The sequence below is a fragment of the Flavobacterium sp. genome (assembly GCF_031411595.1).
GTDB lineage: Bacteria > Bacteroidota > Bacteroidia > Flavobacteriales > Flavobacteriaceae > Flavobacterium.
Genome location: NZ_JANOBI010000023.1, coordinates 1 through 57,671, shown reverse-complemented (window position 1 = coordinate 57,671; position 57,671 = coordinate 1). Strand labels below are relative to the sequence as shown.

The following is a 57,671-nucleotide window of genomic DNA, read 5'->3' as shown; positions in this document are numbered from 1 at the left end:
CCGAAATGATTTTTGTATCAGATGACGTTGAAGATGGAAATTATTTACTCAACATTCAAATCGCTTCGTTTGAAAATGACGCCAGCCCGAGCAAACCCGTTTTATATTCCATATGATTACCGTTTCAACAGATAAAACACACCTCAATGTGCCGTTCATTCAACATTTCTTGAAAGATATTTATTGGGCAGCGGGACGAACGTTGGAAGAAGTGCAAACAACCATCGACCATTCGTTTTGCTTTGGCATTTATCTCGATGGTGAACAAATTGGCTTCGCACGCGTGATTACCGATTATGTAGTCTTCGCTTATCTAATGGATGTTTTTATTGACGAAGCCCATCGTGGTAAAGGTTATGCTTCGGTATTAATCGATGCGATGATGCAAGAACCGCAATTACAGCAAGTCAAAATTTGGCGGCTTGCGACTTCAGATGCCCATTTCTTATATGAGAAATATGGATTTAAACCGTTGGCCCATCCGGAGAAAATGATGGAGAAAATAGTATCATGAAAACAATCATTCAACTTGAAGAACTTGCTTTATTCCTTTTGGGAATATTCCTTTTCAACCAACTGGATTACGCTTGGTGGTGGTTTTTAGTTTTAATTCTCACGCCCGATATTGGCATGGTTGGTTATGCTTTTGGCAATAAAACCGGAGCATGGATGTATAATGTTTTTCACCATCGCGGCATTGCGATTGTGCTGTATTTGCTTGGGATTTATATTTCAAATCCAATCGTTCAATTAATTGGAATCATCTTATTCGCGCATTCATCCATGGATCGATTGTTTGGTTATGGATTGAAATATGAAACGGGATTCAAATTCACACATCTAGGTTCACTAGAAAAATCATCCAAATGAATATTGAAAATTACTTCGAATATTGCCTTTCCAAAAAAGGAGTCACTGAACATTTACCTTTTGACCAAGACACATTAGTGTTTAAAGTCGGCGGAAAAATGTTTGCTTTGGCATCATTGAAGGAATGGGAAAAAGGCAATCCGGCGGTGAATCTCAAATGCGATCCGGATCGGGCAGAAGAATTGCGCGCGCAGTATGATGACATCGAACCCGGTTTTCACATGAGTAAAACCCATTGGAATACAGTGAAAGTCAATCGCGATGTGACCGATCGTTTCCTCAAAGAATTGATTGATCATTCGTATGACTTGGTCTTTAAAAGCTTGACGAAGAAAATTCAGGGCGAAGTTTTAGAGGGTTAACCGCAAGGTTTGCAAAGGTTTACGCAAAGCGCGCAATGAAAAATAATATTAAAATAAAAACCCGGCAACTATAAATTGTCGGGTTTCATATTTATAAATCTTAGCGAACCTTGCGGTAAAAAACAATGTGGTTATAAAGTTCTCTTCTGTTTTTCCAAAAACCCATTCGCCTGCAACTCTAACAATTCAGTAGCTTTTTTGCGTTGCAAATCGTACAGTTTTTTGTCTTGTGCAATATCTTCATAAACCCGATCATGCATCGAAGCGCTGGTTCTCACGAGCAATTCGCGCTGGTATTTGTCTTGTGATAAAGTGGCTTTTAATGCCGTTTCGATATCTTCCAATTTAAAATCGTATTCGCCTTTTGGAGACAATAATTTGGCGATGATTGGCGAAGTTTCAATGGCGAGAAACAACAACATGATAAACAGCGATGGGATTAATGGCAATTTATTTAACGCATTGATGCGCGCCATCAATCCATCAAAACCATCAATAATCGGTTGGGTTTCGGTTACTTTTCTATCAAGGTCGGCTTGTAGTGTTTTGGTCTTTTTCTCGCGTTCGGCAATTTTAATAAGGTTGTTTTTTTGCAACGTATCGAGTTCTGTTTTGGCAAGATTGTGTTTGGCGATTTTCTCTTTAAACACTGGTCCTTTTCCGAGTTTCATCGTGCCTTTTGTACCTTCAGCTTCGGTGATATACGTTTCGTAAAGCGCATTGACTTCCGTTTCTTTTTTAGTGATTTCAGATTTCAAACTGTCGATTTCTGTTTTGTTTTTATCTAAATCGGATTGAAAATAATTCGAAACTTCTTTCTTGTTATTCAAGGCCATGGCATTTTTTTCTTTGAGTAAAACGGTATTGATTTCCTTTTCGAAAATTTTAATTTCTAATGGTTTTGAAATTACAATTGCAATGATAACCGCTAAAATGATTCTTGGGGAAGCTTGCAAAAACTCACTCCAAAAACTATCGCGTTTGCGGATCGTGGAAACAATAAACCGGTCGAGATTGAAAATTAAAAAACCCCAAACAACACCAAAAAGTAATGCGGGATAAATGCTGTCGAACACAGTGAACAGTGCGTATGAGCTCGCGATAAATGCCATAACAGCAGTAAAGAAAACAGTTGCGCCAATACCAACAAATTTGGTTTGTTCGCCTTCGGAGCAATCTTGTAGCAGATTTTTATCGGCTCCGGAACAGAGGATGAAAAAGGATTTTAACATGATGATTGATTAGTAGTGCCGGTTTCCCGAAACTGATTGATGATGATGATTAGTACAAAAGTAACGCCAAAAGTTTCAGCTTGTTATATCACAGCAATTTATTTTAAACTCTGTTTTTAAAAGTGTTATTTTGCAACGACAATATGAAAACACCAATATCAATACTTATCATTGGTTCTGTGTGGCCGGAACCCAATTCTTCGGCTGCTGGAACGCGAATGCTACAACTGATTGCTTTGTTTCAAAAACAAGGTTGGACCGTGACTTTTGCGAGCGCTGCTTCGTATAGTGATTTTATGTTTGATGTGATTTCATTAGGTATTGAAAAAGTTTCCATTAATATCAACGACTCAAATTTTGATGTTTTTATTAAAGGTTTGAATCCGACGATAGTATTGTTTGATCGCTTTATGGTGGAAGAACAATTTGGTTGGCGTGTTGCAAAACAATGCCCGAATGCTATGCGAATATTAGAAACTGTTGATTTGCATTGTTTGCGTTTGGCAAGACAAAAAGATTTTCAAGAAAAAAAAGATTTTCAGTTTGACGATTTATATTCTGATGTGGCCAAAAGAGAAATCGCAAGCATTTTACGCTCTGATATTTCGTTAATTATTTCTGAGGTTGAAATGGATTTGTTACAAAATCAATTTAAAATTGATAAGAACTTGTTGTATTATCTGCCTTTTTTGGTTGATGAAATTAATACTAAAACCACTGAAAACTGGTTGAAATTTGAAGACCGAAAAGACTTTGTTTTTATCGGCAACTTTTTGCACGAACCCAATTGGAATGCGGTGCAATATCTCAAAGAATCGATTTGGCCACGAATTCACAAATTACTTCCCGAAGCATCGATGTTGATTTATGGCGCCTATCCGTCCCAGAAAGTATTGCAATTGCACCAACCCAAAGACCGCTTTTTGGTTTTAGGAAGAGCGGAAAATGCGAAAGAAGTAGTTCGAAAAGCACGCGTGGTTTTAGCACCCATTCGCTTTGGAGCCGGAGCCAAAGGGAAATTATTAGAAGCGATGCAATGCGGAACACCAAGTGTCACCACAACCATTGGAGCGGAATCGATGTCGGGAGATTTGCCTTGGAATGGCATGATTGCCGATGACATTGAAAGTATTGTTGATGCTGCGATTGCGCTTTATCAAAAAGAATTGCTTTGGAAAAAGGCGCAACAAAATGGTATTGCGATTGTGAATCAGCGCTATGAAAAAACTTTATTTGAAACTGATTTCATCGAAAGTATTTTGGAAGTGTTAGTGAATATAAAAAAACACCGAAACGATAATTTCATCGGTTCGTTATTGATGCATCACACGATGGCAAGCACCCAATATATGTCGCGGTGGATTGAAGCAAAAAACAAATAAGATGTAGGATTTGTTTTAACATTTGAATTATAAAATTAAATATTCATTTTTGCATATATTTAAATATGTATATTTGTGTTTTAAAATTAAGTTTATGATAAACAATATTACAGGCTCTCCAGTTGAAGGAAACGATTTTTTTGGAAGAGAAAAAGAATTAGAATTCGTTTGGAGACATATTAAAAAAGGTAATTCCATTATACTTTCTGCGCCAAGAAGAGTAGGGAAATCGTCTCTCGCTAAAAGAGTTTTGAAGGAAGCAAAAGAAAATGGATGGGACACTTTAGAGATAAATTTGGAAGAAGTAAAATCAGAAGAAGGCTTCGTTAAAAAGTTTGTTGAACAATTAACTAGTCAAAGTTGGTGGACTAAGGTTGTAAATACATCAGCAAATAAAATAGAAAAAATTCTTGAAAGTATTAAGACATCAATTGAATATGAAGGCGCAAAAGCAACATTGGAATGGAGATCATCTAAAAGCGATGTGTATGAAAACTTAAAAAAACTTTTAAATCATGAAAAGGAAACCTTGATTATGGTTGACGAATTAACAGTGGTATTAAGTAGCTTCATAGATAATGATCCTGAAGAAGGAAAGAAGAATGCTGAATTTTTTCTGAATTGGTTACGAAGTTTTAGACAAGTTTCCGGTACAAAAATTCGCTGGATATTTTGTAGTTCTATTGGGATTGACAATTTTACCAACCAACATAATTTGAGTTATACTTTTAATGATGTTGATCCTTATCCAATAGGTGCGTTTAAAAGAGAAAAAGCAAAAGAATTGTTATTAGAGTTAGCGAGATCAGAGGGAATTATTCTTTCTGAAGAAGTAATTGAATATAAATTGAATAAGTTAGGTTGGCTACTTCCCTATTTTATTCAAATTTTATTTTTTAAATTTTATCATTTAGTTCAAGTTGAGGATAGGGAAATAACAACTAAAACTGTTGACGAAGCTTATACATTATTAATAAGCGAAAAACACTTAAATACTTGGGAAGAACGCTTAAATGAATATAATGTTTTGGAAATCTATGCGCGTCTATTGTTAAAAAGGCTTTCAATAAATAAACAAGGAGAAAGCAGAGGTATGCTTTTTACCGTTTTAAACGCTAAGATTAATGATGAAGAAAAAACAGAATCAATTTTAAGTAAACTTTTATACATGCTACAAAACGATGGTTATTTAATCGAAGAAGAATTAAAATACGCCTTTCGTTCGCCGCTTTTAAGAGATTTTTGGTATAACCGATTTTCAAAATGATGAAAAAAATAAAACAACTGTCATTAAGCCAATTAGGCTTGTACAATCCGCAGCGATTGGATGATGAAACCGTGGAAAATTTATTTGTAGTTAGACAAAAATATTTTCTCTTGCTAATGGATAAAATTAAAAAAGAAAAAGCCAACAGTATTCCGCAACATTACCTGTTTATTGGTCAAAGAGGCATGGGAAAAAGCACCTTATTGAAGCGAATAGAAGTTGAGTTAAGAAAAAAAGATTCAAAATTCATTCCTTTACTTTTTCCAGAAGAACAATACAATTTGAGTAACCTAGCAGAGTTTTGGCTCAATAGCTTAGATGCGATGGCTGATGCATTAGAGTTGGTGAAAAGCAAAGACGAAGTAAACTTAATTGACTCAAAAGTTAAAGAACTTCAAAAAAGCAAAGATGATGATGAAGTAGCCCGACAAGCTTTTCAATTTTTGATTGAAATGTCTAATAAGATTAATAAAAGACCTGTATTATTAATTGATAATATGAGTTTTATTTTTGACCGACTAGATAAAAGTGAACAACATATTTTACGGGCTTGGTTGATGCAAAATAACGCGCCAATTTTAATAGGAGCCAGTGCTGTAGATATTGAAGATACTATAAATTATGGAGCACCATTTTATGATGCTTTTCAAACAACCCATCTAAACAGATTAAAGTTTGAAGAGCTTTTAGACATTTTAAACAATCTGGCCCAGTTGACGAATGCGCAAGAAGTTTTAGCCAATATTCATGACGAAATTGGTCGACTCAAAACGATTCACCAATTAACCGGTGGAAATCCAAGAACGGCTGTAATGCTTTTTAAAATTATTGTAAAAGGATTTTCTAAAGAAATTAACGACGATTTAGAAGCGTTACTAGATGAAATAACGCCCTTATATAAAGCTCGTTTTGAAGAATTGTCCAACCAATCTCAAATTATTGTTGACGCCATTGCATTGCATTGGGACCCAATGAATTTAGAGCAATTGCGTAACGAAACCAAATTAGAAAACGGACAGCTTTCACCACAATTAAAACGATTGGTAGAACTGGGATGGATAGAAAGATTAGACGCTTATAAAGCCAAAGGCAGTGCGTATCAAATTAGTGAACGTTTTTTTAATATTTGGTTTTTAATGCGCAGAAGCAGCCGCAGACAAAAGAAAGAACTGTATTGTTTGTCTAAGTTTTTAGAAACTTTTTATGGCGATGATTTGCATGAAGTGGCAAAAAACAGCTTGTCTGTAAAAAGTGAAAACGTAAACCAAATAACCTATAAATTGGCTTTAGCCGAAGCAGTAACGGACAAAAATTTAAAAAAACAAATCAAAGAAGCATGTCATAACGAACTAAAAGAAGAAGCCAAAACCAATCCTGAAGTATATGAAAAATTTGGATTGAGTAAAGAGCCGGAAACTGATAAAGAAAAAACAGACTTTATTAAGTTAGAGAAAACCTATTTAGCCAAGTTAAAAAAGAATAATAAAGATGCTGATACATGGTTTGATTTAGCGTATTTATATCACGTGAATTTGAAGAAATTCGATGAAGCAGAAAAAGCGTATTTAAAAGCGATAGAACTGGATAAAGAAGACCCTAACTCATGGAATAATTTAGGAGTTCTTTATCAAGATTATTTGCAAGATTATAAAAAATCGGAAGCCGCATTTTTAAAAGCCATTGAGATTGATGAAAAATATGTTTATCCATGGTATAATTTAGGAAATCTATATCAAAGTTATTTGCAAGACTATAAAAAATCGGAAGATGCATATTTAAAAGCCATTGAGTTTGATAATAAATATGCTAATCCTTGGAATGGATTAGCATATTTATATCGAGATCATTTTCAAGACTATAAAAAATCGGAAGATGCATATTTAAAAGCCATTGAGTTGAATGAAGATAATTCTTTCCTATATAATAGATTAGGGAATTTATACCTTGATTATCTTCAAGAATATCAAAAAGCGGAGGAGGCTTTTATAAATGCCATTAAAATTAGTCCGGATAATATTTACGCAAAATATAACTTGGTTTTTCTCTACAGAGATAAAATCAATAAGCTTACAGAGTCTGAAGATATATTTAATTCTTTGGATAAAGACATCAATAAAGAGATTGAAGATTCACATTGGTTGAATAAATCGTTATTTGAATTGTACAAACGAAATGAAGGTACTGCAAAAGAACATTTACTAAATGCTTTTCAAAAAATTGAAGATCGATTGCCAAACAATACTCAAGACGATTGGTGGCGTTTTGGAGCTGTGGTTACCAAATTAGGGTATGGCAATTGGCTGGCAACCCTTCTTGAAGAAAATGGGTTTAATACTATTTTGGCTCCTTACTATGTCGCCATTAAAGCGTTAACAGAAAAAGACAGTGAAGGTTATTTAAACAGTAAAGCGGTTGAGATTAGAGAGCCTGCACGAAAAATTATGGAGATTATGCAAAAGTATTAAACCTATGCTTTGCAATGGCTTTACTTGGTCTGTTCGGTCCGCGTTAGGGATTGTAGTGGAAAACCTTTTGTGAGGAACACCGTCACAAAAGGTTGAGAGTGGAAAGCCCGACCCTTGTGGTAACGCCCAAAAATTATAAACACGGATTTCACGAATTAACACGAAAAAAATTAGTGCTAATTAGTGAAATCCGTGTTGAATTTTATTTACTTAATTCTACAAAATATTTGTAAAACAACGGAATCGTTTCAATGCCTTTGAGGTAATTAAAAATCCCAAAATGCTCATTTGGCGAGTGAATCGCATCGCTATCGAGACCAAATCCCATCAGAATGGTTTTACTTTTGAGTTCCTTTTCGAACAGCGCGACAATCGGAATACTACCACCCGAACGCACCGGAATGGCAGGAACGCCAAAGGTTTCGGTGTAGGCTTTATTCGCAGCTTGATAGCCGATACTGTCGATGGGCGTCACATAACCTTGCCCGCCATGGTGTGGTTTTACTTTTACGGTCACGCCTGCTGGAGCAATGCTTTCGAAATGTTTGGTGAACAATTCGGTGATTTCTTCCCAATCTTGGTGTGGTACCAAACGCATCGAAATTTTGGCGTAGGCTTTACTGGCTATAACAGTTTTTGCGCCTTCACCGGTGTAACCGCCCCAAATTCCGTTGACATCTAGCGTTGGTCTGATGGAGTTTCTTTCGTTGGTTACGTAGCCTTTTTCGCCATAGATATCGTTAAGGTCTAATGCTTTTTTATAATTTTCTAAATTGAATGGTGCTTTGGCCATTTCAGCTCTTTCGGCTGTCGTGAGTTCTTCTACTTTGTCGTAAAAACCCGGAATCGTAATGTGGTTGTTTTCATCGTGAAGCGACGCAATCATTTTGGCTAAAACGTTGATTGGATTGGCCACTGCGCCGCCGTATAATCCGGAATGTAGGTCGCGGTTTGGGCCGGTTACTTCTACTTCTACATAACTCAATCCGCGTAAACCGGTGGTGATGGATGGCTGTTGGTTTGAAATCATACCCGTATCGGAAATCAAGATGACATCGTTTTTGAGTTTTTCTTGATTGCGCTCGACGAACCAGCTTAAGCTTTTGGAGCCGACTTCCTCTTCGCCTTCAATCATAAACTTGACATTGCAAGGCAGCGTATTGGATTGCACCATATATTCTAACGCTTTCACGTGCATATACATTTGACCTTTGTCGTCACAAGAACCGCGTGCGAAAATAGCACCTTCGGGATGAATGTCGGTGGTTTTGATGACAGGTTCGAAGGGTGGCGATGTCCACAAATCCATTGGATCTGGCGGTTGAACGTCGTAATGTCCGTAGACTAATATCGTAGGTAGATTTTTGTCGATGGTTTTTTCTCCGTAAACGATTGGATAACCCGGTGTGTCGCAAATTTCCACGAAATCACAACCTGCTTTTTCAAGGCTTGCTTTTACGGCATCTGCAGTATCGATAACATCTTGAGAATAAACAGGATCAGCACTGACGGAAGGGATTTTAAGCAATTCGATTAATTCTTCAATGAAGCGATCTTTGTGCTGCTGCACGTACGATTTTATAGTGTCCATGTTGGTTTGAAAGTTTTATAGTTTCAAATGTATAAAATAAACACTGATAAAAAAATTGAGAATTGAGAATTGATAATTGAGAATTATATTTATATTTGCACCCACAATTGAGCGGATATGGTGAAATTGGTAGACATGCCAGACTTAGGATCTGGTGCCGCAAGGCGTGTAGGTTCGAGTCCTATTATCCGCACTTTAAAAATCTCTAAAACGTTTAAATATAGCGATTTAGAGATTTTTTAATTTTATCTTCCCCTATTATTCCCCTTTTTACTTTTCCTTTCTTGAATTCATTAACTTAGATTAACTATAATTAATCTGACAATGAAAAAACAATCGTTCTTTAATATTCTTAATTCGTTAGAGTTTTCAGCCAAATCTGAAGCAGAGAAAAAATCATTATTGGTAAAATTAGAAGTCTATGTTATTGGAAAAAATGATTATCCAAATTATAATTATCACGAACATGAATTTGAAAGAAGTTCCAATAATTATCCTAAGTATTTAGGTAATGATTTTGAATTAGATGGTGAAAATTACAAATTAAATGAAGCTTTTCTTAATGAAGTTCTTGATGCCGGTAATGTATCAACTTAGGGCATGCACTTAATTTTGAAATTAAAACGCTGAAAAACAGCATCTAGTAAAAAATCTAAGTGTTGTTTTTTCTTATAGAAATCTATGCCTTCAAGATTTAAATTTTATTAGATTGTCTGAATAGAGGCTTTGTTTTGCCTACGTGTATTAAATTAGGGGATGGAAAAAGTATATTGCCCTAAGTGTAGCGGAACATCTGTTAAAAATGGATTTCAATCAAAAGTACAGCGATATAAATGTAAGCTGTGCCAAAATAAATTTCAAACTACTTATAAGTATCAAGCTTATATACATACTACCAATGCTTCAATAATCACATTGTTGAAAGAGAGTTGTGGCATCAGAAGTATAGGCAGAATTCTGAATATATCAAAGAATACGGTTCTAACCCGCATCATATCCATTGGAAAAAAATTAAAGCCAAAACCACTTTTACAAAATGGATGCTCTTATGAAATGGATGAGATTTGGACATTTATCGGCAATAAAACTAATGTTGCATGGATTACTTATGCCATAGAAAGGAAAAGCAGGGCTATTGTTGGCTTTGTATTGGGTGCTAAAACAAAGGAGAATATTCAACCTTTGGTTAACCAATTGATTTTATCTGCACCCAAGCATATCTATACTGACCGATTAAATATTTATCCTGCTTTGATTCCTAATACTATCCATAAACGGTTTCAATATTGCACCAATATTATTGAGCGAAACAATTTGACTTTACGAACTCATTTGAAACGCTTAGGTAGAAAAACGATTTGCTTTTCGAGGAGCTTTAGTGTTTTACACAGTATTTTGAAGATTTATTTTTGGGCTTAAAATTTAATAATAGTAAAGTTTAAAAGCAATCATAGATAACTGGTAGTGTTTCAAAATTAATGATAACAAAAACACCTAAGTTATAGGTGGAAAATGTTATTTGTCGTTGTCTTCTTCCTTTTCTTTGTTTGGAATTTTAATTTCGTCTATTAAGAAAAATAGACTTTTAACAATTGATTCAAAATCATGATTTTGATAATGATAAATTATAATTATAAGAATAATTACCGTCTTTAAAATTCTAGTCGTTTTCATAGTTAGTCTTTTTTGTTTTGTATTATTTTTCATAGTATTTATGTTTATATATAAATATGTTGGTTTTAGAAAAAAATCAACATATTTTCATTTGGTTATAAAATATTTACGTGGGCAAATTATTTATTCATGATGATACTTTTCGGACATGAAAATTTTTACTTTTTCATATTATTTAATATTTAAAAAAAGTTTTACGACTTAGGATTTCAGCCGTGTCAATTCCCCATATAGGAATACATCACCATTCAACCATAGAGAATCCTAATCAAATCCTTATTTGATGCAATTTCCAACGATTGTTTTATTTAATGTGTAACATGAGAAATGCACTTTTTGATTTAGTCAAATTTTATAAGATCTTTTTATTCATGGTGTGACATGAAACAATTATCCTTGAAACAATTCAATTAGGTTCATGATTGGTTGTTAAAAAACGAGGTATACCAATGACACCCACATATTTTTTGTGATTAAAATATAAATCGATTGTATTAAAAGTTACATTTGATAAACAACACTTATATCCCATGACAAGTCAGCAAATAGGAAGTAGTTTCGAAATAATTACCCAAGAATTTTTCGTCTGGTTATTTGAAAAAATTGGCTTTACCGTTACACAAACACTACCTATGAAATCTGGAAATCAAAATGGATTTGATATCTTAATAATGATTTCTAAAGATTACAATGAGAGTAGAATTTTTATAGAATGTAAAAATTATAAGTCTGATGTGGCGATTGGTAACATATTAAAAAAGGGCTTAAACTTAGAGTCAAATTATACGTTGGATAGAAATGATTTATTTATAGCCATCAACCCTAGATCTAATTTTTCAAATGATGATAATTCAGAGAAATTATCTCCAACATTAAGCGAAAAATTTAAATTCAGTTATTACCAATTAGACCTGTCAAATGGTATCAAAGAACTATTTGCTTTAAACAACTCCTTTTATAAACAACTATATGGAAAAGATGTAGATTTTGCTGTTGATGAGGAAAAAGAAATAGAGCGGTTTAAGAGTATAATTTTATCCAGAAAACCATTTAAAAAAGTTTTAATATCCGAGAAGGACAAGTCGAATTATCTTGGGGATATTAAGTTAACTGACAACTTAATCGAAAGAGAATTCTCAGAAGATAAAACAGACGGATATACTTTCTTATGGGATGAAGATAAAAGGGCAAATGAGCTTATTAAAATTCTTGAAAAAGAAAGTAAAATATTTCTCTTGGGTAATCCCGGCACAGGAAAAACGACAGAACTCATGACATTTGCTTTAAAAAATTGGAAAACAGGAGAAGTTCAAGGCTCTGTTCCAATATTTAGAAACTTGAGGGATTTTACAAATACAGATACAATAGAAGATTATTTGCCACCCCAAATCGATGAGTTAAGCAATGTATTACTAATACTTGATGGTATCGATGAGATAGCAGATATTGAGTATTTTAAATCTAAGTTGGTCGTTTTTTTAAGCAAAGAAGATAATTCTGATAAATATAAATGCATAATAAGTTGCAGGACTAATGTTTATGAAAGTATTGTCAAGGATATCAAAGGATTTAAAAAATATTATTTAAAAGATTTGTCTCGTTATAAAAGTTTAAAATTATTGACATATAAATGCGGGTCTATAATTGACAGTCTTAGCTTTAATGAAATGCTTTATGATTTTTTAAAAACTCCATTTCAGGTTGAGATATTAGCAAATTATATTAACCAATATAAAAAAACACCACTTAATACTTTTGAGCTTTGGGAAACATACATCAACACAAGATTGACGCATGATAAAAATGATAAGCTGAAAAAAGTTGAGTTGAATACTCCATTAATAAAAAAATTCTCCAAAAAAATTTCCCTTATTAATGAGTTAATGAAAAGCAATATAATAACGGAAGACAATTTATTTTGTTCGATTAAAGACAACACAAGTGACTTTAATGAATTTAAAAAGAATCCCTTAATAGATAAAAAGCCGGGTCTGGAAAACTATTTTTTTGAGCATAGAAATATTCAAGAGTATTTTGCTGCGGAATTAATATCTAGTCTTGATTTTGAAGAAATAAAAAAATTTATCCTCATCGATGGGACTGATAAAACGCACCCTTCTCTATTCAATACAGTTACCTTTTTAATTAATATTTTGAGTGATGCAAAGTATGATTCTTTGGTTCAATGGTTCATTGACAATCAGCCGGAACTCCTCTTTAAAGCAGACAAAAACAGGATTAGCAATTTTAGGGTAAAAGTTTTTCAGGGATATTTCCAATCAGAATGCATTGAAAAGACCTATTGGATTAATAATAGTAAAGTTTCAAGCGTAAAGGAAATTGCTGAATTTGGCAATTGCGAAGAAAATTTCGATTATTTAAACACAATAATTAATGATAATACAAGTCATTTTCGCGTAAGAATTTCTGCTTTAGATTTGCTTGGCCATTTTACTATTCCGACTTCCAAAAAGGAAAAATTAAAAAATGATTTATTTGGGTTGTTAAAAAGTACAACAGAAGATATAAAATCGCATATTCTAGATTTTATATACGATCAAAAACTTTGCGAAAGCGACAACAAGTATTTAGAAAAAATATTTGAGCTATTCAAAAAAGAAACCAGTAAACAAATTAATAAAGCATTACTTTCTTTAATTGAAAAACACGAACCCATTGATGATTTCTTTTGGTATGTCAAAGATGAATTTTTACGTGATAAAAAAATTATACCAAGAGATATAGTAGATGATGTGATGAGAGGAAACAGTTGGACTCTCGAGCAAATAATCATAAGATTCAAATCTTCTGCACATTTTATTGAATTTGCGAAGTACTATTTTGATGAAAACACAAATAACTTTAGTGACAACAAATTTGCAGAAGAAATAATAGAGAAGTGTTTGCATTTTGATAATTCTGAAGAAGGCTTTTTGGTAGATTTATTATCTTCTTTTGAAGATAAAACAAAATACCATCTACGGGAAAATTATCTACGGACATTGATTTTAAAAAGTAAACCAGAATCTCAAATTGCTGCGTTTCAATATTTAATTAAAAACTTTACGTCTAATAACGTCGGCTATTTCCTTGCATCGATTACAAATGAAAAAACCATTGATATTGTTATTGAAAATTTCAAAGACGGTTCAATCGAAAGTAAGGATTTGGATTTTTACAGAAATGTTATTGCCAATCATGGTAATCGGGAGTTGGCTGGTAAATTTAATAACACTATGATTGAGGCAGGCTTTACCTTTAACCATCAATTCTTATTTGAAAAAGAATTTGCGGTGGTCAAAGCTAAAAGTGATAATAAAGCACAAGAAAATTTCGACTTGCTTTTTAATAAAAGAAAATTGTTGTCAAAAATTAAAAAAATATTTGATGAAAATGGCGAACTGATTGATGAAAAGAAAATCAGAACCATCGATATGAAGTGGTACGACAACAATGGACATGGGAGTACAATCGACATGTCTTATACAGTTCTTAGCAGGATAATTTATGATATAAAGGATTCTTTAGACTACAATGAAGTTAAGAAAATATTGAAAAACCCATTAGTAATCATCTCTAAAATTAAATCACAAGTTGAGGGCTTAAAAAATTCGGGAGATAGATTTGTGGTTAGAGAGAATCAAAAGGAATTTATACAGTTATGGTGTACGAAAGTTTCTCAAAAAATCAGATTTGATAAAATAATGCAATCTAAAGGTAATCATTTCGTCATACTTGAAGATTATGAAAAATTGAAGTTGGTACTGTTCTTTATGCATAAATTAAATTTCGAATTGTCTCAGGAATTTTATCTAAACTCGATGGAGTTTTTTGATGTGGAGAAGTCGAGTGATGAAGATAAAAACTTTCAAAAACTTTCGAAAAGAATAAGTGATAAAAAACAGTTTGATGAAAGAATAATTTATAACTTATTGAACCGGGATTTAACCTATATTACTTTATCAAAACATATTCAATATGCGTTAGATAATAACCTTGTTGCAACATTCGATAAAATTAGGCAGTATCTGTTTAGTGCTAGTCATAGTTTTAATATTGACAAGAAACTTGAACAACTTTATCAATTAACAAATGATATTTATTTGTTGAAAGATTGCTGTGTAGATGCTAAATCTCATCACTGCTGGTCTGCTTTAAAAATAATGATGGATTTTAAACTAGAACCCGAATTCTGTATTAAAAAAGCAATAGAATTTCTAGAAGCGGAAATTGACCCAGAAAAAAATTATTATTATTCCAATGCACTTGCGATTTTGTTCGAACTAAATTCTTTGAATGCTTTAAAATATTTATTTTCATTTCTTAATCAAAAATCAATACCATCCTTAAAAGAAAACTCATATACACATTACAACACTATTGCGGACTATAATATTTTAGAAAAACTGTTTAAAATAATTTATCTTGAAGATAGGGGTCATATTGGTTTTAGTGGACTTAGCTCATTCCTTACAACATATGTTTCAAATCTTTCAAAATCTACTGAAGGCTATAAAAAAACTTTTGCGAAATTAATAGAGATAAAAGCAAAATTGGAAACTGCCAAATCGGATACCGGTATATTTTATATCAATAAATTAATTGATGATGCAACAGATGGTTATGTTAATTCAAAATCTAAAGCATTAAATTTTAGAGAAGCATTAAGTAAGGTTGAGCAAATACTAGCGTAGATTTTTCATTTTAATTACTGTTCTATTTTAAACATTTTATTTGTAAAACCTTTGTTTTTTAGGTTTCTGATAGTCAATTTCATGCAATTTGGGCATTCTTCCAATAAGTTTTTAACTTCTCCGCATACTCTCTAGGAGTAATTTTTATATAAGCCAAAAATTGACTTTCTGTTTTATGACCAGTAATTTTCATTATTGTTAAAGTATCTATTTTACCATATAAATTTGTAGCAAATGATCGTCTACAAATATGAGAAGTAACCAATTCGTGTTTAGGAAATTTGTCAAACTTTTTACGATGTATTACCTCCTTCCCATTCTCTTTTAACTTAATCGGTGCAATTTTAGCACCATCTACCATTTCATTCAGTTCTATTTCTTTGCAAATAATTTTGATATAGTCATTAAACTTTTGGTCGCTGATTTTTCTAGGAAAATCTCCATTCCTTTTTTCTAATATAGCTTTCACTTGATCGTGAATTGGGATAATTACCGGAAAGTCAGTTTTTAAAGTTTGCTTTTCAATGAAACCATCAATAAGGTTTTTTGGGGTAAGTTTTAGAAAATCTGAAACTCTAAATCCAGTTCTTAAACCTATAATAAACCAATCTCTTGCATTGTCTAAATAATCTTGCTCAAAGACAGCATTATATATTTGATTAATCTCTTTTTCATTCAAATAAATGTCTTTGGTTTTATTTGATGGTGTATAAAATTCGGAAAGTTTAAATTCCTTAGAAATTGCAATTCCTTTTTTGTCAGCATTATTGCAAAACAATTTTAAATCATCAACATAACCGCCAATAGTGTTTGGGTTAAGCTTTTGTTCTGTTTCTAAAAACTCAATGAATTTGGTATGAAAATTTAAGCTTAAATCCACAAGTTTTAATTTACTTCTAGTATGAGTTTCGAAAGCCAATATTTTATTTAAAGTTGTGGTGTAATGTTGAATCGTTCTGTGTTTAATTAGAGTGTTATTTCTTGTTTTCTTAGTTTTTGCTTCTTCAATAAATGCAACAATGTAATTTGATAAAAAGATAATTGCGTCAACATCGACGTTTTTAGTTTCCCGATTGAAATAGATATTAATCTTTTCTTTGAGCCAACTTGTATTTATTGTTTCCGATTTAAGTTTTGAATTTTCATATTCCTTTCTAATCGATGAATCAAGCCCTTTCAACCTAGAATTAATGTCAGTATAGTTAACATCATTTGTAGATAAAACTTCTTGCTTAGAATCGCTCCAACGTTTGTTGGGAATTTGAATTCCTGTTGAACATTCTATATCAAATTGATTACTATGTTTAAATCTGTAAAAGATAGTATTCCAATCGTTGGTTGTCTTAATTCTAAATTTACCGGTAGCCATGATTTCATATTTTCTCAAATATAAAACTATTTTTTAATTCCCCTATTATTCCCCTAAATTTATTAATTAAGCTTAATTCAACAGAATTAAATATGATTAAATTTCAAATAAATGCTTGTTAAGTACTATAAAATGAGGATTTTTTAATTTTAATTAATTTAGACTAATGTTAGGTTCTATAACTATTATCCGCACAAAAAGCTCTTCTGAAAAGAAGGGCTTTTTTTGTGGTTATCATTAAAACTTTGCTTCAAAACGTATTTTCATAAAACAAAAAAGCCGTCTCAAATTTTGTTGAAACGGCTTCATTTATTTTTAATAACAGATTTTAAGGTAAAACTACAGGTACTTTATAAAAAACACCATCTTGCAAATTAACCAAAGGTTGTCCTTCTGAGTTCGGATCAGCATTTAAAGCATTAAATCGAAAAGTTCCCGAAATACTAGAACCATCATATTGCGAAATCACTACTTCTCCATCGCCCACTCCGATGCCTGTTTCATAAACATATTGAGTATCGTTAGCCGTTAAAACATAAGATGCTTTTTTCGTAGTGCTTGTACCAAGAATGTAAGTCACAAATGTTGCTGGGTTTCTTGGATCTATTGTAGCCGGTGGAATTGGAATTTTTAATGACATAATTTCTGTTAAAGTAACCGCCTGTATAGTCAACTTACTGCCTACTCCAATAGTAGCCTTAGCATTGCCACCTTCCCACAAACCATTGTCTTTAACACCTCTAAAAACACCTGTATTATCATTGCTGATGTCTTCTCCACACGAAATTAAAGTCGAAGCAATAATTATAAAACAAAGAAATCTTTTCATTACTTTTCCAATTTTGAGAAACAAAAATAGCTTTTTAAAACATATTTTCTAATTAAAATTTGAAAAAAAAATAGTTTAACAGTTTGCTTCAAATTTTTATTTGATTTTTCTTTTTTAAAAAACAACCTTAGCATTAGTATTTTTCAAATTAAACTGTATCTTTGCGCCCTTAATTAACCGAGGTCGAGTACCTCAAAATTTAATCATACGATTATGTCAGTAAAAATTAGATTACAAAGACATGGTAAAAAAGGGAAACCTTTTTACTGGGTTGTAGCGGCAGATGCTCGCTCAAAAAGAGACGGTAAATACTTAGAGAAAATCGGTACTTACAATCCAAACACCAATCCTGCAACTATCGATTTAAACTTGGATAGCGCAGTACAATGGTTGCACAATGGTGCTCAACCAACCGATACAGCAAGAGCAATTCTTTCTTACAAAGGAGCGTTATTGAAACATCACCTTGATGGTGGCGTTCGTAAAGGTGCTTTAACTCAAGAGCAAGCAGATGCTAAATTAGCGGCTTGGTTAGAATCAAAAGCAGGTAAAGTAGATGCTAAAAAAGATGGTTTATCAAAAGCGCAAGCTGATGCTAGAACCAAAGCTTTAAAAGCTGAAAAAGTAGCTAACGAAAAACGTATCGCTGTAGCTGCACAAGCTGAAGCTGCTGTTGAAGAAGCTGCTGTTGAAGAAACTACAGAAGAAGTGGTTGCTGACGAAGTGGTTGCTGATGCTCCTGTAGCTGAAGTTGCAACAGAAGAAGTAGTAGAAGAAGCTCCAGTTGCTGAAGTGGAAACTCCAGAAGCTCCTGCTGCTGAAGAAGTTGTTGCTGAAGTTGAAGAAGCTCCGGTTGCAGAAACTACAGAAGAAGCTCCAGCTGCTGAAGAAGCAAGCGAAGAAACAGAAGCTTAATTGACAAGCGATAATGCGTAAAGAAGATTGTTTCTATTTAGGTAAAATCGCAAAAAAATTCAGTTTCAAGGGTGAAGTGCTAATCTATTTAGACACAGATGAACCCGAATTATATGAAAACATGGAATCAGTGTTTGTTGAATTCAACAACAATCTGGTTCCATTTTTTATTGAAAACAGTTCCCTGCACAAAAACGATTTCCTACGCGTGCGTTTCGAAGATGTCAAAAACGAAGAAGAAGCCGACCGAATGTTGGGAAGCGCTGTTTATCTGCCCTTAAAAATGCTGCCGAAACTCACAGGCAACAAATTCTATTTCCACGAAGTCATCGGTTTCGAAATTGAAGACCAACGTCTCGGCGTTTTCGGAAAAATCGTTGCAGTCAATGACAGTACAGCACAACCTTTGTTCGAAGTGCTCAACGGCGAAGTAGAAATATTAGTCCCAATGATTGATCATTTCCTTGTCAAAATCGACCGCGACAACAAAAAAGTTATCATGGATTTGCCCGAAGGATTGATCGAGATGTATCTTTAGGAGATTGTAAGATTTCAAGACTATAAGACCTTAAGACCCGAGGCGCAATGCGGCCGAATTGTATGGAACGTAGTGTAATAAGAAGCCGGGAACCTGCTGTCCGATACAATCTTTTGCGCCAAACACTGACACAAAAGGATTTCCACTACCATCAGGGCTAGACACCCAATTCCATTAACACACAAATCCCAAAATCTTACAGTCTTACAGTCTTACAGTCTTACAGTCTAATAATCTTAAAATCTACCAATCTTGTTCCAATTCAAACAATTCTCCATCAACCAAGACAAAACCGCCATGAAAATCGGCACCGACGGCGTCTTGCTCGGCGCATGGGCACCGGTAAATCACAACCCATTTTCTATCCTCGATATCGGAACCGGAACCGGAATCATCGCGATGATGTTGGCCCAAAGAACGGCAGCCGAACAAATCGACGCACTAGAAATCGACGAAGATGCTTACGAACAAGCTGTAGATAATTTCGAAAATTCCCCTTGGAGCGGGCGACTGTTTTGTTTTCATGCCGAACTCGACGAATTCATCGAAGAACCAGAAGACGAGTACGACTTGATTGTTTCTAATCCACCGTTTTATTCCGAAGATTTTAAACCCGAAAACGAACAACGCGATTTAGCAAGGTTTCAAGACGCCATGCCTTTTGAAGATTTGGTAGAAGCCTCCGATTTGTTGCTTTCAGAAAACGGTGTTTTTGCCGTCATTATACCTTATAAAGAAGAAGCCAAATTGATTGCTTTGGCAGAAGACTTTGATTTATTTCCCATTAAAATTACGCGTGTTAAAGGAACGACGACAACAGAAATCAAAAGAAGTTTATTGGCTTTTAGCAGACATGAAATCGTTGATATTCCCACAGACGAACTCGTGATTGAAACTGAAAGACACGTCTATACTCCGGAATACATCAGCCTTACGAAGGATTTCTATTTGAAAATGTAGCCCTAGCCCTGATAGAAGGGAAAATCCTTTTGTGTCATTTTCGACACAAAAGATTGGAATGATAGCAGGTTCCCGGCTCCTAAAAAATTAAATCAAAAAAACAATTAAATCATTTCAAACTTTGCGGCTTTGCGGCTTCGCGAGAAATTATTTTATGGCTCGCAAAGACGCAAAGCCGCGAAAAAATTATAACCATTCTTAGCTGTTTTCTCGAAAATGTTTCCTTAAATTTGCAAACGTTTTCGTAAACCAAATTAAACATTATGCGACCAGATTTATTTCAAGCTCCAGATTATTATTTGTTGGATGATTTACTCACCGAAGAACATAAATTAGTGCGTGATTCCGCTCGTGCTTGGGTGAAACGCGAAGTTTCTCCGATCATTGAAGACTATGCACAACGTGCCGAATTTCCGAAACAAATCATTAAAGGTTTGGGCGAAATTGGTGGTTTTGGACCTTACATTCCCGAGGAATATGGCGGTGCCGGTTTAGACCAAATCTCTTACGGATTGATCATGCAAGAAATTGAACGCGGTGATTCTGGTGTTCGTTCTACGTCATCAGTGCAATCGTCTTTGGTGATGTACCCAATTTGGAAATTCGGAACCGAAGAACAACGCCAAAAATATTTACCAAAATTAGCTACAGGAGAATTCATGGGTTGCTTTGGTTTGACGGAGCCGGATCACGGTTCCAATCCAAGTGGCATGACTACGAATTTTAAAGATATGGGCGACCACTATTTATTGAACGGCGCCAAAATGTGGATTTCGAATGCACCCTTCGCAGACATTGCTGTGGTTTGGGCAAAAAACGAAGAAGGAAGAATTCACGGGCTTATCGTAGAACGTGGTATGGAAGGTTTTACAACGCCGGAAACACACAACAAATGGTCGCTTCGTGCTTCGGCTACGGGTGAATTGGTTTTCAATAACGTAAAAGTTCCGAAAGAAAATTTAATGCCTGGTAAATCCGGTTTGGGTGCTCCGATGCAATGTTTGGATTCGGCGCGTTACGGAATCGCTTGGGGCGCTATCGGTGCTGCAATGGATTGCTATGACACGGCTTTACGTTATGCGAAAGAAAGAATTCAGTTCGACAAACCGATTGCTTCGTTCCAATTGCAACAGAAAAAATTAGCGGAAATGATTACTGAAATCACCAAAGCTCAATTGCTAACTTGGCGTTTGGGTGTTTTGAGAAATGAAGGTAAAGCTACTACAGCACAAATCTCGATGGCGAAAAGAAACAACGTCGATATGGCGATTCATATCGCTCGTGAAGCACGTCAGATTTTAGGCGGCATGGGCATTACGGGTGAATATTCAATCATGCGTCACAGTATGAACTTAGAATCGGTGATTACTTATGAAGGAACACATGACATTCACTTGCTCATTACGGGTGCGGATATTACGGGTATTCCGGCTTTTAAATAGGAGTCAAAAACTATTAAAGTATCGATAAATTCAATACAAAAGCTTCTTGGAAACAGGAAGCTTTTTTACTTTTACAAAAAAATTGCTATGACCATTCAAACCATCAACGATAGTATTCAAACTCAAAAAGAACAATTGCTGCAGCATTCGTTGTATCAAAAAGTGCAGACTTTAGAAGATTTGCATGGCTTTTTAGAAACGCACGTGTATGCCGTTTGGGATTTTATGTCGCTGCTCAAAGCACTGCAATCGAAACTCACTTGTACAACAACGCCTTGGTTTGCGACTCCAAATTCGGAAATGCGTTATTTGATTAATGAAATTGTTTTGGCTGAAGAAAGCGATTTGACTTTAGATGGAAAACGCCAAAGTCATTTTGAAATGTATATCAATGCGATGCAATCGTGTGGCGCCAATACTCAAGAAATTGAAAAATTTATAGCGAATGTCTTTTCACTACAAAACATATTCGTTGCCATCAAGCAAAGTCATTTACATCCAAATGTGAAAGCTTTTTTAGATTTTACATTTAGAACCATTGAAGAAGGCAAATCGCATAAAATTGCAGCAGCCTTTACGTTTGGTAGAGAAGATTTAATTCCGGCCATGTTTACTGAAATTCTCAGAAATTTTGAGAAGCATTTTCCCGAAACCGATTTACGCCAACTCATTTATTATTTTGAAAGACACATCGAACTCGATGCCGACGAACACGGTCCAATGGCAATGCAAATGATTACCGAGCTTTGCGGAGATGACGCCGTAAAATGGCAAGAAGTAACCGAAACCTCTATCCTTGCTTTAGAAAAACGCGTTGGTCTTTGGGATGCTATTGAAGAAAAGATTATGATGAATGTAACTATGGCGTAAAACCACTAGTGCAGCATTCTCGTAACTGTTAATAAAAAAAGCAGCTTATGAAATGGTTCCCGAAAATATTGTTCGCTTTATATAGCCTGCTGTTGTTTTGCAATTGCAGTCAAGAGCAAACCTTACCCTATTATAACAACCTAAATAGCGCTCCAAAACAATTAAAGTATTTGGCTTTGGGCGACAGTTATACTATCGGGCAAAACGTTTGCGATACATGTCGATTTCCGGAACAATTAAAATCCGGTATACATCGAACCTTTCCTAACGACAGTTTTTCTTTAAAAATTATAGCTACAACCGGTTGGACAACCACGAATTTAATCAATGCCATCAACACGCAAAACCCAACTAGTGATTATGATTTGGTAACCCTACTAATTGGCGTCAACAACCAATACCAACACAAGCCTTTCGCTTTATATGAGCAGGAATTCCCACAATTGGTTGATAAGGCGGTTGCTTTAGCCAAAGGCGATAAAACCAATGTGATCGTGGTTTCGATTCCGGATTATGCGTTTACACCTTATGGGCATGGCGCTGAGAGTATCTCTTCGGAAATTGCACAATACAATACTTTTGCTCAAGAATATTGCAATAGAAACCAAATTGAGTTTGTCGATATTACGGATATTACACAACAAGGCTTGATGCATCCTGAACTCGTAGCTTCCGATGGTTTGCATCCATCGGGTTTGGCGTATGCAAAATTTGTGGAACGCATTTTCCCCAAAGCTAGAGTTATACTCACCAATTAAAACACGAGAATTTCTTTTCTTTTTTTATGCTTCAGGTGCAAGTGCTATTTCGAGTCCTTCTAGGTTTTCTGTAATATGAATTTGGCAACCCAATCGGCTGTTAGACTTCACATGAAAAGCTTCTGATAACATGGCTTCTTCGTCATCGCCTTTTTCGGGCAATACCACATCGTTCAGAATATAGCATTGGCAAGAAGCGCACATGGCCATGCCGCCACAAATTCCGATGGTTCCTTCGGGTGCGAGTTCGAAGGCGCGCACAAGTTCCATGATGTTCATGTTCATGTCGGTTGGAGCATCTACTTTGTGGGTGATGCCTTCTCGGTCGGTGATTTTTATTAAAACGTCCATTTTAAATCTGATTATTTTTACAGTAATGGTCGGAATTTTCCAACGGATACTTCTTATCGAGGTCGATGTTGTTGAATCCTTGACCGCCGCCCCACGAAAACACTTTCTCGAAAAACGGCAGCAGTTTGTTGTCTTTAATTTTTTCAAGGAAATAAACTTCATGTTCTTTTTCCTTCATACCCATATCATATAGAACCTGATCGTATTTGGTAATACCTAGTGCATTGAAGAAATGCTTCATTCTGAAATATTCACAGACATTACCACTTTCAAGACGGCCTGCAAAATAAAAAGGCATAAACCAACCGATGATGTGACAGCTTAAAGAAATTGTTTTTCCAATTATATGAAACTTCAATTCATACCATTTGGAAACAGCAATATCAAAATCGTTCATTATTTGAAGTACTTCCTTCCGGTGCAACCATTCATCCATTTCAATTTGGTGGATGGCTGTTTTTTCATTTTCATCCTTAACCGAAGCGGCGTGACCTTGATAAGCGAAAGATGCCGCTTTTTCTGCAGAATAGGCTTTCCTGAGCAAATCGACTAATTCCGGATGGTCTAATTTCATTTTAATCAATCGATTTTATAACGGCTTTCTCTGCTTCTTTTCTCGTACCGTCAAAACCGTCAACACCCGAAACTGTAGTGTATTTCATCACGTATTTTTTTCCGGGATTCATTCTTTGATACACGCTTTGACACATTAAAGTCGCTTCATGGAATCCGCACAAAATCAGTTTGAGTTTTCCGGGATATGTATTGACATCGCCAATCGCGTATATTCCTGGAATATTAGTTTGGTAATCGAGTGCATTGTTGACTTTTATCGCATTTTTCTCGATTTCTAAACCCCAATCAGCAATTGGCCCTAATTTGGGTGTGAGTCCAAAAAGCGGAATGAAATAATCGGTTTCTATTTTTCTATGGGCTCCTTTATCATCTTGTAAGTCAACAGACTCAAGGTGTTCAGAACCGTTGAGTCCAACCACTTCTGCGGGTGTAATCAGTTTTATTTTTCCTAGATTTTTTAATTCTTGTACTTTTTCAACCGAATCTAAAGCGCCACGAAATTCGTTACGTCGGTGTATTAAAGTTACTTCTGAAGCTATGTTTGACAGGAAAATGCTCCAGTCTAAAGCTGAGTCGCCACCACCTGAAATCACGACTCTTTTGTCGCGGAATTTCTCAGGGTTTTTGATGAAGTATTTGACACCTTTGCCTTCGTAGAATTCGATGTCTTCAATGAGTGGTTTTCTGGGTTCAAAACTACCCAATCCACCGGCAATGGCTATGGAATTGGCGTGGTGTTTTGTGCCTTTATCAGTGATTACGATGAACGTTCCGTCTTCTAATTTCTGTATAGTTTCAGCGCGTTCGCCCAATGTAAATCCGGGTTGGAATTGTTTGATTTGTTCCATCAGATTATCAACCAAATCGCCTGCTAATACTTCGGGAAATCCGGGAATATCGAAAATGGGTTTTTTGGGATAGAGTTCTGAAAGTTGCCCGCCGATTTGTGGCAAAGCATCGATGATGTGGCATTTTAGTTTTAAAAGCCCGGCTTCGAAAACGGTGAAAAGTCCGGTTGGACCGGCGCCGATGATGAGTATATCTGTTTTAATCATTCTTTTTGAGTTACTGAGTTGCTGAGTTACTGAGTTGCTGAGGCACAAAGGTCAGAAAAGCAGAACTTGCGTGAACTGATAATTATCATTTTTAGACGAAATTACTATGGTATGCGATATCGCGTGAGGGATTGGAACGGTATCCTTTTGTGTCGGCGTTCGACGCAAAAGATTTAGTGGAAAGCCCGGCCCTTGTGGGCACGCCCATACATTAAGCAATATTAACAACCGTCTCGATTTGCGGTGCGAACTTCTTGATGGTCGTTTCTACGCCCGCGCGCAAAGTCATTTGATTGACACTACAACTCGTGCACGCGCCTTCGAGACGTACGGTGACGTGTTTGTCTGCTTCTATAGAAATCAAGGTGATGTCGCCGCCGTCGGAATTCAGAAAAGGGCGAATTTCCTCGAGGGCTTTTTCTACGTTGATGGTTAATTCTTCTGTGGTCATTTTTAGGTTTTTTAAATTTTAGGACTGTGAGACTGTAAGATTTCAAGATAGTCAGAACAAATCTTAAAATCTTACAGTCTTACAATCTATTTTTTTACTGCAGAACAACCCGCCATTGTCGTGATTTTAATCGCTTCTGTTGGCGGCAAGCTTTCGTTTCTGCTGACTACTTCTTGCACGATATTTCTGGTGATTTCTTCGAATACTTTTTCAATCACTGATGCGGTTTGCATGGCGGCTGGTCGACCAAAATCGCCTGCTTCTCGGATGCTTTGCACTATTGGCACTTCGCCTAAAAACGGTACTTGTAAATCTTCTGCGAGGTTGCGTGCGCCACCGTTTCCGAAAATATAATATTTGTTGTTTGGCAATTCTTCTGGTGTGAAATACGCCATGTTTTCGACGATTCCCAATACGGGAACATTGATGCTTTCGGATAAAAACATCGATACGCCTTTTTTGGCATCGGCTAGTGCCACGGCTTGTGGTGTGCTGACAACAACGGCTCCTGTAATCGGTAAAGATTGCATGATCGATAAGTGGATGTCGCCTGTTCCCGGTGGTAAATCAATTAGCATGAAATCGAGTTCGCCCCAATCGGCGTCGAATATCATTTGGTTTAAAGCTTTCGAAGCCATAGGGCCTCGCCAGATAACGGCTTGACTTGGCGCAGTGAAGAATCCAATCGATAGAATTTTAACTTCGTAGCTTTCGATGGGTTTCATTTTGGAACGACCGTCGACGGTGATTGAAATTGGTTTTTCCGATTCAACATCAAACATAATGGGCATCGATGGTCCGTAGATATCGGCATCAAGAACGCCAACTGCGAATCCCATTTTGGCTAGGGTTACGGCTAGATTTGCAGTAACCGTAGATTTCCCAACGCCGCCTTTTCCTGAAGCAACAGCAATGATGTTTTTGATTCCGGGAATCGATTTTCCTTTGATTTCGTTTTTCTCGGGTGTTTCGACTTTGATATTGACTTTGACTTTGGCTTCGGGTGAAACCAAATCGTGTATCGTTTTTCTGATGTCGTCTTCCGCGCGTTTTTTGATGTGCATCGCGGGTGTGTGTAGGACCAATTCGACTACAACTTCATCGCCGAACGTGAGTACTTTCACTACTGCCCCACTTTCAACCATATTTTTTCCTTCTCCTGCAATCGTAATGGTTTCGAGTGCTTTGAGGATTTCTTTTCTGTCTAATTTCATTTGAAGAACTATTGACCGTTTAAAAGTTATCTTTATTTAAACTGATTTTAGATTGCAAAGATAGTGAAGAAGTTATGAAGTTTCAAAGTTTAGTTGACAGTTGTAAGTTGTAGGTTGTAGGTTACTATTCGTAAATCAGAACGAGTATTTTTCAGTTCATATTTGAAGATGCAAGACAAAATGCAAATTGAAAAGTACCGTTCAAAAAAAAGTAAACGCAACAAACAACCTACAACAAACAACCATCAACTTCCGGCTCCCAAAAATGTTTTTCGAAATCGATGATTTGATTATCGACTACTTTGATGCCTTCGCTTTCGAGTAGTTGCTGCATTAAATTCGTGCCGTCGAAATGGTGTTTTCCGGTGAGCAATCCTTTTCTGTTGACCACGCGATGTGCGGGAATATCTTCCATACTGTGGGATGCATTCATGGCCCAGCCAACCATTCTTGCAGATCTTCCGGTGCCTAGTGCTTTGGCAATGGCGCCATACGAAGTGACTTTACCGTATGGAATTTGTTTGGCAACGGCGTAAACACGTTCGAAGAAATTGGGTTCCATGATTAATGGTAAATGAGTTTGAATAAAGTGAAAAGCGCCATACTCAAAGTGACGCAACCAATAATCGTGTTGATGTTTTTCATCAAAAATTTGGTTTTGTTTTCAATCGATTTGAAGGCTACGAGGTAAATATAAAAAACGGTAAACGATCCGAGAACGACGCCGAGAACGAAATTCAAAATTTCATAGCGTTCGAAATGAAAATACCCTGAACTCGCAATACTCATACTCGCGAAAACATAAAACGGAATCGGCAGAAAATTGATCATCGACATCAATATGCCAAAGAAAAAACGGTTTGATTTGCCTTTGATTTTAATATCAGCTTTGGGCTTTTTTGGTTTCTTGGCAATCCAGAAAAAGAAAATGCTCAATCCCGTAAAAATCAAGATGCCGATTTCCTGCAACATCGAAATGATTTCGGTGTGAATACTGATGAATCTGGCGAAAAGTACCGCAAGATACGTTTGAAAAAAAACAACAATCGAGGCACCAATAGCGAAACTCATAGCTTGTGTTTTACCTTCTTCTAAGCTGATTTTTGCTGCTGTCATATTGATTAATCCCGGAAGAATAACCGCAAGAAAAGCAATACTAAAACCCAAGAAAAGTGGTAACACAATCGCCATCTATTTGATTTTAAAACGAATATACGTAATTGCTTTGTTGATTTCCAAATATTGTTTTTCGTAGAAGGTTTGAATGGCGGTTACTTCATCTGGACTTCCCTCATTTTTATACACATTGTGGTTCGCATACAACACTTCGTGGCCTTCGCCGTGCAGCAATCCTAACGTGTATCCGTGCATGAACTCGCTGTCGGTTTTTAGATTGACCACACCGTCTTTTTTGAGTATTTTTTTATAGAGTTTCAAGAACTCCGTATTGGTCATGCGGTGTTTGGTGCGTTTGTATTTGATTTGCGGATCGGGAAAAGTAATCCAGATTTCGTCGACTTCATTTTCAGCAAAAAGATGGTCGATTAATTCGATTTGGGTACGGATGAAGGCTACATTGTGCAAACCGTCTTCAACAGCAGTTTTCGCACCACGCCAGAAACGCGCGCCTTTGATGTCGATTCCTATAAAATTTTTATTGGGATAACGTTCTGCTAAACCAACTGAATATTCGCCTTTACCACAACCCAATTCTAAAATTAACGGATTTTCATTTTTGAAAAAATCGCTGTTCCATTTGCCTTTGAGTGGAAAACTTCCTGACACGACTTCTTCTCGAGTTGGTTGAAAAACGTTTTCGAAGGTTTCGTTTTCTTTAAATCTTTTTAACTTATTTTTACTTCCCACGATATTATTTAATGTTTTGGCAAAATTAGCGAAATATACAAGACCTAGAATGTTTTTATCTTCGCGTTTTAAAACTTAATCATTTTATATTTCCTTGAGTGTAATGCAAAAAAATATTTTGGTTGCTCCTTTAAATTGGGGCTTAGGTCATGCCACGCGCTGCATTCCGATTATTAAAGCTTTGGAAGAAAACAACTTTACTCCGATTATTGCCTCCGACGGAGATGCTTTGACAATGCTTCGAAAAGAATTTCCACATTTGAAATCACTAGAATTGCCTTCGTATGAAATTGAATATGCCAAAGATGGCGCAGATTTCAAATGGAAAATGCTCAAGAACATGCCTAAAATGATGGATGCGATTCGGGAAGAGAAGAAAACTGTCAAACAATGGGTTAAAGAATATAACCTCGTCGGCATTATTTCCGACAATCGATTGGGTGTTTTTAGCAAAAAAGTGCATGCCGTTTTTATCACACACCAATTGAATGTATTGACGGGAAACACCACTTGGATTACGAGTAAATTACACCAACACATCATCAAAAAATTCGACGAATGTTGGGTTCCTGATTATGAAGATACACCGAACTTAACTGGAAAGTTAGGCCATTTGAAAACGCCTATAGATCATATCAAATATATCGGTCCACTGAGTCGATTGGAGAAAAAAGAGGTTCCGATAAAATACGATTTGATGGTAATCCTTTCGGGGCCGGAACCGCAACGCAGTATTTTAGAACATCGACTGCGCGATATGATTGATGACTTCGAAGGTAATGTCGTTTTTATCTGTGGCAAAATGGCTTTGCAGCAATCGAAAATAGAGATTGACCATGTGACTTTCTATAATTTTATGACTACGTCTCAACTCGAACAAACCTTCAACGAAAGCAAAATGGTACTTTGTCGTTCGGGTTACACCACAGTTATGGATTTGGCTAAACTAGAGAAAAAAGCGTTTTTCATTCCAACGCCTGGACAATATGAGCAAGAATATTTAGCCAAAAGATTGAAGAAAAACGGATTGTTTCCGTATTCGAAACAAGAAGATTTTTCATTCGATAAATTACTGGAAATGGATTTGTATAAAAACGCCGCTTTAAAAAACGAACCCATTCATTGGAAGAATTTATTATGCCTTTTCGAGCGTAAAGGAGAATTCTGATCCTTTGCCGAATTCGCTTTCTACATAAATTTTTTCGTCGTGGGCTTCGATAATGTGTTTTACGATTGACAATCCTAAACCAGAACCACCTTCGCTTCTAGCACCACTTTTATCGACGCGGAAAAACCGTTCGAAAAGTCTTGAAATGTTGTGTTTTTCGATGCCTTCCCCATCATCTTTGATGCGAACGATTACTTTATTTTCTGTGAGACCTTCAATACTCACTTCTGTGGAGCCTTTTTCTTTACCATATTTGATGGAATTCATCACGAGATTGATTAAGACTTGCTCGATTTTTTCACTATCGCCAAGTACGATAATGGGTTTGTTATATTGCATATCGAACAACAACAAAATATCTTTTTTAGAAGCTTCCATTTCGAGTAAATCGAATACGTTTTGCACGAGTTTTACAATGTCGAAAGTGTGTGTTTCGAGGTTTAAATCGCCCATTTCGAGTTTGGAAATCATGTCTAAATCCTGCACGATGTAAATCAATCGTTCTACGCCTTTTTCAGCTCGTTGTAAGTATTTTTTGCGGATGCTTTTATCATTCATCGCACCATCAAGCAATGTAGAAAGATAACCTTGCACGGTGAATAAAGGCGTTTTTAATTCATGTGATACGTTGCCAATAAATTCGCGACGGTATTCTTCACGCACTTTGAGCATTTCGATTTCGAGTTTTTTATCGGTGGCGAATTTTTTAACTTCTCTTGTTAATGTGGCCATATCGGTCGTGATGGGTTGACTTCTGAAGCTTGAAGATTCTAAAAGTGACACATCATCGTAGATTTTTTTTACCCTGCGGTAGATGAAATGTTCTACCCGGTATTGCAATACAAAAAAAGCGAAAAGGGCTATGGCTATTGCAAAACAGAGACAAAATTCGAGTGAGAATTCAAAAAAATAATAGGTAAGAAAACCAACAACACCTGTAGAAAAAAAAGTGATATATAGGGCTGACTTAACAGCAAAAGTGTATGTTTTTTTAAAATTAACCGCCATGATAAGTAGTTACAAAATGCCTAACAAGAAACAACAAAGATAGCGTAAATATGGTACTTTGATGCTTTAGTTAGACTTCAAATTTATAACCTACACCTTTGATGGTTTTGAAGAAATCATCACCAATTTTTTCTCTTAATTTACGAATGTGAACATCGATGGTTCTGCCGCCGACAATGACTTCATTGCCCCATACTTTGTCAAGAATCTCTTCTCTTTTGAATACTTTCCCAGGTTTGGAAGCCAACAAATAAAAGAGTTCAAATTCTTTTCTTGGTAAAACGATTTCTCGGTTGTCTTTGATGATTTTATATTCTTCGCGATTGATTTCGATATCGCCTACATTCAACGTCTCTGAACCTTTGGCTTCGTCTTCTTTCAATCGGCGCAACAATGCTTTCACTTTACTAACCAACAATTTTGGTTTGATGGGTTTGGTGATGTAATCATCGGCACCGGCATCGAAACCGGCTACTTGAGAATAATCTTCGCTTCTTGCTGTAAGGAAAGTAATGATAACGTGACTCAATTCGGGAATTCTTCGGATGTTTTCGCAAGCTTCCATCCCATCCATTTCGGGCATCATAACATCCATAATAATCAGTTGTGGCAACTCTTTTTTGGCTTTCACAATCGCTTCTTTACCATTGGATGCCGTAACAATTTGATAACCTTCTTGAGCGAGGTTGTATCCTACAATTTCTAGGATATCTTGTTCGTCGTCTACCAATAAAATCTTGATGTCTTTTTTCTTCATAATAGCAAAATTAATGGTTTTATAACATCATTCCATTTACAAATTAAGGTTGATGCATTCCTTTGCGATTGTAAATGTAAAGATAAAAGAATATCGTTAAATCGTATTAACTGTAATTTAATCTGTTAACAATTCCGTAATCATTAAGAAACCAAATCGTAACAAGTAAGTAACATGAACTTTACAAGACGGACGTTTCTTTGCACCAAAATTTAACATACATAAAGAAGATGAAATTTAAATTAATCATACTTACTCTTTTTATTTGTTCTTTTACATTCGCGCAAACCAAAGGCACCATCACCGGTGTACTTAGGGACAAAGAGGCCAACAACGCAACTTTACCTTTTGCCAACGCTGCCATTAAAGGCACCACAATTGGCACAACAACCGATGAAAACGGAAAATACAGCTTCACTATCGCTGCCGGTAATTATACTTTAGTCTTTAGTTTTTTAGGATATGAAAATGTAGAAGTTCCTGTCACAGTAAAAGCCGGCGAAACGCTTACTGTTAATAAAACACTAGGCTCGGGAAGTTATAAACTCGAAGATGTAGTCGTGAAAGCTACCGGTGGACGAGAAAAAGAAACTGCATTATTGCTCGATCAGAAGAAAGCGGTGGAAATCAAACAAAGCATCGGTGCGCAAGAAATGGCGAGAAAAGGCGTGAGTGATGTGGAAGAAGGTTTGACGAAAATTACCGGAATTACCAAAGTAGGTTCGCGTGGTTTGTTTGTGCGTGGACTCGAAGATCGTTACAATAATTTATTGATTAATGATTTGGCGGCACCGACGAACAATCCGTTTAAAAAAATCATTCCACTAGATTTATTTCCAACCGATATCGTTAGTGTGATTGAAGTTTTTAAAACATTCAACCCAAATATTTACGGTGATTTTGCTGGAGGAACATTCAATATTGCAACTTCATTGAGCGGAAAAAGTCAAACCAAAGTGAGTATTGGAGTTGGGTATACAACCAACAATAACCTCAATGATTTTCTGATTTCACAAGATGCCAACACTACAAAAGGTTTCTTTGGTATGAATGGAAATGGTCGAGAAATTTCTGGACTTTTCGGGAAAAAACCTTCGAGTAAAATCTTGACATCGGAAGATTCTAAAAAAATTGAAAATGGTTGGGATGTTGACGCTACACAAAGCCCTTTGAATAGCAGTATTGGGTTTTTACATTCAGAAAAATTTGAACTTTCAAAAGACCGCAAGATTTCGTATTTATTGTCATTGAATTTCGACAATAGTTTTGAAAACAGAAAAGGAGCCAACAATACGATCAATGCCAATGGTGAATTCAACAATCATTTGCAAGGCAATGAAAACATCTACAAAACTTCGATGTCATCCTTGGTTGGTGTGAATTTCAAAACCAACCGTTGGAATCTTTCTGGAAATGCGATGTATTTACATTCAACAGAAAGCATGATTTTAGACCAATTGGGAACTACTGACGGAAACACCAGCAGCATCGGCACAACGAGAACCAACCAGTTTGAAGAATCGGATTACCTCAACGGACAACTTTTCGGAGAATATGCATTGACCAAAGATAAAAATCATACGATTAAATTCGGTAGTTCATTCGCGAAAACGAGTTATCAATTGCCAGACAGAAAATTCTTTACTGCAGCACCGCAAGCTGACGGCAGTTTTATTTTGAATTATGGCGGGAATAATTTCATCAAGCAATATCTTGACATTCATGGAAATTATTTTTATTCCCATTTATTAGAATACAACTGGAAATTTGGCGGTGAAGACAAAAACAACAAACTGACAGTGGGTTATAACGGCAATGGAAACAACGCCCAAACCTCGTATCGATTTGTTTTCCTTAGAGAAAATTCGCCAAGTCAAGGTTCATTCAACGTGCCTATCAACAGCATCGATTCGTTTTTGAATGACGATTTTGATAACAATAATATATATTATTTGGAAGGTTCAAGCCCATCGTACAAAACAAAGCTCAATGAATTTACGAATGCAGGTTATGCGAATTTGTTTTTAAAATTCAATGCGCTTGAAATCAATGGTGGTGTTCGTGCAGAAAAATACAATCGTGAAATTAAGTATAAATACAACGGTTTGTTTACCGATCCTTATTTAAAAAAGACGACAGACAAAACTTATGTATTGCCTTCTTTGAATGTGAAATATGCGGTGAATGAAAACAGCAATTTGCGTTTTGCAGTTTCTAAAACTTATACCAAACCGATTATCATGGAAGCGATGCCAATTACGATTGTAAATGGTGACAATACGAGCCAACAAGGGAATCCGTTTGCTGTGAATAGCGATAATTTGAATGTCGATTTGAAATACGAATTGTTCCCAACCGCTAAGGAAATGGTTGTAGTTGGTGTCTTTGGAAAAAAGATTGACAACCCAATTGAGCGAACATACAAAGCTGATGCCGGTGGACAAATCACAACTTTTCTAAACTCGAATGACGCGACTTTGTTTGGTGCCGAATTGGAGTTGTTGGTCGAATTGAGCAGAATCAGTAAAAGCTTGTCTGATTTCTCTTTTGGATTCAATACTTCTTTGATGCAGACTAAAGTCAATATTGCGCCAACTACCTTAAATCCTGATGGCGTTGCGACACAATCGATTGAAACACACCAAAGTCGTGAACTGCAAGGTGCTTCGAAATGGATTATCAATTCGGATTTGAAATACCAATTTAACTTTAATAAAAACTGGAGCAATACGATGTCGTTGGTTTATTCTGTATTTGGAAAACGAATCTACAGTGTCGGAACTGCCGGTTTGGATCATATTTATGAATTGCCAGTGAGCAAACTCGATTTTATCTGGACCAATAAATTAGGTCAAAACTGGAGCTTGAAATTCTCTGCCGACAACCTGCTGAATCCTAAAGAAAATTTTGTTTTGGGTGACGATAGTAAAGTGGAGATTCACACCGATACGAAAACGATTCAAGATTATAAACGAGGTATTGGTTTCTCTTTAAATTTAGGGTATACTTTCTAAGATTTCATACCAAAGCGACTTTCAACAAGTCGCTTTTTTTATGTTAAGTTAATTGCTTTTGGTAACATTAAATTGACATTTTCATTTCGTTTATATAACCTTTTTGTAACATTCATCTAACCGCTAAAAAAATAGCACAATCTACATTTGTATCAATTAAAAAACAAAAAAACACACAACATGAAAAATTCATTTTTAGCATTACTTTTTATTGCAGGTATTGTGTCATCGTCTTGTTCTTCTTCTGATGATGAAGATACAACACCAGCTCCAGTAGTTGGTTCAATTACAGGAATCATTACGACAAACACCACTTTCCCAAGCGGAACTTATACGCTTGCAGGTATTGTAAAAATTAACCCTGGAGTCACTGTTACTTTCGATGCAGGTTCAACTATTACTTGTGATATCGCAACTGGAGACAATGCATTAGTAGTATTGAATGGCGGAAAATTAATTGTGAATGGAACCGCTTCTCAACCAGTAGTGTTTACAGAAAAAAATAAAGTTCCTGGAAACTGGGGTGGTATCATCATGTATGGCGATGCTCCTATAACAGCGGCTTCCGGAGCAGCAACAGCGGCTTCAGAAGATGGAAACGTACAAACTTATGGCGGAACAAATCCAACGCACAATGGTGGTACATTGCGTTATGTACGTGTAGAATATGCCGGTAAAAAACTAGGTGACGGACAAAAAGAAAACAACGCTTTCACATTTTACTCTTGCGGATCAGGAACCGTATTAGATCACTTGGTAGCTTATAAAGGTGCTGATGACGGATACGAGTTTTTCGGAGGAACTGTAAGTGCAACGAATTTAGTTTCTTACGGAAATTATGACGATGCTTTCGACTGGCAAGATGGATGGAAAGGTCAATTGAACTCAAATTGGTATGCTTACCAAACCGGAAAAGGAAACTTCGGTATGGAAGTGGAAGCTTCAAACAACAACAATGCTTTCGGTCCTAAAGTGGTTAACATTACTTTAAAAAGAGCTACCGGAACAACACCGGAAGTAGATACTGATGTTCAAGTGGATGCTTTTCAGTTTAAGAAACAAGGTAATGGCGAATATGACAATATCGTTGTTGACGGTTATCTAAATTATACCGTTGGAGCAACACTTTTTACCGCTACAGTAGTAAGAATTTTGGATACGAGCACCAATACAGATCAGGTAAACGGAGGTAAATTAAAATTAACCAACGTAAAAATCACAAATACTTCATTGGTTGACCCGACTGGTGCCGCTGGAATTTCAGTATCTTTTCCTGTAGGGAACTTTACAACAAGTCAAAGTGCTACCGGTGCTGTAATCACAAACGGAAGCTGGTCAAACGTTGATGGTACCAATTTAATTCAGTAATTAAATACTATAATTAATATTAAAAACACCTCTTAAACAAGGGGTGTTTTTTTTATGATTTTATTTTGAAATTAATTCCTATCTTTACCGCATTGAAAGAACTCATGAGAAAAAAATACGTTTATACCATCTCGTTTTTATTTTGTTTGTTTTCGCTGACGCTAATGGCTCAGGAAAACAGACAGCAATCGACTGCAATTGATGGTTTGAGTTTCTATCCTAATCCGGTAAACACGGGTAAAATTTATATCACCTCCAAATCTTCTTTAGACAAAGACATTACTATTTTTGATGTCTTGGGAAAGAAAGTACTTCAAGCAACAATCAATGCTAAAGAACTTTCCATAGCGAGTCTTTCTCCAGGTGTTTATATAATCAAAATCCGCGAAGGCGAAGCTACAGCTACTAGAAAATTGATTGTCAAGTAGTTATTTTTACACCAACCCTTTCCTTAATCTTTATTTTACAATAATTTCTTTTATACAAAGGAAAATACTTTCTATATTTGTAGTCTTAAAAATTTTAAAAACTTAAAAATGAAAAAACTTTACATTTTACTATTAGCGGTAGTTGGTTCTGCGTCTTTCGGGCAAACTTTCTACTCTGAAAACATGGGAACTCCTGCTGGAACTACAGCAATTGCTTTGAATGTATTCCAAAACACAACTCCAATTGTTTATTCAGGAACTGCAGACGTGCGTGCTACTGCTGTTTCAAGCGGATACAATGGTGCTACAGGTGGCGGAAATGTATTTATAAACGCTATTGATGAGTATTTCCAAATTGATGGTTTGAATTCATCAGCATATAACACTGCTGACCTTCAACTTGCTTTTGGAATTAACACACCATCTCCAATAACAAACGTATTAATCGTTGAGGTAAGTACAGATGCTACTGTATGGACACCTATAACTTATACTCCATCAGCAACAGGTTGGACATTGACAACAATTAGCGGTGGCGTTATTCCATCTTCTGCAACGCTTTCAATCCGTTTTAAATCAACTTCAACTTCCCAATTCAGACTTGATGACATTAAATTGAGCAGTGTTTCTGCTTCTTGTACTTTAGCACTGGGTAACGTAACGGCTGTTTGTGATGGTTTTAACTTTGGCCCAGACACGTATACTGCAACTATTCCTTTTACAGGTGGTGGTAATGCAGTTTATTCATTAGTTCCTAACGCAGGTACTATTGGAGGAGACGATCCTTCTACTAATGCAACCGGTAATATCGTAATTAATGGTATTCCTGAAGGAACTGCGCTTACTGTTGCTGTTACTGGTGGCACTTGTAATACCTCTGTTGGTGTTAACTCCCCTGAATGTAAGCCAGTAAATACACTTCCTTTTTCTGACGCATTTCCATACGCTGTTGATAGTGCTTTAGGATCTCAAGAAAAATGGACTAACCTTACTGCTGGTACTGATCTTATTGTAGGCGCTGCAGGTAGTTTGAATTATCCTAACACTAGCCCAGCTGGGAATTCAATTACTTTTTCAGGAACTGGTATTGACAGTTTCTCTCCATTCACGCCAACTACTTCTGGAACGGTATATGCTTCTTTTATGATTAATGTAACTGACATGGCACTTCTTACTACCGATTTATCTGAAACTTATTTTGCTATATTATCAGATGCTAGCAGAAGTTTTAAAGCAAGATTGTTTTTAAAGAAAAACGGTACACAATACCAATTAGGTTTTGATGCTCCATCAACTACTACGAACTACGATGCTACTTTAAGAAATGTAGGTGAAGTTGTATTTGTAGTAATGGGTTATGATTTCAACACGAATACTTTAAGTGCTTGGTTCAATCCTGATTTAACTACATTGAATGCCGCAACTCCTGCTAATTTAACTGCAACTCCTGTAACTGCAATCACGGAATTGGGTGGATTTGTAATCCGTCAAGATGCTGACAACAAAACCCCAACTATGATTATGGATGAATTAAGAATCGCAACTACAATTCCTAATTCATTAGGTGTTGCTCAAAACGAAATTACTGGTTTGAAAGTATATCCAAATCCTGTAACCAACGGAACTTTGTTTATCGACACAAAAGCTAACGCTGAGAAAAACATAGTAATCTACGACGTATTAGGAAAACAAGTATTCAATACTACTACTGCTAATAATGCTATCAATGTAGCTTCATTAAAAGGTGGTGTTTACATTCTTAAAATTACAGAAGCTGGTAAAACTGCTACAAGTAAATTGGTGATTAAGTAATTTAATTACACCTCATATTAAAAACTCCAACCGCAACGTTGGAGTTTTTTTTATTTCCTACTTTTACCAAAAAAATTCTTGATTCCTCATTCCGACATATTTTCAATTTCGAGTCATAAGCAATTTGAAAAAATAGCACTCAAAGTGTTTCGTTTTCAATACGACAATAACCTCGTGTACAGAACATTTTGTCAGTATTTACAAATTGACAAACAAGTTGTAAAGTCCATTACGCAAATTCCATTTCTACCGATTCAGTTTTTTAAAAGCCATGAAGTCGTTACCGGAGAAAATGCGATTCAGCAAACATTCACAAGTAGCGGCACCACCGGAATGATTACGAGCAAACATCTAATTACTGATATCACTTTATACGAAGAAAGTTACCGCAAAGGGTTTTCTCAATTCTATGGCAACATCGAAGATTATACAATACTGGCTTTGCTTCCGTCGTATCTCGAACGAGAAGGTTCGTCATTGATTTATATGGTGCAGGATTTAATCGATTTAAGTCAGAATCCCGACAGCGGTTTTTACCTTCACAATTACGACGAACTAATATCCAAACTCATCACACTAGACCAATCAGGTCAAAATGTAATTCTGATTGGCGTCACTTACGCTTTATTGGATTTGATTGAAACGCAAAAATTTCAATTAAACAACACCATTATCATGGAAACCGGCGGTATGAAAGGCAAACGCAAAGAACTCATCCGCGAAGATTTGCACGAGCAATTGTGTGACGGATTGGGTGTCGATGCGATTCATTCCGAATACGGCATGACCGAATTGCTATCACAAGCGTATTCTTTGGGTGGCGGCGTTTTCGAATGTCCGGCTTGGATGCACATTTTAATTCGCGACACCGAAGATGCACTAACTTATGTTGATAATGGCAAAACCGGCGGCATCAACGTCATCGATTTGGCAAACATCAATTCGTGTTCGTTTATCGCAACGCAAGATTTAGGCAAAAAAAATCCCAACACCACTTTCGAAGTATTGGGACGTTTTGATAATAGTGATATTCGGGGTTGTAATTTGATGGTTTTGTAAAGAGACACACGCCTGCGGATATAGACACGCTTAACTTTGGATTTTTAGACGATTCGAAGTACAAAATAATTTTTCTTGCCGCGTTGTAATAATACAAACTGATTGTTGATCAAATCATTGGTTGATAACACAAAACCTTCCGCCACTTTTTCCTTATTCACAGCAATGGAGTTTTCTGTCAATGCCCGTCTGGCTTCACCATTCGATTTTAAAAATCCTGTTTTTTCGTTTAATACCGTTACGATATCAATACCATTTGTGATATCCGATTTTGAAATTTCTGCTTGCGGAACGCCGTCAAAAACTTCTAAAAAAGTCGTTGCATCAAGTTGCTTTAAATCTTCTGAAGTCGCATTACCGAACAAAATATTCGAAGCCTGAATCGCTTTATCCAAATCTTCTTTTGAATGCACTAGCGTTGTTACTTCTTCCGCCAATTTGCGTTGTAATACTCGTAAATGCGGCGCTTCATGATGTTCTTCAATTAATGCATTAATCGTAGCTTCATCCAAAAAAGTAAAAATCTTAATGTATTTTTCTGCATCAACATCGGTCGTATTCAGCCAAAACTGATAGAATTTATACACAGAAGTCTTATCGGCATCAAGCCAAATATTACCGCCTTCCGATTTTCCAAATTTCGAACCATCGGCTTTTGTTATTAATGGACACGTCATCGCAAAAGCTTTCGCACCTTCGGGATTCATTCGCCTTACCAATTCTGTTCCTGTCGTAATATTGCCCCATTGATCGCTGCCGCCCATTTGAAGCAAACAGTTGTAATGCTTGTGTAAATGGTAAAAATCATACCCTTGAATCAATTGGTAAGTGAATTCCGTAAACGACATGCCTTCGCCTTCACCCGACAATCGCTTCTTCACAGAATCTTTCGCCATCATATAATTGACCGTGATGCGTTTTCCTACTTCTCGCGCGAAATCGATAAACGTAAAAGTCTTCATCCAATCATAATTATTGACCAGAATGGCTGCGTTTTTTTCGGTTGATTTGAAATCAAGAAAGCGAGATAAAACCCGTTTGATGCCTTCTACATTATGATTTAAAGTCACTTCATCGAGCAAATTTCTTTCGTCAGATTTTCCAGACGGATCGCCAATCATACCCGTAGCGCCACCAACCAAAGCAATAGGTTTGTGCCCACATTTGGCAACATGAACCAACAGAATAATCGGAACTAAATTTCCAATGTGCAACGAATCACTTGTCGGATCAAAACCTACATAAGTAGTCGTCATTTCTTTGAGCAATTGTTCTTCGGTTCCTGGCATTACATCGTGAACCATTCCGCGCCATTGTAATTCTGCTATTAAATTTTTCATTTCAAATCAATTTTTGGCAAAGATAAAATTTAATGTGGATTCGTAGAGTCCTTTTTTTCGATTAAACGATTCCACGATTAAACGATTAAACACTATTTTTACAACATGATACTAGTCACAGGAGCCACAGGTTTGGTCGGATCGCATTTACTATTGCAGTTGTTGAAAGACAATCAAAAAGTCCGTGCGTTGTATCGCAATGCAGCCACTCTTGAGAAAACAAAATCATTATTTCACAGTTATAACAAAGTTGATTTATTGGATCATATCGAATGGATTCAAGCCGACATTATCGATGTGCCTTCGCTAGAGCATGTGTTTCAAAACATCGATTATGTTTATCATTGTGCGTCATTGATTTCATTCAATCCAAACGATGAAAAACTATTGCGGAAAACCAATATTGAAGGCACCGCCAACATAGTTAATTTCTGTTTAAATTATAAAGTTAAAAAGCTGTGTTATGTAAGTTCGATTGCAGCTTTAGGCGATTTGAAAGAATTCGAAGATACCATCACCGAAGCAACCGAATGGAATCCCGAAGCAACCCATAGCGATTACGCCATTTCAAAATACGGTGCAGAAATGGAAGTTTGGCGCGGACAACAAGAAGGTTTATCGGTAACCATCGTCAATCCCGGAGTCATACTTGGTTCCGGTTTTTGGAAGACCGGCAGCGGATTGTTATTCACGCAAGTGGCACAAGGATTGTCGTTTTTTACCAAAGGTTCAACTGGATTTGTGTGTGTAACCGATGTAGTAAAAAGCATGATTCAATGCATGGAAAATCAAACGAGCGGTGCGCGATTTATTGTTGTGGCTGAGAATGCTTCCTACGAAAAAATAGTAAAAACCATCGCACTGGCTTTGAAAGTAAAAATACCAAATCTTTACGCAAGACCTTGGATGACAGAAATCTATTGGCGAATTGATGGATTGCTGTCGATGCTATTTAATAAGAAAAGAATTTTGAGTCAATCGATGGCGCGTTCTTTACATCAAACCGATTGGTATTCGAGTGAAAAAATAAAGTCGGAGTTGGGTTTTCAGTTTCAGAATATTGAGTCCAGTATTATTGAAATCGCAAAATATTATCCCAAACAAAAGTAACTTATCGCACTTGTCCTGCTTCAGCAGTTGGGATGCTCGATGCTGGGATTTTTTTTGTTTCTGACGCTTCAGCAGTTGCTTTTTCTTTTTCGATGCGCTCGGCTACTTTGTCGTACATTTTCTTGTATTGTTCGATTTGCGAAACATAATAGCGATTGCTTTCCGTGAATTGCAAACTGTCAATTTTATATTTTTTAAAGATGTATTCTTTAGGATTTATCGATTGATTTTTGGCGTCATAAGGGCTTTGAGATTTAATCGCATCCATAATCGACAAGTCATAAAGAATATCCGTCATCACCTCTTCATCAATGAGGTTGTTCGGTTTTTCGATGGTTGTATGATTACAACTTGACAAAAAAAGCACAAGGCAGATTATGCATAAATATTTTTTCATATATGTAGAATTTATTTATTAGCGGTCATATATGGTATCGCCTTTTTATTTATCGGTGTTTGTTGGCACAAACTTTTGTTAGTGGCGATTTCATAGCTCTATTTTATCGGTCAAACAACAAGCGTTTTCCACAACGGATTTCTTTGACTTTGAAATTGTGATACACCAATTGTCCGTTCACAAAAGTATGGGTAATTCTTGAAGTAAACGTAAATCCTTCAAATGGCGACCAACCACATTTGTATAAGATGTTTTCTTTTTTAACGCTCCAAGGCAAACCTGCATTTATAATGACCAAATCGGCATAATAGCCTTTTTTGATGAATCCTCTTTTTTCTATTTTGAAAACAATTGCGGGATTATGTGCCGTTTTTTCTACGATTTTTTCGATAGCAATTTTCCCTTGATGGTAGGCTTCAAACATCGCAACCAAAGCATGTTGCACTAATGGTCCGCCCGATGGAGCTTTCAAGTAGGATTGTTTTTTTTCTTCTAATGTATGTGGCGCGTGATCGGTCGCTATGACATCTATACGGTCGTCGAGCAAAGCTTCCCAAAGTGCTGCGCGATCATTGGCAGTTTTTACAGCTGGATTCCATTTGATGAAATTGCCTTTGGCGGCATAATCTTCATTGGTAAACCACAAATGATGAATGCAAACTTCAGCCGTGATTTTCTTGTCTTGTAATGGAATTTTATTGGTGAATAAAGCCATTTCTTTAGCGGTCGACAAATGAAAAACATGCAATCGAGCACCCGTTTTTTTAGCTAAAGCAATCGCTTTGGAAGATGATAAATAACACGCTTCTTCGCTCCTGATTAAATGATGCGCCGTTACCGGAACATCGTCGCCATACTCAGCAATATATTCTTCAAGATTATTTTTGATGGTTTGCTCATCTTCGCAATGAACCGCAATGAGCATTGGTGTTGATGCAAATATTTTTTCTAAAACCGCTTCATTATCAACGAGCATATTGCCCGTTGACGAACCCAAAAAGATTTTAATTCCGGCTACATTTTTAGGATTGGTTTTCAAAACTTCTTCTAAATTGTCATTCGTTGCGCCCATCATAAAGGAATAGTTGGCATACGAATTTTGTGCAGCGATTTGATATTTTTCTTCGAGAATTTTTTGTGTTACCGCGTTGGGGATCGTGTTGGGTTGTTCAATAAAAGAAGTGATTCCGCCGGCAATAGCAGCTCTCGATTCGGAAGCGATATCGCCTTTGTTCGTGAGGCCTGGTTCTCTGAAATGCACTTGATCGTCGATCATTCCGGGAATCAGGAAATTTCCTTCGGCATCAATGATAGTAGTATTGGTCGACTTGGCGCTGATGCTTTCAGCGATGTCAACAATGTATTCGTCTTCAATTAAAACATCGCCTTCAAAGACTTGTCCTTCATTGACTATTTTGGCATTTTTAATTAAAATTCTTTTCATTATAATTGATTGAAAAACTTTCTGATTCGCAAAGAAATCACGCCAAAAACGGCTTCTTTAATAATGGCATTACTCATTTTCGATTGCCCTTTGGTGCGGTCTGTAAAAATAATCGGCACTTCCGCAAGATGAAATCCTTTGGCGTAAGCTCTGTATTTCATTTCGATCTGAAAAGCATAACCGATAAATTTTATTCTATCAATATTGATTTGCTCTAAAACGGTGCGTTTATAACAGATGAATCCGGCAGTCGCATCGTGAATTTTCATGCCCGTAATCGTCTTCACATAAACCGATGCAAAGTACGACATCAGAACCCGACTTAATGGCCAATTGACGACATTCACACCAGTAACGTAGCGCGAACCAATGGCAACATCGGCTTCGCCTAAATGACATGCGTTGTATAGCTTTTCCAAATCATTCGGATTGTGAGAAAAATCGGCATCCATTTCAAAAAAATATTGATAATGCCTTGCCAAAGCCCAATGAAATCCGTGCACATAAGCGGTTCCCAATCCTGATTTTTTATGGCGCTTTTCGAGGTGCAATCGGTCTTTAAATTCTTCTTGTAACGCAATTACTTTGTCTGCTGTATGATCTGGAGAATTGTCATCTACGACTAAAACATCAAACGTTTTATGCAACGAAAATACGGCTCTCACAATCGTTTCGATGTTTTCAATTTCGTTATAAGTAGGGATGATTACAATTCCATCATTCATGGCAAACGGACAATTTATGGAGCAAAAATAAACTTTTTATGGCAGTTGCCTCTTAAGAAAACGATAATAAAAGTACCAAATGTTAATAAAATTTCTTTTGAAAATAAAATGGGAATTGAATTCACCTCAAAAAGAAAAAACAAAAGCCAAAATACCGTTAATTTTACTAATTTTGCGGCATGATGATGGAAACCATTTTGCAACCACGGATTATCGGAGCACGCGATTGGGCGACGATTGTATTCGTTTTAATGTTTGTCATTATTGCTATTGTAAAATCGGTTTTTGAAAGTCGGTTTCAGGATTTTATGAAGTTGATTGTTTCGGATAAATACATCAAAATGTACCGTGATTCGATGTATCTCATGAGCGGTTTTACGATTTTTCTGTTTGTCGTGCAATTGGTTTCGTTGGCGTTTTTTATTCAACTTTGTTTAAATCATTTTTTTCATACTTCTAAAACCGACGGTATTCTTTTCATTCAGATTACTACTTTTTTGAGTGTATTTGTACTTTCAAAATTCCTTATTGAAAAGATTATTGCGACTTCTTTCAACATTGAAGAATTCTCAGACCAATTCAATTTACAGAAAGTTAGCTACAGAACGTATGTCGGATTGCTGCTTCTGCCGGTAGACACGATTCTGTTTTACAATTCGAGTTTACCAGATTTATTGTTATACGTTTTAATAGTTGCCGTATTGCTAACAAATTTGTTAACTTACGTCATTTCCTTAAAGAATTATCAAAATTTATTAATTGGCAAGTTGTTTTATTTTATTTTATATCTTTGCGCACTTGAAATAGCCCCATATTATTTCATCTGTTATTGGTTTACAAAAAGTTAGCATATTTAGAAAATGTCAAATATGAAAGTGAAAACAATTTTGGTGTCACAGCCTGAGCCTAAAGTAGAGAATTCTCCTTACTTTGAGCTGCAACAAAAGCATAAAGTAAAAGTTGATTTCAGACCTTTTATACACGTTGAGGGTGTTAATGCGAAAGACGTTCGTCTTCAAAAAATTGACCTCAACAACTACTCAGCGATAATCTTAACCAGTAAAAATTCTGTCGATCACTTTTTTAGAGTGGCTGAGGAAATGCGTTATAAAGTTCCTGAAGGCTTGAAATATTTTTGTCAGTCAGAAGCCATTGCTTTTTACTTGCAAAAATATGTCGTGTATAGAAAACGTAAGATTTATGTAGGTCAAAAAGATTTTGCAGATTTATCACCATTGATTAAAAAATACAAAGACGAAAAATTCTTGTTGCCTGCTTCTGATCAATTGAATGCAGATGCACCGCAAACTTTGAACAACCTTAAAGTCAATTGGACGCAAGCAACTTTCTACAAAACCGTGATGAGTGACTTGTCTGATTTGGCTGATGTATATTACGATATATTGGCGTTCTTCAGTCCAACCGGAATCAAATCATTGTTTATGAATTTCCCTGATTTCCAACAGAACAATACGCGTATTGCAGTTTTTGGAAGCACAACACAGAAAGAAGCTTTGGAGCACGGATTGCGTATCGATATTTTGGCACCAACTCCGGAAACACCTTCGATGACCATGGCTTTGGAAAGGTATATTGCAGAAGCGAACAAAGGAAAATAAGTTTAAAAAAAATAGATGTATAAAGAGCCTCAAATGTTGAGGCTCTTTTTTTATTAAATATTTTACTGGTGGTAACTTTATAACAAAAAAGCAAAGTTTAACAATAAAAAACAATGTAATATTCTTACCTTTATTGCACCCTTAATCTATTTTGCATGAACACCAACCTACCTCAAGCCCGAGACAAGAATGTGCTCGGATCACCTATTGGCAGCGAATATTCGCTCGACGAACAATTACTTGAAATCTATTGGGCAAAAAAAGAACTTGAAGAGTTTCTTCCAAAAATTGCCACTTATGCTCACGCTCATGAAGTCGCCAACATTGCATTATCGCAATTATCTATGATTGAAAAGCGAATTATCTGGATTTTAGAATCCGAATCCAAAGGATTAATAAAGCATTCAGGTAATAAATAAATACACAACTTCCTGTTTCACAGACTGCAGTTCTTACTCATCAGAATTGTCAAGCAATCTAGGCTCTCTTCCAAATGCGGTTTGGACTTACATTGATAAAGGCACGACGTACGAATTCATCCTTTTGACGAGCCCGTTTTCGAGATAATACGCATTGTGGAATACGCCTTTAAACACCATTCCATTTTTCATTCCGCAAGATACATGACCTTCAACAGCTACATAATTCCCTTCCGCGACTTCATTTTTAATGGTAATTGTTGGCGGGCCATCTGCCATTTCGCCGCGTATATTATCCCTAAATTCTGACTTCCCAATCGCTGTGAAATGTCCTTCAACATCCCAACGAACATCATCGGCTAAGCAAGACAAAATCATGTCATCACTATCGGCTTCAAATCCTTTGTTGAGTTTTCGGATGACAGCTTTGTTGTTTTCTGTTGTCATTTTATTATTGATTAATAGATTCTACGTACGCTTCGAGACTTTTGTTTAGAATACCATTCCATCCTGCATTGAAATTGAATATTGCAAAATCAGGTTGCGATTGTGGGAAAGTATCGATTCCGGTATGCTTCAATTTTAAAAGTGTTTTATTTTCTTGCGACGACAATTCAAAAGTGACATGCGAAATTCCCGCGTAACCCTCATAAGCCCAACTATAAGTGAGCTTTTGTTGTGGAATAACCTCAGTAACTTCACAAAGATGTACGTATTGCTTTTCCGGACTTGGACCTCCGGTAAAGGAGAATTTGAAACCCACTTCGGCTTTAAATTCTTCAAGGTCGAAATACCATTTTTTCATTTCAGTTTTGTCGGTCAATGCTTTCCAAATCGTTGCGACTGGAGCATCGAATAACCTTTCGAGTTGTATTACATTTGAATTCATATGATTTTATTTGAGTGATTATTTTAATTGGTTTAAGTAAGCATCTAGTTTTTCAATATTCTGTTTCAATCCTTCGGCTGCGTTAAATTTTTTGACCACTTCAATCAATTGCTTTTTACTTAGGAAAAGCATTTGCCAATGAATATGGGTTGAGTTGCCACGACTTTCAAACACAACGGTTGCTGTAAATTTCGGTCCTGAAATATGATCATAGACCAATTTTTTATGATGAATCACTTCTTTGAAAACACTTTTGTTTTTGTAATCGGTTCCGTCGGGCCCATGCATGACGAGATTCCATTCGCCACCGGGTTGCACTTCCATTTTTGATATGGTGTTGGTGAAATCATTGGGTCCCCACCAGTTTTTGAGGTGTTCGGGATTCGTCCATACTTCCCAAACCAATTCAATTGGCGCATGGAAAGTTCTTTCGATTTCGATGGTTCTATCTTTGATGTTATTTACCATTTTTGGTCTGCTTTTTATGATCCACAGTTTGCAATTGATTTAAATAACCTTCGAGCGAATCGAACTTGGATTCCCAGAATTTTTTATACTGTTCTACCCAAACCGAAACTTCTGAAAGCTTGTCGAGTCTGGCTTCACAAAAACGATCGCGCCCCACTTGATTGATGGTAACCAATCCGCATTCCGTCAATATTTTAATATGCTTCGATATTGCCGGTCTGCTGATATTAAATTTGTCTGACACCGCATTTAAATTCAAAGATTGATTCGAAATCAAATGCAGAATGTCTCTACGTGTCGGATCTGCTATGGCTTGAAATACGTCTCTTCTCATGTGTTTTTATTTAATTATGAAACCAATCGGTTACAAATATATGTAATAATTCGGTTACGCAAATTTTCTTTAAGTTTTTTTGAAATAAGTTCTGAGGATTTTAAAAAATGGTGTTCCTTAGAATAACTTAGAAGATGAATTGTAAGTAAATGAATTAAAGCATTCGCTTTCGCTTATATGAAGGCTTGGTTAATATAAGTTGGGATTAATTGCGGCGAGTCTTGGTGGAGTAATCTGTGAATAAAACTATGCTTTTTGCAAAGGCTGTTTTTCTTTTATAAAATTGCGTTGGAACTGAACTTCATAGGGATTACCTGCGGTGATCCCTTGTGGGGGAACCTGTCAATAAAACTTCGCCTTTTGCAAAGGCTGTTTTTCTTATATAAAAAACTGCTTATGAAAGTGAACTTTCAACGCAGTTTTTTATATAAGAAAAACCGAAGCTCCCGCTTCGGTTTTATTGCAGAAAGGATGGGATTCGAACCCACGTTATGTTACCATAAACACGCTTTCCAAGCGTGCGCCTTCAGCCACTCGGCCACCTTTCTATTGATTGCGGGTGCAAATAACTACAAAAAAATTCAGTTACAGAAATTAAAAAACCTATTTTTTAGGATAATTCTCCACGCAGTGAAGTTTCAAAAATGGTTTTGAAAACATTTGCCGAAACATGCTGTCCCAAAAGATACATCAACTTGGTGACGGCAGCTTCTGTGGTGCTGTCTTTTCCTGAAATCACTCCAATTTTCTTCAAGCCTGTGCTGGTTTCGTATTGTCCCATATTAACACTTCCGCCGGAGCATTGTGTGACATTGACGATATGCAATCCTTTTTTGATGGCTTTTTTCAAAGCAGAAAGAAACCATTCTTCGGTCGGTGCATTTCCCGAACCATAAGTTTCTAGAATCATTCCCTTGAGGTTTGGAATACTTAGGATGGAAGTCAAAACATTTTCATTAATGCCCGGAAATATTTTTAAAATGACCACATTATCATCGAGCTCTTTATGAACGATGAATTTCTTATTGTTGTTTTTCGGTAGCATCAAATGGTGATTCACTTTCAAATGCACGCCCGATTCGGCTAGAGGCGAATAATTGGGTGATGTAAACGCATTGAAATGTTCCGCATTAATCTTTGTAGTTCTGTTGCCGCGATGTAATTTATATTCAAAATACAAACACACTTCATGAATGACGGGCTTGCCTTTTTGTTGCAACGAAGCGATTTGAATGGCCGTAATTAAATTCTCTTTCGCATCAGTTCGTAAATCTCCAATCGGCAATTGCGACCCTGTAAACACAACCGGTTTGCCTAAATTCTCTAACATAAAACTCAATGCTGACGCAGAATAAGACATCGTGTCGGAACCGTGCAAGACAACAAATCCATCGAACTTGGTGTAATTTTCTTCGATGATAGTCGCCATTCTGATCCACATCGACGGATTCATATTCGAGGAATCGATTGGATGCTCGAACGAAATGGTTTCGATTTGGCAATCGAGTTGTTTGAGTTCGGGAATTTTCTGTAACAGCTTACTAAAGTTGAACGCTTTGAGTGCTCCGGTTTCAAAATCTTTCATCATACCAATCGTTCCACCGGTATAAATCAGCAGAATGTTGGGCTTAGTGAGCATTTTGATATTTCATTTTATTGACCACCGGATTGGCATACATATTTAAAAATCCTTCTAAAGCAATCGGGTTGTCTTGGTCGATTTTGATGTCGAGTCTTTTTTCGAAAAGTTTCTTTTCATTTTCGGTGTAAAACGTTTCGTATGTATTGGTTTTATTGAGGATATCGTAGGCGATATAATTCGTTGGCCACAATTTATAACTGTTCAATATCGAATCATCAATGGCTTGGGCTAAAGCTTGAATTCGCTTGTTGGTGTTGTCATTTTCATTGGCAATTTGATCCAATTCACTGTCAAGCACATCGCCAATATGAATGTGAATACGTTTCTTTTGTCCCATAATACCACTTAATAATGTCATGAAATCTTCATTCTTTTCTTTGATGTAAATTTCATTATTCGCTTCGGCCATTAGTTGCGGCATTTTGAGCGCATCGGTCGGATCGTATTCATAAGAAATTGAAACCGGAACCACTTTAATTTTTTTGAAATAGTCCATCAGATTTTCTTCATCCGAACCCATCGCGAGCATTTTCAAAACACCGGTATGCGTCGCATCATTGCCATCTTTGGTTCTGCCTTCGCGCTGTGCAATCCATACGGAGCGATTTTCACGAAGCAACAATTGCCCAATGTATTCCGACATCAATTTGGAACTTTGCAACAATTCTCTTGGTGCTAAACCGCGCTGCACAAGAAAATTTCGATTGAGTTTTGACAACGTCAACAGAAAAGATTTCTTGACTAAATTATCCCCAATCGCCGAAGCCGTCATGACCAAACCGTGCTCGAATAAGGCGGCATTGAGCAAAGAAGTATCGAGAATAATATCGCGATGATTGGAAATAAAAAGGTAAGCGGTATTTTTTTCGAGTTTTTCGAAACCTGAAGTCGAAAGCCCATCGGAGCTTTTCTCTAAAACTTTTTGAACCGATTGATAAATAAAATTGCATTGAAAATCACGAATCGAATGCGTTTTCAGTAATTGTTCTTTCCAGACTTCATCGGGTGTATCAGGAAACGTAAAATTCATCAGCGCTTTCATCATCGGATGATTGACTGACGATCGCATTCCTTCATTGACTTCCGTGTCATAAAACGGGCGAATCGCATCAAATTTCTGCATCTTACAAATTTATTTTAATGCAACAAAAGAACAAAATTTTATTGACATCCTAAGTTACTTTTTCGATTAAATCCCAAAAACAGTTTTAGAATTTACGGTAGTAATTCGGGCGATTTCCTCTGGTGAAAGCTTGTAAATTTCGGCCAATTTTTGAACCACATTGATGATGTAGCTGCTTTCATTTCGTTTGCCTCGGTATGGAATGGGCGCTAAATAAGGTGAATCGGTTTCAAGAACAATATGTTTCAAATCGATTTGATTTAGAAATTGGTCGATTTTGCCGTTTTTGAATGTGACTACACCACCGATTCCGAGTTTCATATTGAAGGAAATGGCACGTAACGCTTGCTCATAAGTTCCAGTAAAGCAATGAAAAATTCCGAACAAATCCGGCGATTTCTCCGCTTCGAGTACATCGAAAATTTCATCGAAAGCTTCACGACAGTGAATGACAATGGGCAATTGAAATTGTTTCGCCAATTTGATTTGATGGCGAAATGCGTCTTGCTGTTCTTTGAGATGTGTTTTATCCCAATACAAGTCGATTCCGATTTCACCGATGGCGTAGAATTTTCTTTTCGACAATTCGGTTTCGACATGAAGCAATTCATCTTTATAATTGTCTTTGACATACGTTGGATGCAAGCCCATCATTAGGAATACATTTTCAGGAAAAGCTTGTTCCAAATCATACATTGATTCGGTACAAGTGGAATCAATTGCGGGAATAAAAAAACGAGAAACACCTTTATTGATAGCTCTTTGTATCATTTCATTTCGGTCTTGATCAAATTCTTCGCTGTAAAGATGGGTGTGTGTATCGGTAATTATCATCGGTTTTTAAATGCAAATTTTAAAGTTCAAAATTACGACATAAAACAAACTATTTCCTAAAACTTTGCGACCTTAGCGCAAAACTTAGTGCCTTTGCGGTAAAAAAATGAAAGACTTACACGATATTCTTAAAAAAGAAAAGTACAAAAAGATTCGCTTTAAAGTAACTAAAACCCAGCATTTGCTAATCAAAGCACGCATCAATGGTGTTCGTGGAAATTTCATTCTCGATACCGGAGCGAGCAACAGTTGTGTTGGTTTTGAGTGTATCGAATTGTTTCAACTTACCGCAGGAAAATCGAAAACCAAAGCCGCAGGCGCCGGAGCAACCGGAATGTTTACACAATTGGCTAAAGGCAATCAATTGCAAATTGGAACATGGAAAAACAACCATTTTCATTTGGTTATTTTCGATTTATCGCATGTGAATGAAGCGTTGACACAGCATAAATCCAAACCCGTTCAAGGCATTATTGGCGCTGATGTTTTGTTAGAAGGAAAGGCCATCATCGACTATTATAATCATTGTGTTTATTTGCAGTAATTGCGAATTCTAATTCAAAACCGCCGAATTCTAAATGGTAATATCCATTTAATATTTTGTGAGATTTTATTTCATACATTTGAGAATTAAACTCTTACGCTATGAAAAAAAAATCCTCATTTTTAGGTTTTATCTTGGTTATCATTGGGCTTTTTAGCAATCCTATTTTTTCTCAAATAGTAGCAAACAATGATAGTGGCTCCATTATCAATAATACTGGTACAACGGTTGTCATTCAAGATCTTTTGAACAATGACAGTTTGAATGGCTTTCCAATAACGATTTCACAAGTCACTATTGCTCAGATTTCTTCAACCAGTAGTTATTTTTCTATAAATCCATCAACTGGTTCTGTGCTATTCAATGGGCCTGCACCTATTGGAAATTATTATTTAGGTTATGAGATTTGTGATGCCAACAACGCTGGCAATTGTGCCCAAGCTGATATTTTCGTTAGTGTAGTTCCCAATCAAATTCGAGCTGTAAAAGATTATGCAAACACTCCGAATGGATCTGCTCCGGTGGTTGTAATTCAAGATGTTTTGGCGAATGATACTTTAAATGGCTTGCCGCTGACTTTATCTCAAGTTTCTATTTCTCAAGTTTCCTCGACCAGTAATTATCTTTCTATTAATGAAAACGGCGGTGTAGTTTTCTCTAATGGTCCTGCTCCGACGGGCACTTATACGATAAACTATTATATCTGTGAAAACGCAAATCCGAACAACTGTGCATCTGGTTTTGCAGCGGTAAGCATTGGATGTACCGTTACTACGCCGGTTGCTACTATCACACAACCTTCTTGTTTTAATTCATTGTCGACCATTCAATTGTCGGGATTGCCTGCGGTTGGCACATGGAATATCTATAGCAACGGAGTCATAATCAAAACCGGCAGCGGGGTCGTAACAACACTAACCGGTATCACTCCCGGAAAATACACGATCAATGTCGCGAATGCTACTGGTTGTTTTTCGCCACCTCTAAATATTGAAGTCGGCTATCTCACCACCGCATTGACTGCAACTTATGTTGATTTTAATGCTGATGGCATTACCAATGTAGGCGATATTATCACTTATAATATTGGGGTCACTAATATCAGCAGTTGTAATTTGACTGATGTTATTGTCAATAGTATTGGGTTGAATGTAACCGGAAATCCAGTTTCTCTGGCTGCAGGTGCGACAGACACTACCACTTTTTCTGCGACTTATCCGCTGACTCAAAATGATATTAATACTGGTTTTGTGTATAAAACAATAACCGCTACAGGAACGGCAAGCTCCGGAACTGTGACTTCGGCTTCGGCTGCAACCACTACTTTGAATGTAACAGACGGCATCAAATTAGTAGCTTTCCTTGATGCAAACAGTAACGGAATTAAAGATGCTTCCGAGCATAATTTCTCTTTAGGCGAGTATCATTACGACATTAATGACAGCGGCGTTCCCACTAACGTTGCTTCTAATGGAGATTATTATTTGTATGAAAGCAATCCTGCTACTTCATACGACTTAAGTTATACCGTAAACAGTGCTAATGCGGCACAATATACAGTCACTAACGCAAATTACAATAACATTACAGTCGCGGCTGGTTCTGGAATAACCACTTTCTATTTTGCCGTTACCGTGGTTCCTTTCAAAGATCTTGAAATTGTAGTATATCCTTACGGTGTATCCCCAAGACCTGGTTTTACTTATTATAATTACGTAAGCTATCGCAATTCAGGAAACGTTGCTATCCCATCAGGAACGGTTAGTTTTACTAAAGACAATTTGGTTACGATTCTATCTGTTTCTCAAGCAGGAACAGTAAGTAATGCTACCGGTTTTACATACAATTTCAGCAATTTACTTCCAAATGAAGTCAGAGGTTTTACTGTAAACATGCAGGTTCCAGTTATTCCTATTGTTAGCATTGGCAATTTATTGACCAATAGCGCTTCGATTACTATTCCTGTTGGCGATATTAATCCTGCCAATAACAACAGCAGTTATTCTCAAGTCATTGTTGGGTCTTATGATCCGAACGACAAAAGTGAAAGCCATGGTGGAAAAGTGTTGTTTTCAACCTTTACAGCTAATGATTATTTAACGTATACCATTCGTTTTGAAAATACCGGAACGGCCAATGCAATCAATGTTAATGTAAGCGACATCTTAGACAACCATTTAGATGAAACTACGGTGAGCATGGTGCGCTCAAGTCATCCTTATATTTTAGAAAGAGTAGGCTCGCATTTGACCTGGAAATTCAACGGCATCGAATTACCGCCATCTGTTGAAGATACTAACATTGGTCATGGTTATATTGTATTTCAAGTAAAACCAAAAGCAGGTTATTCGCTTGGCGATATTATTCCGAATACTGCGGATATCTTCTTTGATTTTAATCCGGCCATTGTAACGAATACTTGCACTACGGAATTTGTAAACACTTTAGCTACGAAAGGTTTTGCTTTTGATCAGTTTAGTTTCTATCCTAATCCTGTGAAAAATGCATTTCACATAAGCAATGATGTTGTTATGGATTCGATGACCATCACTTCTGTTTTAGGACAAACGATTTTGACAAAAAACATCGAAGCCTCTGAAGCAACAATCGATTTGTCGCTGCTTTCTAAAGGCATTTATTTCGTAAAAGTAAAAGCCAAAAACGAAGAGAAAACCGTTAAAATCATTAAAGAATAATCTAAATTTTTGGTTATGAAAAAATCAATTTTCCTATTGCTGCTACTAATCAGTTTTGCTGGTAATGCCCAATTGAATGAATTGAATAATTATTGTGGCAATACTACTTTCGATTTAACACCGATGAATGCTATACTTTTGTCAAATCAAAATCCAAATGACTTTGCCGTTACTTATCACTTAACACAAAGTGATGCCGCTGCTAACAGCAATGCGATTGTTGAGACGACAAATTATCAATCGACATCCTCACAACAGGTGCTTTTTGGTCGCTTACAAAATTTAACTTCAGGAGCCATTACAATCATTCCTTTTAATTTGATTGTGAACACAATGCTGAATGTTCAAATGTCGGCTACTTTGAACTTTCCATCATCCAATATCATTGCCATGCCAAGTGGCGGACAACAACCCTACACTTACCAATGGAGTTACAATGGCACGCCACTAACCGGCGAAACGGGCAATGATGTTTATGTGCTTAATTTGCCTTCCGGAACCTATACTGTTACGGTCACTGATGCCAATGGGTGCATGGGTTCAGGCACGATGAATAGCTCCATTCCACAAACCATCAATGCTAATGATGATACCGTTTTTTTGAGTAATTTAGATGGCGGTATCTCACCTCCTGGTGTTGGAAACATCTTGAGTAATGATTTTTTAAATGCGCTTCCTGTTTCTCTAAATCAAGTGGCTCTTTCATTAATATGGGTGAGTAATGACGGAATCGATTTGGATGCTAATGGTCAGATTCATGTCAATACAATGATGTCGAGTGGTACCTATTCTCTAATATACCAAATTTGCGAATTGAATAATCCGAACAATTGCGATAATGCTACGGTAACCATCCTCGTCGATTTTTGCAGAGCCAATACGCCTGTAATTGATTCTATTGTTCAACCTTTATGTAATGAAGTCAATGACGGAATAGTGAATTTATCGGGATTGCCGGCTGTAGGAACATGGACAATCACGTTAACAAACGAAAACAACATTACTACTTATAATGGCACTGGAGAAACTTTTTCAATACCTAATTTGGCAAATGGTCTTTATTCGTTAGACGTTTTAGCAGAAGATATTTTACTTGCAGGTTGTTATCGATCATATCCTGTTTGGTTTACCATCTATCAAAACAATGGTCTTTCATTAGATATGATTGGAAGTTATGTAGATTTCAATGCCGATGATATAACCGATGTTGGTGATGTAATTAATTATCAATTTGTAGTAACAAATCATTCTTGTGCAACAACAGCTACCAATGTGACTGTAACGAGCACTGAATTGAGCGTTTCAGGAGATCCGATTTCATTACAAGCTAATGAAACCAACAATAGTGCTTTTATAGGCACGCATGTTTTAACGCAAGAAGATATTACAACGGGTATGGTTGAAAAGCATGCTAAAGTATTGGGATATTATGGTGAAGTTTTTTTGCTTTCATTGGATTCAACAACCGTGCATTTGAATATTCCTGACGGCATCAAACTCAATGCTTTTTATGATTACAATACGAACAGTATTCAGGATGATGTTGAACCTAATTTTACCTATGGCGAATTCCACTATGCCATTAACGGCGGCACGGCTAATAACGTTTCAACTTCTAATGGCATGCATTTTATTTACGAATCGAACGCTACCAATTCTTACAATCTAAGTTATACAATCAACGGTGAATTTGCGACTCATTATACCGTAAATCCTGCATCATACTCGAACATTACCGTTGCGCTTGGTTCAGGAATAACCACTTATAATTTTCCGATAACAGTTACGCCATATTCTGATTTGGCTGTACAACTCTATAATTACAGTGCGCCACCTCGTCCTGGATTTATCTATCAAAATTATCTGAGTTACACCAATTATGGCAACCAAACTATAGCTTCGGGAACAGTTACTTTTGTTAAAGATCCACTATTGACTATCACCAGTATTTCAGAATCTGGGGCCATCACAAATGCTAATGGATTTGCGTTTGATTTCGTAAACTTATTACCCAACCAAACACGATACATTACGGTAAACATGCAAGTTCCTACGATTCCTACCATTGCTTTAGGACAACAATTAACCAACTCTTGTTCGATTTCAATTCCTGCAAATGACACCAATACAAACAACAATGCTTCAAGTCTGACACAAACTATTGTGGGTTCTTATGATCCGAATGATAAATCTGAAAGTCATTCCGGTGAAGTAGTGTTTTCGACTTTTTCAGCCGATGATTATTTAACGTATACCATTCGTTTTGAAAATACCGGAACCGCCAATGCCGTGAATGTCAAAGTCAATGATGTGCTCGACAGTCAACTTGACGAAAGCAGCATGAGAATGCTTACTTCGAGTCATCCGTTTGTTTTAAAACGTGTTAATAATACCCTAACTTGGGATTTTGAAGGTATCGATTTACCGCCAACAGTTGAAAATGATGAAGTGACCGGTCATGGTTATATTGTTTTTCAAGTTAAACCAAAATCGGGGTTTGCTTTGGGTGATGTAATTCCAAATACGGCTAATATTTTATTCGACTTCAATCCAGCGATTGTGACCAATACTTGCACTACCGAATTTGTTGCGACTTTAGGTGTGAATGCTTTTGATGCTGATACTTTTGAGTATTATCCGAATCCAACCTCGGATATCGTGACATTTGCTTTTAAAAATACTTCTACAACCATTGATACTATTGAAGTGATGGATGTTTTAGGCAAAACATTAATTTCAAAA

54 protein-coding genes, 2 tRNA genes and 1 pseudogene (1 of these 57 running past the window's edge) are annotated in these 57,671 nt (G+C 36.4%); 30 read left to right on the top strand and 27 right to left on the bottom strand.

Translation table 11 applies throughout. The features are described 5' to 3' along the window. The 4 genes in view from RMO03_RS04775 to RMO03_RS04760 are tightly spaced (each overlapping or abutting the next) and all read left to right on the top strand, a layout consistent with a single transcriptional unit that may run on beyond the window. Positions 1-116: the 3' end of a cyclase family protein gene (locus RMO03_RS04775; protein ID WP_309640947.1), read on the top strand. 649 nt of this gene lie to the left of the window's left edge; the window shows 116 of its 765 coding nt (coding positions 650-765); its start codon lies off the left edge, out of view; the stop codon is at positions 114-116. Then, a complete protein-coding gene (locus tag RMO03_RS04770; protein ID WP_309640946.1) occupies positions 113-514 on the top strand; it encodes a GNAT family N-acetyltransferase in 402 nt (133 codons plus the stop codon). Before RMO03_RS04775 ends, RMO03_RS04770 begins: the two co-directional genes overlap by 4 nt. Further along, positions 511-870, top strand: a complete 360-nt coding sequence (locus tag RMO03_RS04765; protein WP_309640945.1) for a DUF4260 domain-containing protein — start codon at positions 511-513, stop codon at positions 868-870. Before RMO03_RS04770 ends, RMO03_RS04765 begins: the two co-directional genes overlap by 4 nt. Next, the gene (locus tag RMO03_RS04760) at positions 867-1,232 is read left to right on the top strand and encodes an MmcQ/YjbR family DNA-binding protein (RefSeq protein WP_309640944.1); all 366 of its coding nucleotides are present in this window, start codon (positions 867-869) and stop codon (positions 1,230-1,232) included. The genes RMO03_RS04765 and RMO03_RS04760 overlap by 4 nt, the downstream gene beginning before the upstream one ends. 131 nt (positions 1,233-1,363) lie before the next feature. Here RMO03_RS04760 and RMO03_RS04755 read toward each other — a convergent pair whose 3' ends face one another. After that, complete coding sequence (locus RMO03_RS04755; RefSeq protein ID WP_309640943.1) at positions 1,364-2,464, bottom strand: DUF4407 domain-containing protein; 1,101 nt, start codon at positions 2,462-2,464, stop codon at positions 1,364-1,366. A 143-nt stretch (positions 2,465-2,607) separates the two neighbouring features. Here RMO03_RS04755 and RMO03_RS04750 point away from each other — a divergent pair, with 143 nt between their 5' ends. The 3 genes from RMO03_RS04750 (at position 2,608) to RMO03_RS04740 (ending at position 7,578) form a co-directional block, all read left to right on the top strand. After that, entirely contained in the window at positions 2,608-3,846 is a 1,239-nt protein-coding gene (locus RMO03_RS04750; RefSeq protein WP_309640942.1) for a glycosyltransferase family 4 protein, read from the top strand. A 94-nt stretch (positions 3,847-3,940) separates the two neighbouring features. After that, positions 3,941-5,113, top strand: coding sequence for an AAA-like domain-containing protein (locus tag RMO03_RS04745; protein WP_309640941.1), 1,173 nt, complete (start codon positions 3,941-3,943; stop codon positions 5,111-5,113). Next, positions 5,113-7,578, top strand: coding sequence for a tetratricopeptide repeat protein (locus RMO03_RS04740; RefSeq protein WP_309640940.1), 2,466 nt, complete (start codon positions 5,113-5,115; stop codon positions 7,576-7,578). The genes RMO03_RS04745 and RMO03_RS04740 overlap by 1 nt, the downstream gene beginning before the upstream one ends. A gap of 202 nt (positions 7,579-7,780) precedes the next feature. On the opposite strand, the gene RMO03_RS04735 is transcribed toward RMO03_RS04740, so the two are convergent. Continuing rightward, positions 7,781-9,169, bottom strand: a complete 1,389-nt coding sequence (locus RMO03_RS04735) for a dipeptidase (RefSeq protein ID WP_309640939.1) — start codon at positions 9,167-9,169, stop codon at positions 7,781-7,783. 111 nt (positions 9,170-9,280) lie between these two features. Between RMO03_RS04735 and RMO03_RS04730 the strand changes: the two genes are divergently transcribed. The 3 genes from RMO03_RS04730 (at position 9,281) to RMO03_RS04720 (ending at position 10,588) form a co-directional block, all read left to right on the top strand. Beyond that, positions 9,281-9,362, top strand: a tRNA-Leu gene (locus RMO03_RS04730). 131 nt (positions 9,363-9,493) lie between these two features. Beyond that, positions 9,494-9,766 carry a hypothetical protein gene (locus RMO03_RS04725; RefSeq protein ID WP_309640938.1) on the top strand — a complete coding sequence of 91 codons (273 nt, stop codon included), beginning with the start codon at positions 9,494-9,496 and terminating at the stop codon, positions 9,764-9,766. Between the two features lie 159 nt (positions 9,767-9,925). Further along, on the top strand, positions 9,926-10,588 hold the full coding sequence (locus RMO03_RS04720) for an IS1 family transposase (protein WP_309640937.1): 663 nt from the start codon (positions 9,926-9,928) through the stop codon (positions 10,586-10,588). 96 nt (positions 10,589-10,684) lie between these two features. On the opposite strand, the gene RMO03_RS04715 is transcribed toward RMO03_RS04720, so the two are convergent. Further along, positions 10,685-10,876 (bottom strand): hypothetical protein, encoded by a 192-nt coding sequence (locus RMO03_RS04715; RefSeq protein ID WP_309640936.1) that lies wholly within the window; start codon positions 10,874-10,876, stop codon positions 10,685-10,687. Positions 10,877-11,373: 497 nt separating this feature from the next. On the opposite strand from RMO03_RS04715, the gene RMO03_RS04710 reads away from it, so the two are divergent. Then, complete coding sequence (locus tag RMO03_RS04710) at positions 11,374-15,537, top strand: hypothetical protein (RefSeq protein ID WP_309640935.1); 4,164 nt, start codon at positions 11,374-11,376, stop codon at positions 15,535-15,537. A gap of 79 nt (positions 15,538-15,616) precedes the next feature. Here the strand turns inward: RMO03_RS04710 and RMO03_RS04705 are convergent, their stop codons facing one another. Both RMO03_RS04705 and RMO03_RS04700 read right to left on the bottom strand, forming a co-directional pair. After that, positions 15,617-16,924, bottom strand: coding sequence for a phage integrase SAM-like domain-containing protein (locus RMO03_RS04705; protein WP_309640934.1), 1,308 nt, complete (start codon positions 16,922-16,924; stop codon positions 15,617-15,619). A 310-nt stretch (positions 16,925-17,234) separates the two neighbouring features. After that, positions 17,235-17,735 (bottom strand): DUF6252 family protein, encoded by a 501-nt coding sequence (locus tag RMO03_RS04700; protein ID WP_309640933.1) that lies wholly within the window; start codon positions 17,733-17,735, stop codon positions 17,235-17,237. 213 nt (positions 17,736-17,948) lie between these two features. Here RMO03_RS04700 and RMO03_RS04695 point away from each other — a divergent pair, with 213 nt between their 5' ends. The 6 genes from RMO03_RS04695 (at position 17,949) to RMO03_RS04670 (ending at position 23,218) form a co-directional block, all read left to right on the top strand. Next, positions 17,949-18,650 (top strand): 30S ribosomal protein S16, encoded by a 702-nt coding sequence (locus RMO03_RS04695; RefSeq protein WP_309640932.1) that lies wholly within the window; start codon positions 17,949-17,951, stop codon positions 18,648-18,650. A 13-nt stretch (positions 18,651-18,663) separates the two neighbouring features. Next, positions 18,664-19,188 (top strand): ribosome maturation factor RimM, encoded by a 525-nt coding sequence (gene rimM / locus RMO03_RS04690; RefSeq protein ID WP_309640931.1) that lies wholly within the window; start codon positions 18,664-18,666, stop codon positions 19,186-19,188. Between the two features lie 252 nt (positions 19,189-19,440). Next, a complete protein-coding gene (locus tag RMO03_RS04685) occupies positions 19,441-20,148 on the top strand; it encodes a methyltransferase (protein ID WP_309640930.1) in 708 nt (235 codons plus the stop codon). 263 nt (positions 20,149-20,411) lie between these two features. Further along, a complete protein-coding gene (locus RMO03_RS04680) occupies positions 20,412-21,590 on the top strand; it encodes an acyl-CoA dehydrogenase family protein (protein WP_309640929.1) in 1,179 nt (392 codons plus the stop codon). Positions 21,591-21,677: 87 nt separating this feature from the next. Continuing rightward, positions 21,678-22,460, top strand: coding sequence for a DUF3050 domain-containing protein (locus RMO03_RS04675; RefSeq protein ID WP_309640928.1), 783 nt, complete (start codon positions 21,678-21,680; stop codon positions 22,458-22,460). 47 nt (positions 22,461-22,507) lie between these two features. Further along, positions 22,508-23,218, top strand: coding sequence for an SGNH/GDSL hydrolase family protein (locus RMO03_RS04670; protein ID WP_309640927.1), 711 nt, complete (start codon positions 22,508-22,510; stop codon positions 23,216-23,218). 24 nt (positions 23,219-23,242) lie between these two features. On the opposite strand, the gene RMO03_RS04665 is transcribed toward RMO03_RS04670, so the two are convergent. From RMO03_RS04665 to trmB, 8 genes are all read right to left on the bottom strand, one after another. Beyond that, positions 23,243-23,569: a 2Fe-2S iron-sulfur cluster-binding protein gene (locus RMO03_RS04665; RefSeq protein WP_309640926.1), complete on the bottom strand. Its 327-nt coding sequence runs from the start codon at positions 23,567-23,569 to the stop codon at positions 23,243-23,245. 1 nt (position 23,570) lies between these two features. After that, positions 23,571-24,143 carry a ferritin-like domain-containing protein gene (locus RMO03_RS04660; protein ID WP_309640925.1) on the bottom strand — a complete coding sequence of 191 codons (573 nt, stop codon included), beginning with the start codon at positions 24,141-24,143 and terminating at the stop codon, positions 23,571-23,573. A 1-nt stretch (position 24,144) separates the two neighbouring features. After that, positions 24,145-25,200, bottom strand: coding sequence for an NAD(P)/FAD-dependent oxidoreductase (locus RMO03_RS04655; RefSeq protein WP_309640924.1), 1,056 nt, complete (start codon positions 25,198-25,200; stop codon positions 24,145-24,147). Between the two features lie 211 nt (positions 25,201-25,411). Then, on the bottom strand, positions 25,412-25,651 hold the full coding sequence (locus RMO03_RS04650; protein WP_309640923.1) for a NifU family protein: 240 nt from the start codon (positions 25,649-25,651) through the stop codon (positions 25,412-25,414). A gap of 86 nt (positions 25,652-25,737) precedes the next feature. Continuing rightward, the gene (locus RMO03_RS04645) at positions 25,738-26,865 is read right to left on the bottom strand and encodes an Mrp/NBP35 family ATP-binding protein (protein ID WP_309640922.1); all 1,128 of its coding nucleotides are present in this window, start codon (positions 26,863-26,865) and stop codon (positions 25,738-25,740) included. 229 nt (positions 26,866-27,094) lie between these two features. Next, positions 27,095-27,430, bottom strand: a complete 336-nt coding sequence (locus RMO03_RS04640; protein WP_309640962.1) for an MGMT family protein — start codon at positions 27,428-27,430, stop codon at positions 27,095-27,097. Beyond that, on the bottom strand, positions 27,430-28,056 hold the full coding sequence (locus tag RMO03_RS04635; RefSeq protein ID WP_309640921.1) for a lysine transporter LysE: 627 nt from the start codon (positions 28,054-28,056) through the stop codon (positions 27,430-27,432). Before RMO03_RS04635 ends, RMO03_RS04640 begins: the two co-directional genes overlap by 1 nt. After that, positions 28,057-28,731 carry a tRNA (guanosine(46)-N7)-methyltransferase TrmB gene (gene trmB, locus RMO03_RS04630; protein WP_309640920.1) on the bottom strand — a complete coding sequence of 225 codons (675 nt, stop codon included), beginning with the start codon at positions 28,729-28,731 and terminating at the stop codon, positions 28,057-28,059. 103 nt (positions 28,732-28,834) lie between these two features. On the opposite strand from trmB, the gene RMO03_RS04625 reads away from it, so the two are divergent. After that, positions 28,835-29,899, top strand: coding sequence for a glycosyltransferase (locus tag RMO03_RS04625; RefSeq protein WP_309640919.1), 1,065 nt, complete (start codon positions 28,835-28,837; stop codon positions 29,897-29,899). Here RMO03_RS04625 and RMO03_RS04620 read toward each other — a convergent pair. Further along, positions 29,867-30,907: an ATP-binding protein gene (locus RMO03_RS04620; protein ID WP_309640918.1), complete on the bottom strand. Its 1,041-nt coding sequence runs from the start codon at positions 30,905-30,907 to the stop codon at positions 29,867-29,869. The two genes, RMO03_RS04625 and RMO03_RS04620, sit on opposite strands and share 33 nt — an antisense overlap. Before the next feature lie 70 nt (positions 30,908-30,977). Next, on the bottom strand, positions 30,978-31,664 hold the full coding sequence (locus RMO03_RS04615; protein WP_309640917.1) for a response regulator transcription factor: 687 nt from the start codon (positions 31,662-31,664) through the stop codon (positions 30,978-30,980). 230 nt (positions 31,665-31,894) lie between these two features. Between RMO03_RS04615 and RMO03_RS04610 the strand changes: the two genes are divergently transcribed. The 5 genes from RMO03_RS04610 (at position 31,895) to RMO03_RS04590 (ending at position 39,345) form a co-directional block, all read left to right on the top strand. Then, positions 31,895-34,678: a carboxypeptidase-like regulatory domain-containing protein gene (locus RMO03_RS04610; protein ID WP_309640916.1), complete on the top strand. Its 2,784-nt coding sequence runs from the start codon at positions 31,895-31,897 to the stop codon at positions 34,676-34,678. 180 nt (positions 34,679-34,858) lie between these two features. Then, positions 34,859-36,046, top strand: coding sequence for a hypothetical protein (locus RMO03_RS04605; RefSeq protein WP_309640915.1), 1,188 nt, complete (start codon positions 34,859-34,861; stop codon positions 36,044-36,046). A gap of 104 nt (positions 36,047-36,150) precedes the next feature. After that, positions 36,151-36,474, top strand: a complete 324-nt coding sequence (locus RMO03_RS04600; protein WP_309640914.1) for a T9SS type A sorting domain-containing protein — start codon at positions 36,151-36,153, stop codon at positions 36,472-36,474. 108 nt (positions 36,475-36,582) lie between these two features. Further along, positions 36,583-38,286: a T9SS type A sorting domain-containing protein gene (locus tag RMO03_RS04595; protein WP_309640913.1), complete on the top strand. Its 1,704-nt coding sequence runs from the start codon at positions 36,583-36,585 to the stop codon at positions 38,284-38,286. Between the two features lie 78 nt (positions 38,287-38,364). After that, positions 38,365-39,345 (top strand): acyl transferase, encoded by a 981-nt coding sequence (locus RMO03_RS04590; RefSeq protein ID WP_309640912.1) that lies wholly within the window; start codon positions 38,365-38,367, stop codon positions 39,343-39,345. Positions 39,346-39,389: 44 nt separating this feature from the next. Here the strand turns inward: RMO03_RS04590 and tyrS are convergent, their stop codons facing one another. Then, complete coding sequence (gene tyrS, locus RMO03_RS04585; protein ID WP_309640911.1) at positions 39,390-40,685, bottom strand: tyrosine--tRNA ligase; 1,296 nt, start codon at positions 40,683-40,685, stop codon at positions 39,390-39,392. A 105-nt stretch (positions 40,686-40,790) separates the two neighbouring features. On the opposite strand from tyrS, the gene RMO03_RS04580 reads away from it, so the two are divergent. Next, the gene (locus tag RMO03_RS04580) at positions 40,791-41,795 is read left to right on the top strand and encodes an NAD-dependent epimerase/dehydratase family protein (RefSeq protein WP_309640910.1); all 1,005 of its coding nucleotides are present in this window, start codon (positions 40,791-40,793) and stop codon (positions 41,793-41,795) included. 1 nt (position 41,796) lies between these two features. Here RMO03_RS04580 and RMO03_RS04575 read toward each other — a convergent pair whose 3' ends face one another. The 3 genes from RMO03_RS04575 to RMO03_RS04565 form a co-directional block, all read right to left on the bottom strand. Beyond that, the gene (locus tag RMO03_RS04575; protein WP_309640909.1) at positions 41,797-42,192 is read right to left on the bottom strand and encodes a DUF4296 domain-containing protein; all 396 of its coding nucleotides are present in this window, start codon (positions 42,190-42,192) and stop codon (positions 41,797-41,799) included. A gap of 103 nt (positions 42,193-42,295) precedes the next feature. Further along, positions 42,296-43,636, bottom strand: coding sequence for a dihydroorotase (locus RMO03_RS04570; protein ID WP_309640908.1), 1,341 nt, complete (start codon positions 43,634-43,636; stop codon positions 42,296-42,298). Then, positions 43,636-44,361, bottom strand: coding sequence for a polyprenol monophosphomannose synthase (locus tag RMO03_RS04565; protein WP_309640907.1), 726 nt, complete (start codon positions 44,359-44,361; stop codon positions 43,636-43,638). Before RMO03_RS04565 ends, RMO03_RS04570 begins: the two co-directional genes overlap by 1 nt. A 182-nt stretch (positions 44,362-44,543) precedes the next feature. Between RMO03_RS04565 and RMO03_RS04560 the strand changes: the two genes are divergently transcribed. From RMO03_RS04560 to RMO03_RS04550, 3 genes are all read left to right on the top strand, one after another. Then, positions 44,544-45,209 carry a DUF4271 domain-containing protein gene (locus RMO03_RS04560; RefSeq protein WP_309640906.1) on the top strand — a complete coding sequence of 222 codons (666 nt, stop codon included), beginning with the start codon at positions 44,544-44,546 and terminating at the stop codon, positions 45,207-45,209. A gap of 21 nt (positions 45,210-45,230) precedes the next feature. Next, positions 45,231-45,980 (top strand): uroporphyrinogen-III synthase, encoded by a 750-nt coding sequence (locus tag RMO03_RS04555; RefSeq protein WP_309640905.1) that lies wholly within the window; start codon positions 45,231-45,233, stop codon positions 45,978-45,980. Between the two features lie 155 nt (positions 45,981-46,135). Continuing rightward, positions 46,136-46,399 carry a hypothetical protein gene (locus RMO03_RS04550; protein ID WP_309640904.1) on the top strand — a complete coding sequence of 88 codons (264 nt, stop codon included), beginning with the start codon at positions 46,136-46,138 and terminating at the stop codon, positions 46,397-46,399. An 87-nt stretch (positions 46,400-46,486) separates the two neighbouring features. Here the strand turns inward: RMO03_RS04550 and RMO03_RS04545 are convergent, their stop codons facing one another. The 8 genes from RMO03_RS04545 to RMO03_RS04510 all read right to left on the bottom strand — a co-directional run bounded on the left by RMO03_RS04545 (position 46,487) and on the right by RMO03_RS04510 (position 51,689). Next, a complete protein-coding gene (locus RMO03_RS04545) occupies positions 46,487-46,846 on the bottom strand; it encodes a nuclear transport factor 2 family protein (protein WP_309640903.1) in 360 nt (119 codons plus the stop codon). 4 nt (positions 46,847-46,850) lie between these two features. Beyond that, complete coding sequence (locus tag RMO03_RS04540; RefSeq protein WP_309640902.1) at positions 46,851-47,288, bottom strand: SRPBCC domain-containing protein; 438 nt, start codon at positions 47,286-47,288, stop codon at positions 46,851-46,853. An 18-nt stretch (positions 47,289-47,306) separates the two neighbouring features. After that, a complete protein-coding gene (locus RMO03_RS04535; protein ID WP_309640901.1) occupies positions 47,307-47,756 on the bottom strand; it encodes an SRPBCC family protein in 450 nt (149 codons plus the stop codon). Beyond that, positions 47,746-48,090 (bottom strand): metalloregulator ArsR/SmtB family transcription factor, encoded by a 345-nt coding sequence (locus tag RMO03_RS04530; protein ID WP_309640900.1) that lies wholly within the window; start codon positions 48,088-48,090, stop codon positions 47,746-47,748. Before RMO03_RS04530 ends, RMO03_RS04535 begins: the two co-directional genes overlap by 11 nt. 463 nt (positions 48,091-48,553) lie before the next feature. Next, a tRNA-Ser gene (locus RMO03_RS04525) sits at positions 48,554-48,638 on the bottom strand. Between the two features lie 62 nt (positions 48,639-48,700). After that, complete coding sequence (locus tag RMO03_RS04520; protein WP_309640899.1) at positions 48,701-49,729, bottom strand: asparaginase; 1,029 nt, start codon at positions 49,727-49,729, stop codon at positions 48,701-48,703. Beyond that, positions 49,719-50,855 (bottom strand): 1-acyl-sn-glycerol-3-phosphate acyltransferase, encoded by a 1,137-nt coding sequence (locus RMO03_RS04515; protein WP_309640898.1) that lies wholly within the window; start codon positions 50,853-50,855, stop codon positions 49,719-49,721. Before RMO03_RS04515 ends, RMO03_RS04520 begins: the two co-directional genes overlap by 11 nt. Before the next feature lie 66 nt (positions 50,856-50,921). Next, positions 50,922-51,689: a TatD family hydrolase gene (locus RMO03_RS04510; protein WP_309640897.1), complete on the bottom strand. Its 768-nt coding sequence runs from the start codon at positions 51,687-51,689 to the stop codon at positions 50,922-50,924. A gap of 106 nt (positions 51,690-51,795) precedes the next feature. Here RMO03_RS04510 and RMO03_RS04505 point away from each other — a divergent pair, with 106 nt between their 5' ends. The 3 genes and pseudogenes from RMO03_RS04505 to RMO03_RS04495 form a co-directional block, all read left to right on the top strand. Continuing rightward, complete coding sequence (locus tag RMO03_RS04505) at positions 51,796-52,233, top strand: retropepsin-like aspartic protease (RefSeq protein WP_309640896.1); 438 nt, start codon at positions 51,796-51,798, stop codon at positions 52,231-52,233. 101 nt (positions 52,234-52,334) lie between these two features. Beyond that, positions 52,335-54,929, top strand: coding sequence for a T9SS type A sorting domain-containing protein (locus RMO03_RS04500; protein ID WP_309640895.1), 2,595 nt, complete (start codon positions 52,335-52,337; stop codon positions 54,927-54,929). A 15-nt stretch (positions 54,930-54,944) separates the two neighbouring features. After that, positions 54,945-57,671 (top strand): annotated as a pseudogene (locus RMO03_RS04495) (hypothetical protein); the annotation flags it as partial.

Coding starts and splice junctions, on each gene's coding strand:
- RMO03_RS04770 (WP_309640946.1), top strand. CDS start 113: ATGATTACCGTTTCAACAGATAAAACACACCTCAATGTGCCGTTCATT.
- RMO03_RS04765 (WP_309640945.1), top strand. CDS start 511: ATGAAAACAATCATTCAACTTGAAGAACTTGCTTTATTCCTTTTGGGA.
- RMO03_RS04760 (WP_309640944.1), top strand. CDS start 867: ATGAATATTGAAAATTACTTCGAATATTGCCTTTCCAAAAAAGGAGTC.
- RMO03_RS04755 (WP_309640943.1), bottom strand. CDS start 2,464: ATGTTAAAATCCTTTTTCATCCTCTGTTCCGGAGCCGATAAAAATCTG.
- RMO03_RS04750 (WP_309640942.1), top strand. CDS start 2,608: ATGAAAACACCAATATCAATACTTATCATTGGTTCTGTGTGGCCGGAA.
- RMO03_RS04745 (WP_309640941.1), top strand. CDS start 3,941: ATGATAAACAATATTACAGGCTCTCCAGTTGAAGGAAACGATTTTTTT.
- RMO03_RS04740 (WP_309640940.1), top strand. CDS start 5,113: ATGAAAAAAATAAAACAACTGTCATTAAGCCAATTAGGCTTGTACAAT.
- RMO03_RS04735 (WP_309640939.1), bottom strand. CDS start 9,169: ATGGACACTATAAAATCGTACGTGCAGCAGCACAAAGATCGCTTCATT.
- RMO03_RS04725 (WP_309640938.1), top strand. CDS start 9,494: ATGAAAAAACAATCGTTCTTTAATATTCTTAATTCGTTAGAGTTTTCA.
- RMO03_RS04720 (WP_309640937.1), top strand. CDS start 9,926: ATGGAAAAAGTATATTGCCCTAAGTGTAGCGGAACATCTGTTAAAAAT.
- RMO03_RS04715 (WP_309640936.1), bottom strand. CDS start 10,876: ATGAAAAATAATACAAAACAAAAAAGACTAACTATGAAAACGACTAGA.
- RMO03_RS04710 (WP_309640935.1), top strand. CDS start 11,374: ATGACAAGTCAGCAAATAGGAAGTAGTTTCGAAATAATTACCCAAGAA.
- RMO03_RS04700 (WP_309640933.1), bottom strand. CDS start 17,735: ATGAAAAGATTTCTTTGTTTTATAATTATTGCTTCGACTTTAATTTCG.
- RMO03_RS04695 (WP_309640932.1), top strand. CDS start 17,949: ATGTCAGTAAAAATTAGATTACAAAGACATGGTAAAAAAGGGAAACCT.
- rimM (WP_309640931.1), top strand. CDS start 18,664: ATGCGTAAAGAAGATTGTTTCTATTTAGGTAAAATCGCAAAAAAATTC.
- RMO03_RS04680 (WP_309640929.1), top strand. CDS start 20,412: ATGCGACCAGATTTATTTCAAGCTCCAGATTATTATTTGTTGGATGAT.
- RMO03_RS04675 (WP_309640928.1), top strand. CDS start 21,678: ATGACCATTCAAACCATCAACGATAGTATTCAAACTCAAAAAGAACAA.
- RMO03_RS04670 (WP_309640927.1), top strand. CDS start 22,508: ATGAAATGGTTCCCGAAAATATTGTTCGCTTTATATAGCCTGCTGTTG.
- RMO03_RS04665 (WP_309640926.1), bottom strand. CDS start 23,569: ATGGACGTTTTAATAAAAATCACCGACCGAGAAGGCATCACCCACAAA.
- RMO03_RS04660 (WP_309640925.1), bottom strand. CDS start 24,143: ATGAAATTAGACCATCCGGAATTAGTCGATTTGCTCAGGAAAGCCTAT.
- RMO03_RS04655 (WP_309640924.1), bottom strand. CDS start 25,200: ATGATTAAAACAGATATACTCATCATCGGCGCCGGTCCAACCGGACTT.
- RMO03_RS04650 (WP_309640923.1), bottom strand. CDS start 25,651: ATGACCACAGAAGAATTAACCATCAACGTAGAAAAAGCCCTCGAGGAA.
- RMO03_RS04645 (WP_309640922.1), bottom strand. CDS start 26,865: ATGAAATTAGACAGAAAAGAAATCCTCAAAGCACTCGAAACCATTACG.
- RMO03_RS04635 (WP_309640921.1), bottom strand. CDS start 28,056: ATGGCGATTGTGTTACCACTTTTCTTGGGTTTTAGTATTGCTTTTCTT.
- RMO03_RS04625 (WP_309640919.1), top strand. CDS start 28,835: ATGCAAAAAAATATTTTGGTTGCTCCTTTAAATTGGGGCTTAGGTCAT.
- RMO03_RS04620 (WP_309640918.1), bottom strand. CDS start 30,907: ATGGCGGTTAATTTTAAAAAAACATACACTTTTGCTGTTAAGTCAGCC.
- RMO03_RS04615 (WP_309640917.1), bottom strand. CDS start 31,664: ATGAAGAAAAAAGACATCAAGATTTTATTGGTAGACGACGAACAAGAT.
- RMO03_RS04610 (WP_309640916.1), top strand. CDS start 31,895: ATGAAATTTAAATTAATCATACTTACTCTTTTTATTTGTTCTTTTACA.
- RMO03_RS04605 (WP_309640915.1), top strand. CDS start 34,859: ATGAAAAATTCATTTTTAGCATTACTTTTTATTGCAGGTATTGTGTCA.
- RMO03_RS04600 (WP_309640914.1), top strand. CDS start 36,151: ATGAGAAAAAAATACGTTTATACCATCTCGTTTTTATTTTGTTTGTTT.
- RMO03_RS04595 (WP_309640913.1), top strand. CDS start 36,583: ATGAAAAAACTTTACATTTTACTATTAGCGGTAGTTGGTTCTGCGTCT.
- tyrS (WP_309640911.1), bottom strand. CDS start 40,685: ATGAAAAATTTAATAGCAGAATTACAATGGCGCGGAATGGTTCACGAT.
- RMO03_RS04580 (WP_309640910.1), top strand. CDS start 40,791: ATGATACTAGTCACAGGAGCCACAGGTTTGGTCGGATCGCATTTACTA.
- RMO03_RS04575 (WP_309640909.1), bottom strand. CDS start 42,192: ATGAAAAAATATTTATGCATAATCTGCCTTGTGCTTTTTTTGTCAAGT.
- RMO03_RS04570 (WP_309640908.1), bottom strand. CDS start 43,636: ATGAAAAGAATTTTAATTAAAAATGCCAAAATAGTCAATGAAGGACAA.
- RMO03_RS04565 (WP_309640907.1), bottom strand. CDS start 44,361: ATGAATGATGGAATTGTAATCATCCCTACTTATAACGAAATTGAAAAC.
- RMO03_RS04560 (WP_309640906.1), top strand. CDS start 44,544: ATGATGGAAACCATTTTGCAACCACGGATTATCGGAGCACGCGATTGG.
- RMO03_RS04555 (WP_309640905.1), top strand. CDS start 45,231: ATGAAAGTGAAAACAATTTTGGTGTCACAGCCTGAGCCTAAAGTAGAG.
- RMO03_RS04550 (WP_309640904.1), top strand. CDS start 46,136: ATGAACACCAACCTACCTCAAGCCCGAGACAAGAATGTGCTCGGATCA.
- RMO03_RS04545 (WP_309640903.1), bottom strand. CDS start 46,846: ATGACAACAGAAAACAACAAAGCTGTCATCCGAAAACTCAACAAAGGA.
- RMO03_RS04540 (WP_309640902.1), bottom strand. CDS start 47,288: ATGAATTCAAATGTAATACAACTCGAAAGGTTATTCGATGCTCCAGTC.
- RMO03_RS04535 (WP_309640901.1), bottom strand. CDS start 47,756: ATGGTAAATAACATCAAAGATAGAACCATCGAAATCGAAAGAACTTTC.
- RMO03_RS04530 (WP_309640900.1), bottom strand. CDS start 48,090: ATGAGAAGAGACGTATTTCAAGCCATAGCAGATCCGACACGTAGAGAC.
- RMO03_RS04520 (WP_309640899.1), bottom strand. CDS start 49,729: ATGCTCACTAAGCCCAACATTCTGCTGATTTATACCGGTGGAACGATT.
- RMO03_RS04515 (WP_309640898.1), bottom strand. CDS start 50,855: ATGCAGAAATTTGATGCGATTCGCCCGTTTTATGACACGGAAGTCAAT.
- RMO03_RS04510 (WP_309640897.1), bottom strand. CDS start 51,689: ATGATAATTACCGATACACACACCCATCTTTACAGCGAAGAATTTGAT.
- RMO03_RS04505 (WP_309640896.1), top strand. CDS start 51,796: ATGAAAGACTTACACGATATTCTTAAAAAAGAAAAGTACAAAAAGATT.
- RMO03_RS04500 (WP_309640895.1), top strand. CDS start 52,335: ATGAAAAAAAAATCCTCATTTTTAGGTTTTATCTTGGTTATCATTGGG.